Origin of the sequence: Burkholderia sp. B10 (assembly GCF_004368385.1) — a bacterium.
Classification (GTDB): Bacteria; Pseudomonadota; Gammaproteobacteria; order Burkholderiales; family Burkholderiaceae; genus Burkholderia; species Burkholderia vietnamiensis.
The window spans coordinates 112335-165467 of the sequence record NZ_PQMX01000006.1; the positions used below are offsets into that span (position 1 = coordinate 112335).

Below are 53133 nucleotides of genomic sequence, written 5' to 3' on the forward strand. Positions count from 1 at the left end.
CATGCGCAGGCGGCCGTGTTCGGCGCGACCGCGACGATCGATTACCAGCGCCGCTACCCGGTGCTCGTCAACGATGCGCGGATGACGGCGTTCGCACGCGACGTCGCGCATGCATGGGCCGGCGCAGCGAACCTGATCGACGGGATGGTGCCGCTCACCGGCAGCGAGGATTTCGCATTCCTGCTCGAGCAGCGGCCGGGCTGCTACCTGATCATCGGCAACGGCGACGGGGAAGGCGGCTGCATGGTGCACAACCCCGGATACGACTTCAACGACGCGGCGCTGCCGATCGGCGCGTCGTACTGGGTCAAGCTGGCCGAGGCGTTTCTGGTGTGACGGGACGCTGGCGGGGAAGGCGAGGTCTCGCGCCGCAGCCCGCTATTCCGGCACGACTTCCGGCGTCTCTCCGCTCGCTCGATCGGCCTGCTCAACCTCACCGAACGCCTCGCCGCGAAACAACGCCGCGGCCGCATCCGGGTTCGACGGCCAGTACATGTGCATGTAGGTCGCGACGACCGGCCCCGCGCGATACACGGCTTCGCCGCTGCCGCTCGCGCCGTCGCAGCGTGCCGCCGTCGCCGCCGCCGCGAGCGGCGTATCGAGCCGCGAGTAATGGAACGTATGGCCGCGCATCGGGCCCCAGCGCGTCGCGAGCGTCTGCATGCCGAGCGCGGCGAAGCGGCGCTGCATCGTCGCATGGCCCGGCAGCAGCCCGACCATCGGCGTCGTCGCGCCCTGCGCGTCGGTCAGCGACTCGCACAGGTACAGCATCCCGCCGCATTCCGCGACGATCGCCCGCCCGGCCGCCGCATGCGCGCGGATCGTGCGCGCGCTCACCGCATTCGCGGCGAGCGTCGCCGCGTGCAGCTCCGGATAGCCGCCCGGCAGGAACAGCGCGTCGCACGCGTCGGGCACCGGTTCGTCGGCCAGCGGCGAAAAGAACCGCACCTGCGCGCCGAGCGCGTCGAGCAGCGCGAGATTGGCCGGGTAGATGAACGAGAACGCCGCGTCGCGCGCGACCGCGATCCGCGTGCCGGCCAGCGAGCGCGGCAGCGCGGCTGCTTTGGGTGCCACTTCGGGCGCTGCGAACGCGACGGCCGGCGGCAATTCGGCGAGCGCGGTCTGCGCGAGCGCGTCGGCGGCGCGCTCGAGCCGCGCGTCGAGATCGTCGATGTCGGCCGGCTGGTGCAGGCCGAGATGCCGTTCGGGCAACGCGATCGCCGCGTCGGCCGGCACGTGCCCGAGCCAGCGCAGGTCGTCCGGCAGCGCCTGCCGCAGCAGTTGCGCATGTCGCGGCGAGCCGACGCGATTCGCCAGCACGCCGTAAAACGGCACGCCCGGCCGGAACCGCGCGAGCCCGAACGCGATCGCGGCGAACGTCTGCGCCATCGCCTTCGCCGAAATCACCGCGACGACCGGCACGCCGAACGCGGCGGCCAGGTCCGCGCTGCTCGGCGTGCCGTCGAACAGGCCCATCACGCCTTCGATCAGGATCAGGTCCGCGTCGCGCGCCGCGTCGGCGAGCAACGCGCGGCAGCCGGCCTCGCCGACCATCCCGAGATCGAGTGCGTACACGGGCGCGCCGCTCGCGCGTTCGAGCAGCATCGGATCGAGGAAATCCGGCCCGGTCTTGAACACGCGCACGCGCCGGCCGAGCCGCCGGTGCAGCCGCGCGAGGCCGGCCGTCACCGACGTCTTGCCCTGGCCGGACGCCGGTGCGCTGACGAACAGCGCGGGACACGCACGCATCGGTCAGAACTCCACGCCGGGCTGCGCCTTCACGCCTTGCTCCTTGTACGGATGCTTGACGAGCCGCATTTCGGTGACGAGGTCGGCCGCATCGATCAGCGCGTCGGGCGCGTGCCGCCCGGTCACGACGACGTGCACGGCTTCCGGCCGGCCGGTGAGCGTCGCGAGCACTTCGTCGAGCGGCAGGTACTCGTACTTGAGCACGGTGTTCAGCTCGTCGAGGATCACCATCCGGTACTCGCCGCTTTCGATCATCCGGCGCGCCGCGTCCCAGCCCTTGCGCGCGGTCGCGATGTCGGCGTCGCGGTTCTGCGTGTTCCACGTATAGCCGTCGCCCATCGTCACGAAGTCGCACTGCGCGACCGCGCCGAGGAAATCGCGCTCGGACGTATGCAGCGCGCCCTTGATGAACTGCACGACGCCGAGCCGCATGCCGTGGCCGAGCACGCGCACGGCCATGCCGAACGCGGCCGTGCTCTTGCCCTTGCCGTTGCCGGTGTTGACGATCAGCAGCCCCTTTTCGCGGGTGGCCGCGGCCTGCTTCTTCTCGTGGCCGGCGCGGCGGCGCTCGGTCATCCGCTGATGGGATTCGGCATCGGTCTTCATCGGGAGTCGTCCTGTGGAAAGCGAAACAAACGGTTCAGAGCGGGCCGGCGAGCGCGACCGTCACGCCGTCCCGGATCAATTTGGGGCCGAGCAGCCGGCCGTCGGGCGCGGCGAGGCGCGCGCACGGCTCGGCGACGCCCGCCACGCCGAAGCGCGCGAGCGCGGCGGGCGACGGGGCGCTCAACGGCGGCGCCGTGCAACTCTTGAGCGCGGCCGCGTCGAACCCGACGAGCGGCCAGCCGCGTCGCGCGCACAGCGTGCGCAGCGGCCGCGCGCGCGCCTTGTCGGCGAGCGTCGCGACGACGGCCGGCTCCGCGCCCGGATGGCGCGCGAGCGCCGCGCGGATCGCCGCGTCGAGCTGCGCGGCCGTCACGTGCACGCGAAAGCCGACGCCGAGCGCGACGCGCATCATGCGCCGCTGCCGAGTGCGGCGCGCACCGCCGGATCGGCGGCGAGCGCGGCCACGCGCCCGATCACGACGATCGCCGGCGAGCCGATGCCGGCCGCGTTCACGCGTTCGACGACCGTCTCGAGCGTCGCGAGCACGTGCCGCTGCGCGTCGCGCGTCGCGTTCTCGATGGCCGCGCACGGCGTGTCGCCGGGCAGCCCGCCCGCGCCAAGCGCGGCGACGATCGCGGCGAGCCGGCGAATCCCCATGTAGATGACGAGCGTCATCCGCGTCGCGGCCAGCGCGCGCCAGTCGGGTTCGTCGGCGCCCGCGCCGTGACCGGTGACGAAGATCACGCCCTGCGCGTCGCCGCGATGCGTGACCGGAATGCCGAGCGCGGCCGGCGCCGCGATGCCGGCCGTGATGCCGTTCACGACCTCGACCGGGAAGCCGGCCGCGCCGAGCGCGAGCAGCTCCTCGCCGCCGCGGCCGAACACGAACGGATCGCCGCCCTTGAGGCGCGCGATGCTGCGGCCCGCGCGCAGATGCGCGAGCATCGCCGCGACGATCTCGTGCTGCGGCGTCGACGCATGGCCGCCGCGCTTGCCGACGTGTTCGATGCGGGCATCCGCGCGCGCATGGCGCAGGACGTCCGGGTTCACGAGATCGTCGACGAGCAGCACGTCGGCCGCGGCGATCGCACGCACGGCCTTCAGCGTCAGCAGATCGGCGTCACCGGGGCCCGCGCCGACGAGCCACGCGCGGCTCATCGGGCGCGCCGCGGCGCGCACCGCGGCATGGCAGGGGAGACGAAACGGCGAGCGGCACGGGGGCCGGCAGACAGGCAAGGCATGGGCGGATCGGGCGAAGCGCGTGAGCGCGGGCAGACGGCGCTCCGGTCCGTCCCTCGCGGACCGGGCGTTCGGCGAGCAGCGCGCTCGCCCCTTGCGTCGGCCGGTATCCGGGCTGGCCGCTTGCCGGGCCGCAGCCTTCCCGCCCGCTGGGGCAGTGGCATCGAGGGCGGCCTGGGCGCGCGCGGAGCAACCGCGGCGCGCGGGCGGCGTACCGTTGCGGGGACAGCACAGGCCAGGCGAAGCTCCGCCTCCTGTTTCCCGTTTAACTGCATGCGCGCAATGCGCACGCGAGCACCGAACGCGGCGCATACGATAGCACAGCGCCCGGCCCGCGCGAACCGGCCATGCCTGCCCCCGCGGCCGCGCGCGGCGGGCCGCCGTGTGCGGTCGCGGCGCCCGGCGGCGGCCCCGCGATGGCCGGTTTTGCCTTGACGCTGCCGGCACCGCCCCCTACACTCGCACGCGTTTTGGTGCTCGCGCGCGCTGCTCCGGCGCGCGCAGTTAAACGGGAAACAGGGAGCCTGCCTGCACCGCAGACGAGCCAACCTGTGCTGCCCCCGCAACGGTAAGCGAACGCACGCGCCCAGCGCGTTGCAGCGCCGCTTCGCCGCATGCCCAGCGCATGCGGACGACCGCCACTGGATGCCGCGCATCCGGGAAGGCGAAGCGGCGTGTTCGTCAGCCCGGATACCGGCCAGAACGTGGGGTTCAGCGCCGCGGGGAGGCGGCGCATCGTCCACGGCCGCAGCACGCCCGACGCCCGAGCGTTTTCCACTTCCGTCATCGATCGGAGCGTCGCACGCGTGCGCGCGGCCGGGCGCGGCGAGCGGCGGGCCGCACGGGCAGGGCAGGCGGCAGCCGTGTTGGCATTCATCATGTCGACCGTTCGCAAGGGAGCATCATGCTCGACTCGTTCTTCCGCCTGTTCAACGACAGCCCGTCCGGGTTGCGCGGCAAAATCGCCGCGATCTATTCGCTTCTCGTCGCGTTCAACGTCGGCGCGTGGATCTGGGCGTTCGTCGCGTTTCGCGACCAGCCCGTGCTGCTCGGCACCGCGCTGCTCGCGTACGTGTTCGGGCTGCGCCACGCAGTCGACGCCGACCATATCGCCGCGATCGACAACGTCACGCGCAAGCTGATGCAGGAAGGCCGCAGCCCGCTCGGCGCGGGCCTGTTCTTTTCGCTCGGCCATTCGACGGTGGTGATCGTGATGTCGGTGGCCGTCGCGCTGACGGCCGCGTCGCTCGCGCGCTTCGAGAGCATGAAGACCTGGGGCGGCGTGATCAGCACCAGCGTGTCGGCCTTCTTCCTGCTGGTGCTCGCGGCCGCGAACCTGCTGATCCTGATTTCGGTGTACCGGACCTTTCGCGCGGCGCGCCGCGGCGACGCGATCGTCGATGCCGATCTCGACCTGCTGATGAACCAGCGCGGCGTGCTGGCCCGGCTGTTCCGGCCGTTGTTCCGGCTCGTGTCGCGCAGCTGGCATCTGTATCCGGTCGGCTTCCTGTTCGGCTTCGGCTTCGATACGGCGACCGAGATCGCGCTGTTCGGCATTTCGGCCACGCAGGTGCAGGGCGGCCTGTCGTTCTGGTCGGTGATGGCGCTGCCGGTGCTGTTCACCGCCGGCATGACGCTCGTCGACACCACCGACGGCATCCTGATGATGGGCGCGTACCGCTGGGCCTACGTGCGGCCGATCCGCAAGATCTACTACAACATGACGATCACGTTCGTGTCGGTGCTGGTCGCCGCGCTGATCGGCGGCATCGAGGTGCTCGCGCTGCTCGCCGACAAGCTCGCGCTGCAAGGCCCGGTGTGGGACTTCGCGACGCTCGTCGCCTCGCACTTCGGGATGCTCGGCTACGTCGTGATCGGCCTGTTCGTCGCGTGCTGGGTCGTGTCGGCCGCGATCTACCGGCTCAAACGCTACGACGAAATCGACGTGACGCTGTCCGCCTGACTCTCTTTCCGATACAGGACTCACCATGACCCTACGCAAGCTGCCCGTCACGATCGTCACGGGCTTTCTCGGCAGCGGCAAGACCACGCTGATGCGCCACATCCTGCAGCACGCCGCGGGCCGCCGCATCGCGGTGATCGTCAACGAGTTCGGCGAGCTCGGCATCGACGGCGAAATCCTCAAGGGCTGCGGCATCGGCTGCGACGACCCAGCCGGCACGCCCGGCGAAGCGGCCGGCCAGCTGTACGAGCTCGCGAACGGCTGCCTGTGCTGCACCGTGCAGGAGGAGTTCTATCCGGTGATGGAGGCGCTCGTCGAGCGCCGCGCCGACATCGACCACGTGCTGATCGAGACGTCCGGGCTCGCGCTGCCGAAGCCGCTCGTGCAGGCGTTCAACTGGCCGACCATCCGCAACAGCTTCACGGTCGACGCGGTGGTGACCGTCGTCGACGGGCCGGCCGCAGCCAGCGGCCAGTTCGCCGAGAATCCGCAGGCCGTCGACGCGCAGCGCCGCGCCGATCCGAACCTCGACCACGAATCGCCGCTGCACGAGCTGTTCGCCGACCAGCTGTCGTCGGCCGATCTGGTGATCGTGAACAAGGCCGACCTCGTCGCCGACGCGCAGTTCGCCGACATCGAGGCCGCGATCCGCGACGAGATCCCGCCGCAGGTGAAGATCGTGCGCGCGACGCGCGGCGAGCTCGATCTGTCGCTGCTGGTCGGGCTCGAAGCGGCGTCGGAGGACACCATCCATCTGCGCCACGACCATCACGGCTCGGCCGACGACGGCGATCACGATCACCATCACGACGATTTCGATTCGGTGGTGGTGGCGGGCGACGCCGGCACGCGCGAAGCGACGATCGCCGCGCTCCAGCGCGTGGTCGAGGCCCACACGATCTACCGCGCGAAAGGCTTCGCGGCGCTGCCGGACGCGCCGATGCGGCTCGTGATCCAGGGCGTCGGGCGCCGCTTCGACAGCTATTTCGACCGGCGCTGGCAGGACGGCGAGCCGCGCGCGAGCCGCTTCGTGCTGATCGGCGAGTCGCTCGACGCGGCCGCGCTGCAGCGCGCGTTCGATGCCGCGTGCGCGGCCGAACTGCAGCAGGCGTAACGCGATGCACCTGCTGCGCACCACGCCGGGCGGCTTCGTCGACGATACGCAGGGCGTCGTCCGGATCGACCAGCAGCCGGCCGACATCGTGATCCTCAGTTCGGCCGACACGACGCTGTCGCTGCTGGCCGGCGTCGTGCCGACGCTGCCGGCCGGTTTCCCAAGCGTGCGGCTCGCGAACGTCACGTTCCTGCGCCAGCCGGCGTCGGTCGATTTCTACGTCGACGACGTGCTGCGTCACGCGAAGACGGTCGTGATCGATCATCTGGGCGGCGAGGCGTACTGGCCGTACGGGATCGAACAGGCCGTGTCGCTCGCGTCGAAGCGCGGGCAGCAGCTCGCGATGTTCTCGGGCGACCTGCAGGAAGATCCGAACCTCGTCGCGAAGAGCACGGTCGCGCCGGCGCTGTGCCGGCTGTGGTGGCGCTATCTGCGCGAAGGCGGCTTGCACAACGCCGACGCGCTGCTGCGCAGCATCGCGTTCCATACGCTCGGCTTCGGTGCGGAGCCGGCGCCGCCGCGTCCGCTGCCGGCCGCCGCGCTGTACCACCCGGCGCGCGACCCGGCGAGCGTCGACGACTGGCGCGCGCGCTGGACGCCCGGCGCGCCGGTGGTCGCGATCCTGTTCTATCGCGCGCACTGGCAGGCCGCGAACACGGCGGTGTTCGACGCGCTGGCCGACGCGCTGGTGCGCGAAGGCCTCAACCCGCTGCCGATCGCCGTGACGTCGCTGAAGGACGCGCTGAGCCGCGAAGTCATCACGCGCCTGTGCGACGCGCATCGCGTCGCGCTCGTGCTGAACACCACCGCGTTCGCGGCCGGCGCGATCGACGCGCCCGAGCCCGACGTGCTGGCCGGCGACGCGCCGGTGCTGCAGGTGATCCTGTCGGGCGGCAACCGCGATGCGTGGCTCGCCGACAACCAGGGGCTGCATGCGCGCGACATCGCGATGCACATCGCGCTGCCGGAAGTGGACGGGCGCATCGTCACGCGCGCGGTCAGCTTCAAGGGGCTCGCGTATCGTTGCCCGCACACCCAGGTCGACGTCGTGCGCTACCAGCCGGACGCGGAGCGGATCGCGTTCGTCGCGGCGCTCGCGCGCGGCTGGTGCCGGCTGCGCACGCTCGACAACGCCGACAAGCGCATTGCGCTGATCCTCGCGAACTATCCGCATAGCGAAGGCCGCATCGGCAACGGCGTCGGGCTCGATACGCCGGCGTCCGCGCTGCGCGTGCTCGCGGCGCTGCGCGACGCCGGCTACACGGTGGCCGACCTGCCGGCCGACGGCGATGCGCTGATCGCGCGGCTCACCGCGGGCGTGACCAACGAGCCGGCCGTGCACGCGCTGCGCCCGGCGTTCCAGAGCTTCGCGCTGGCCGACTACCGGGCGCAGTTCGCGCGGCTGCCGGCGGCGGTGCGCGACGCGCTGAACGCGCGCTGGGGCGAGCCGGAAGCGGACCCGACGCTGCGCCACGGGCGCTTCACGATCGCCGGCTGGCGCGCGGGCAACGTGTTCGTCGGCATCCAGCCGTCGCGCTCGCGCGACGACAACGACTATGCGAGCTACCACGATGCGGAGCTCGTGCCGCCGCATGCGTACCTCGCGTTCTACTTCTGGCTGCGCGATGCGTTCCGCATCGACGCGGTCATCCATCTCGGCAAGCACGGCAACCTCGAATGGCTGCCGGGCAAGAGCGTCGCGCTGTCCGACGCATGCTGGCCCGACCTGACGCTCGGGCCGCTGCCGCATCTGTATCCGTTCATCGTCAACGATCCGGGCGAGGGCAGCCAGGCGAAGCGCCGCGCGCAGGCCGTGATCGTCGATCACCTGATGCCGCCGCTCACGCGCGCGGAAAACTACGGGCCGCTGCAGGACCTCGAGCGGCAGGTCGACGAATACTACGAAGCGCTGATGGTCGACGCGCGGCGCGCGAAGCTGCTGCGCAAGACGATCCTCGCGACGATCGCCGAGCATCGGCTGCACGACGAGTTGAGCGTGTCGCCGCCGCGCGATGCGGGCGACGAGGATGCGCTGCTCACGCGCGTCGACGCGTGGCTGTGCGAATTGAAGGAAGCGCAGATCCGCGACGGGCTGCACGTGTTCGGCGTGTCGCCGGCCGCTCGCCAGCGGCGCGACACCTTGCTCGCGCTCGCGCGCTTTCCGGTCGGCGACGGGCGCGGCGAACGCGCCGGGCTGATCGGCGCGCTCGCGCGCGATCTGTCGCTCGGCGACGCTTTCGATCCGCTCGCGGCCGACTGGGCCGCGCCGTGGACCGGCCCGCGCCCGGCCGTGCTGCAGGCGCTCGACGCGGCGCCGTGGCGCCATGCGGGCGATACGCGCGAGCGGCTGGAACGGCTCGCGCAGCAGTGGCTCGACGACGTGTGCGCGGGCGAAGGCGCTGCGCCGGCCGACGGCGGCCCAGCGCCGCCCGGCGACTGGCCGCACGCGCGCGCGGTGCTCGAACGCGTGCGCGCGACGCTGCTGCCCGCGCTCGACGCGTGCGGCGGCGAGGAGCTGCGCCAGCTGCTGCGCGGGCTCGACGGCCGCTTCGTGCCGCCGGGGCCGAGCGGTTCGCCGTCGCGCGGCCGTCCCGACGTGCTGCCCACCGGCCGCAACTTCTATTCGGTCGACACGCGCGCGGTGCCGACGCAGGCCGCCTGGTCACTCGGCCTGAAATCCGCGCAGCAGCTGATCGAGCGTCATCTGCAGGATCACGGCGACTATCCGCGCGCGGTCGGGCTGTCGGTATGGGGCACCGCGACGATGCGCACCGGCGGCGACGACATCGCGCAGGCGTTCGCGCTGCTCGGCGTGCGGCCGAAGTGGGCGCACGGCAGCCATCGCGTGACCGATTTCGAGATCCTGCCGATCGAGATCTTCGACCGGCCGCGCATCGACGTGACGCTGCGCGTGTCGGGCTTCTTCCGCGACGCGTTCCCGAACCTGATGCATCTGTTCGATGCGGCCGTGCAGGCGGTGGCCGCGCTCGACGAGCCGGAGGCGCTGAACCCCGTACGTGCGCGCATCGAGCGCGAGCGGGCGAGCTGGATCGCGCGCGGCGTCGCGCCGGACGAAGCGCGGCGCCGCGCCGGCTGGCGCGTGTTCGGCGCGCGGCCGGGCAGCTACGGCGCCGGGCTGCAGGACCTGATCGACCGGCGCGGCTGGCAGAGCGACGCCGATCTCGCCGACGCGTATCGCCGCTGGGGCGGCCATGCGTACGCGCAGAACAGCGCGGGGGACGCCGCGCCCGACGTGTTCGGCGAGCGTCTCGCGACGATCGACGCGGTCGTGCAGAACCAGGACAGCCGCGAGCACGACATCCTCGATTCGAACGACTACTACCAGTTCCAGGGCGGGATGACGGCGGCCGTGCGGCACCTGTCCGGGCAGCAGCCGAGCGTCTACCACGGCGACCACGCGAACCCGGCCGCGCCGAAGATGCGCACGTTGCGCGAGGAAATCGCGCGCGTGATCCGCTCGCGCGTGGTCAATCCGAAGTGGCTCGACGGCGTGAAGCGCCACGGCTACAAGGGCGCGGCCGAGATGGCCGCGACCGTCGACTATCTGTACGGCTATGACGCGACCGCGCGCGTGCTGTCGGACCACCAGTACGCGCTCGTCGCCGACGCGTACCTGTTCGACGACGACACCCGCGCGTTCCTCCAGCGGCACAACCCGCACGCGCTGCACGGGATCTGCGAACGCTTCGTCGAAGCGATGCAGCGCGGGCTGTGGCAGCAGCCGGGCGATTATCGCGAGCGGATCGAAGCGGTCTGGCTCGACAGCGAACAACTTCAGGAAGGCAGGCAACCATGACCGATCCGACCATGCAGCGCACGCGCGCGGTGTTCCCGTTCGCGGCGCTGGTCGCGCAAGAGCCGCTGCAGCAGGCGCTGCTGCTCGCGGCGATCGACCCGGCGCTCGGCGGCGTGCTCGTCAGCGGGCCGCGCGGCACCGCGAAGTCGACCGCCGCACGCGCGCTCGCGGAATTGCTGCCGGAAGGCGAATTCGTCACGCTGCCGCTGTCGGCCAGCGACGAGCAGGTGACCGGCACGCTCGATCTCGCGCACGCGCTCGCCGAGAACGGCGTGCGCTTTCGGCCCGGCCTGCTCGCGCGCGCGCATCGCGGCGTGCTGTACGTCGACGAGGTCAACCTGCTGGCCGACGGGCTCGTCGATACGCTGCTCGACGTCGCCGCGAGCGGCGTGAACGTGGTCGAGCGCGATGGCGTGTCGCACGCGCACGACGCGCGCTTCGTGCTGGTCGGCACGATGAATCCCGAGGAAGGCGAGCTGCGCCCGCAGCTGCTCGATCGCTTCGGGCTGATGGTCGAGCTCGAGAACTGTTTCGACGCCGCGCAGCGCGCGCAGATCGTGAAGGCGCGGCTCGCGTTCGACGGCGACGCCGACGCGTTCCGGGCGCGTCACGCGGATGCGCAGCGCGCGCTCGCCGAGCGCATTCGCGCGGCGCGGCAACGGCTCGCCGCGCTGGATTTCGACGACGCGGTGCACGCGCGCGTGAGCGCGCTGTGCATCGACGCGGCCGTCGACGGGCTGCGCGCGGACCTCGTGATGCTGCGCGCCGCGCGCGCACTCGCGGCGCTCGAACAGGCCGCCGCGGTGACGGTGTCGCACGTCGAACGCGTGGCCGACGCGGTGCTGCGCCACCGGCGTCATGCGGATGCGCCGCGCGCGCCGGATGCATCGCCGTCGCGCGACGACGGCGCACGCGACGGCCGTGCGCCGCCGGATCCGCATTCGCGGCGCGACGAGCGCGCGGGCGCGCACGCGGCGGGCGGCGCTGCGCCGTCGCCCGATGGCGACTGGGGCTATCTGCCGCCCGAGCCGGCCGGATTGCACGACGTGAAGGGCGTGGTGCCGCTGCCGCTAAAAAAGCGCTGAGCCATCGAGACGCCGCCGCCGCGAACGTCGTTCGCGGTCCTCGATGGCAGCCGGGCGCCGCCGCGCGCGTGCCCGGCGCGGCACTTGCCGGCACGGCGCTCGCGTGGCCGGCGACGCTCGCCGCGAAGCGCGGCGAGCCGCTGCATGCCGCGCATCTGCGGTTCCGCAAACGGGCGGGCACACCGCTTGCGCTGCATTGCTTCGTGCTCGACTGCTCGGCGTCGATGCTGTCGCACGAGCGCCTCGCGCTCGCGAAAGGGCTGATCGTCGCGTACTTCGACGACGCGGCGCGCCGCCGCATGGAAACCGCGCTGATCTGCTTCGGCGGCAACGGCGTCGCGCGGCGCTTCGGGCCGGCCGTGCCGCGGTGGTGGAATGCGCGCTGGCTCGACCCAGTGCACGGCGGCGGCGGCACGCCGCTCGCGGACGGCATCGCGGCCGCGTCGCAACTGCTGGCCCGCGACGCGCGCCGCGCCCCCGGCAAGCAACGCTGGCTGGGGGTGCTGTCCGACGGGCGCACGCGCGAAACGCCGCCGCGACCGGCTGCCGCCGATCATGTCGTGTTCGTCGACTTCGATCGCGCGGCGGTCGCGATCGGGCAGGGCAGACGGCTCGCCGACGCGTGGGGCGCGCAGTGGCTGGCCGCGGCGACGCTGCATGCGCAGGCGGGCGGCTGAGCGCGCCTGCGGTGAGTGCTGCCGAGCGGCGGCGCTGCGCTATGATCGCCGTTTCAGCTCACCGGAACGCCAGCCATGCAAATCTTCGTCGACGCCGACGCGTGTCCCGCCGTCATCAAGGACATGCTGTTTCGCGTCGCGCGCCGCACCGGGATCTGCGTGACGCTGGTCGCGAACCAGTTCCTGCGCACGCCGCCGTCGCCGCATATCAAGGCGCTGCAGGTGCCGGCCGGTTTCGACGAGGCCGACGCGCGCATCGTCGAGCTCGCGCAGCCGGGCGATCTGGTCGTGACGGCCGACATTCCGCTCGCCGCCGCCGTGCTCGACAAGGGCGCGCATCCGCTCGACCCGCGCGGCAACTGGTTCAGCCGCGAGAACATCGACGAGCGCCTGTCGACGCGCGCGATGATGGAACAGCTGCGCAGCGCGGGCATCGATACGGGCGGCCCCGCGCCGTTCAGCGCGCGCGATGCGAACGCCTTCGCGTCGCAGCTCGACCGCTTCGTCGCGCGCCACGGCAAGCCGTGACGTCGCGCGTGCCGCGCAGCAGGCGACCGATTCGCCGCGACGCCGAGGTCGCGGCATGAACGACCGATAGGAGGACCTGGATGTCACTGACCCAACTGCTCGTTCCCACCTTCACCCAGATGCTGCGCGCGCAATCCGCGTGGCTCGACAAGGCGCTCGCGCAGCGGCGGGCCGCGGGCGACGCGGGCGATGCGCTGCTGACGCTGAAGCTCGCGCCCGACATGTATCCGCTCGCCGCGCAGGTGCGCTTCTCGTGCTTTCAGGCGATGGAGCCGGTGTACCGGCTGCGCGGCGAAGCGCTGCCCGACGCGCTGCTCGCGTTGCGCGAAGCCGGCTGGCAGGCGGACGCGCAACCGGGCACGCTGAGCGATGCGCAGGGCATCGTCGCCGGCACGATCGCGTTTCTCGGCGAGCTCGCGCCCGACGCGCTCGATGGCGGCGCGACACGGCCGATCTCGCTGCAACTGCCGAACGGCACCGCGTTCGACATGACGGGCGAGCAGTACGCGCGCGACTGGGCGCTGCCGCAGTTCTACTTTCATGCAGTTGCGGCGTACGCGATCCTGCGCCATCACGGCGTCGATCTCGGCAAGGCCGACTACGTGCCGCACATGCTCGCGTACGTGCGCCCGGACACGATCCCGCAGGGCTGAGCGCGCGGGCCGGGGGCCCGCGATGCGCGGCGATCGCCGCGATCGCCGCAACCGACGCCGCGCTCAGCGATACCAGCGCGGCGTATACACCCACTCGCGTCCGTCGCCGATCGCGAATCGCCGGGTCGTCGACGAGCCGACGATCACCATCGTGCGCATGTCCACCTGATCGCTGCGCAGCGCGCCGAGCGTCGTCGTCACGAGCGTCGCGCCGGGCCGGCCGATGTCGCGCCCGAGCACGACGACCGTATCGGCGGCGCGATGCGCGCGCACCGCGTCGAGCGCGCGATCGAGCTGCCACGGCCGCGCACGCGAGATCGGGTTGTAGAACGCCATCACCAGATCGGCTTGCGCCGCGTGCCGCAGGCGCGTCTCGATCACCTCCCACGGCTTAAGGTTGTCCGACAGCGAGATCGCGCAGAAGTCGTGGCCGAGCGGCGCGCCGGCCTGCGCGGCGGTCGCGAGCGACGCCGACACGCCGGGTTCGATGCGCAGCTCGACGGCCGCCCATTGCGGGTCGCGCGCTTCGTCGAGCGCTTCGAGCACGGCCGCGGCCATCGCGAACACGCCGGGATCGCCCGACGACACGACCGCGACGCGCCGGCCCTCGGCCGCCAGTTCGAACGCACGGCGCGCGCGCTGCATTTCCTCGCGATTGTCGGTGCCGTGCACGCGCTGATCCGCCCGGAACGGCCCGGCCATCGTCACGTAGGTCGTGTAGCCGAGGATGTCGGTGGCGTGCGCGAGCGCCGCGCGCGCGGCCGGCGTGAGCCAGGTGGCGTCGCCCGGCCCGAGCCCGAGGACCGTCAGCCGGCCGCGCGCGCGACCGAGCGTGGCGGGATCGACCGGCTGCGCCGCCACGGCGCACGCGAGGCCGCCGGACGCGCCGCGCAGCGTGTGAGCGACGCGCAAGGTGCGGCCGAGCAGCGCGGCGGCATCGGCATCGATACTGGCTTCGACATCGGCGAAACGCAGCGGCACGCCGAGTGCGTGCGCCGCCGCGTCGAGCCGCGCATCGCCGAGCAACGTCGCGGGCGCGACGAGTGCCGCCAGCGCCTGCCGCGCGAGGCCGTGCGCATCGAGCAACGCGCCGATGCGCTGCGCGAGCAACGGATCGGCTTGCTCGCCGCACGACACCGCAGCGTCGGCCCGCACGCCCTGTGCATCGACGCCGACCACCACGCTGCGCGGATGAATCACCAGTTCGTCGCGTGCGCCGCGCCACGCATCCGCCGTCACGCGGATCGCATGCGCGGCGGCGGCGTCGCGCGGCAGCGCGACGTCGTCGAGCCACGGCGCCGCGCCGTCGATGCGCGTGGCGGCCCCGGCGAGCAGGTCGGACACGAAGCGCTTGCCTTGCTGCAGATCGGCGAGCGCGTAGCCGTCGGGCGGATTGAGCACGCACGCGCCGAAGCGCAACTCGCCGCTCGTCGTGATCGCCGGCGCGACGCCGAGCGCGTCCGCGATTTCGCGTGCGATCGCGTTGACGCCGGTCAGCCCGCCGAGCAACGGCACGACGGCCGAACCGTCTTCCGCGACCGCGAGCACCGGTGGCTCGACGCCCTTGTCGGCAAGCGCGGGCGCGATGCAGCGGATCACGATGCCGGCCGCGCACAGCGCGACGATCGGCGCGCCGCGCGCATAGAGTTCGCGCAGCTGCGCGCCGAGCTCGTCGAACGGCACGTCCGCGTCGACGCGCGACGCGAGCCCGTGCACGCGCGCGCCCGGATAACGCGCCTGGATGCGCCGCGCGGTGTCGAGCGCGCCCGTGCCGAGGATCACGATCGCGGGCGGAGTCGTCATCCTTGCCATTTTTCCCCCGGCACGACGAGCAGCGAGAAATACGGCGACGCCATCGGATCGACGTCGTCGAGCGGCACGATCCGCTGCGTGGCCATCGTCGCGCGCTCGACGTACAGCGCGCGTTTCGCGAGGCCGAGTTCGTCGAGCACGCGCCGCACCTTGTCGAAGTTGCGGCCGAGCTTCATCACGACGGCCGCGTCGGCCTGCGCGAGCCGCGTGCGCAGTTCGTGCTCGGGCAGCACGCCGGACAGCACCGACAGGCTCTGATTGCGATACACGAGCGGCTGGCCGAGCACGGCCGTGCCGCCGAGCATCGCGCACACGCCGGGAATCACTTCGGTGTCGTAGCGCGGCGCGAGGCGATCGTGCAGGTACATGTACGACCCGTAGAAGAACGGATCGCCTTCGCAGATCACCGCGACGTCGCGCCCTGCATCGAGATGCGACGCGACGATCGCGGCGGCCGTGTCGTAGAAATCGGCGATCACGGTCTCGTAGCAGAGCGGCGGCGGCAACGCCTCGGTCGTCACCGGATAGACGAGCGGCAGCTGCGTCTGCGTGTCGAGCAGGTGGGCTTCGACGATCCCGTACGCGTTGCCTTTCTTGCCCTTCGCGACGAAATACGCGACCACCGGCGCGGCCTGCAGCACCCGCAACGCCTTGATGGTCATCAGTTCCGGGTCGCCGGGGCCGACGCCGACGCCGAACAGCCGTCCGCGCGCGGCCGTCATTCGGCCTCCGTGGCCAGCGCGTTGACCGCGGCCGCGGCCATCGCGCTGCCGCCGCGCCGGCCGAGCAGCGCGACGTACGGCACGCCGCGGCTGTCGGCGTCGAGCAGCGCCTTCGATTCGGCCGCGCCGATGAAGCCGACCGGAAAGCCGAGGATCAGCGCCGGGCGCGGCGCGCCGGCGTCGAGCATGTCGAGCAGATGAAACAGCGCGGTCGGCGCGTTGCCGATCACGACCACGCTGCCGGCCAGATGCGGGCGCCACAATTCGAGCGCCGCGGCCGAGCGCGTGTTGCCGAGCTCGCGTGCGAGCGCGGCCACTTCCGGCTCGCCGAGCGTGCAGATCACGCGATTGCCGGCCGGCAGCCGCGCGCGCGTGATGCCTTCGGCGACCATTTTCGCGTCGCACAGGATCGGCGCGCCGGCCGCGAGCGCGCTGCGGCCCGCGTGGCCCGCGCCCGCGGAAAAACGCAGGTCGTACACGATGTCGATCATCCCGCACGCGTGGATCACGCGTACCGCGAGTTTCTCGAGATCGGGCGGAATCCGCGTCAGATCGGCCTCGGCGCGGATCGTCGCGAACGACTGGCGGTAGATCTCCTGCCCGTCGCGAATGTAGTCAAGCATCGGTGGTGTCCTGGCTGTGCCGCGCGCCCGTCAGTCGAGCCGCGGCCTGGTCAATCGTCAGATGGCGCGCGAGCGGGGCGCCGGGGCCCACGGTCGTATCGCGCCGGTAAAGGTCGTAGCGTGCGGGCGCCACCGCGATCAGCGTGTAGGCCGCGGGATGCGGCAGCGCGCAATGGCGCTCGCAGCCGCTCAGATGCACGTCGAGCGGCCGGCCGACGCGCGCGGCGAGCGCGAGCGCATCGCCTTTGGTATCCGCGCGCGCCTTCGCGCAGCCCGCGCTGCCGGTGCACGCGACCAGCGTCGCGAGCGGGTCGAGCGGTGTGCAGACGAGGCCCAGCGACGCGAGCGTGGCCAGCACGGCGTGCGCGCGGGCGGCGCGCACGCCGTGCACGAAGACGCCTTGCCACGGCGTCATCGACAGCGTGCCGTCGCCGTCGGCGTCGGCCAGCGCGGCGAGCCGCTCCAGCAGCGCGGCATCGAGCCGGCCGAGCACGAACTGCGCGCCGACGCTGCAGCGATCGGCGTCGCGCGTCGGCCGTGCGCCGAAGCGCAGCGCGGCGTCGGCCGGCGGACGCCGCCAGCCGGCGAGCGCCGGATCGGCCGCGAGCGGGAACGGCGCGTAGTGCTGCGCGCGCGCGACGAGCGCGCGTTCACCGCCGTCGGCGAGCAGCGCCCGCATGCGCGTGACGCCGGCCGGTGCCAGATCGAGGAACGCGAGCAGCAACGCGCGCACCAGTTCGACGGCCTGGTGCGGCGCGACGTCGAACGATGCGGGCCGGTCGCCGGGCGCGACCGGCGGACAGCCGGCGAGGCCCGCGGCGATGCGCGGCGCGCCGTCGTCGCGCCGCCATGCGGCGAGCCAGATGTCGTGCGGATGATCGAGCGCCGCGACCGCTTCGCCGCCGTCCAGCTGGATCGAGAATTTCGGCGACAGCTCACCGCGGCGCGGCTCGTGCGTCAGCATGTCGAGCAGCGGGCGCGCGAGCGCGCGGCTGTCGACGAGCGCGGCGCGATCGAGCCCGGCGAGCGGGCTCAGCAGCAGGTTGCGCACGTCGTCGCTCGCGGCGAGCGCGGCGCGGGCGTCGTCGGCGTCGCTTGCACCGACCGCATCCGCGCCGCAGCACGCACCGGAGTACGCGGCCGAGTTGGGGCCGAGGCCCGCGTCGAGCAGGGCGCCGGCGAGCGGCGCGGCCGCGCCGTCGCGAATGCCGCGCAGTTGCAGGTTCGCGCGGTTGGTCGCGTCGATCAGGCCGGAGCCGTACCGGCGCGCGGCGTCGGCGATCGCGCGTGCCTGCGCGGCGGCGAGCCGGCCGCCGGGCAGCTTGATCCGGCACAGGCCGCCGTCTGCGGCCGCGACGACGCGCATGAGCCCCGGGCACGCCGACGGGCGCACGACGGGCAACGCAGGATTCGAATCGGGGGCGGAACTCAACGGGATAGCGGGCAGTGTGGCGCCGCGGCCAACGCATCGGTACACCCCGCCCGACGCCGACTGGCACGCACGCACTTTCTGGCCGGCAGGTCTCCTGGCTGACAGGTCGGCGCCGGCTCCCGGCCTTCCCGGTGAAACCAGTGGCATGTGGCGGAGCGCGGCTCGCTGTCTACAGTTGCGGGGGCAGCCACAGCGGCGCGGCGCGCCCTGTGTTCCCTCTTCGGCCCCGAAGGGCACCGGCGAACGAACGGCCGTAGGATACCCGATTTCACCGCCGCTTCGCGACCGCCGAACGGCGGTGTGAGCCGACGCGAAAACGCTGCGCGGCGCCGCGGCCGGCGGATGGAAACGCGCGGTGGAACACGCTACCATGCCGTCTTTCGCAATGCGGATCGCCGCACCGGCGCGCGCGTGTGCGCCGCGCGCGGCGACTCGATGGAACCGGACGATGGGGAAGGGTGGATGACGGCGTGGCTGACGGTAGTGGGCATCGGCGACGACGGCTACGCGGGGCTCGGGCGCAGCGCGCGGCGCGCGCTGCTCGACGCGACGCGGATCGTCGGCGCGCGGCGGCACCTCGACATGCTGCCGACGCGGCTGACGGCCGCGCGCGAAGCGTGGCCGTCGCCGTTCGATCTGTCGGGCCTGCTCGCGACGCGCGGCGCGCCCGTCTGCGTGCTCGCGAGCGGCGACCCGATGCTGTTCGGCGTCGGCGCGACGCTCGCGCGTGAGCTGGGCGCCGACGAATGGCGCGTCATGCCCGCGCCGTCGTCGCTGTCGCTTGCGGCCGCGCGCCTCGGCTGGGCGTTGCAGGACGTCGGCGCCGTGTCGCTCGTCGGCCGGCCGCTCGCGACACTCGCGCGCCACCTGCTGCCGGGCCGGCGCCTGTTCGTGTTGAGCGCGGACGGCCGCACACCGGCCACGGTCGCCGCCGAACTGACGGCGCGCGGCTTCGGGCCGACCCGCATCAGCGTGTTCGAGCACCTCGGCGGCCCGCTGGAGCGGCGCATCGACGGCCTCGCGCACGACTGGCGGATCGACGAAACCGCGGCGCTCAATCTCGTCGCGCTCGACTGCGTGGCCGGCGCCGATGCGCCGCGCCGCGCGCTCACACCGGGCCTGCCCGACGACGCATACCGGCACGACGGCCAGCTCACCAAGCGCGACATGCGCGCGCTGACGCTCGGGCGTCTCGCGCCCGCGCCGGGCGAGCTGCTGTGGGACGTGGGCGCGGGCAGCGGCTCGATCGGCATCGAATGGATGCGGGCGCATCCGTCGTGTCACGCCATCGCGATCGAGTCGCACGCGGAACGGCAGCGTTACATCGAACACAACCGCGACGCGCTCGGCGTGCCGGGCCTGCAACTCGTCGCCGGGCGCGCGCCCGCTGCGCTCATGGGGCTGGCGCCGCCCGACGCGATCTTCATCGGCGGCGGCGCGACCGGGGCCGGCGTGCTCGACGCGTGCTGGGCCGCGCTGAAGCCGGGCGGGCGGCTCGTCGCGAACGCGGTGACGCTGCAGGGCGAGCTCGCGCTCGCCGCGTGGCGCGACGCACACGGCGGCACGCTCACGCGCGTGTCGCTCGCGCATGCCGAGCCGCTCGGCCGCTTCGACACGTGGCGGCAGCCGCTGCCGGTCACGCTGTACGACGTGCGCAAGCCCGACGCGGGCGCTGCATGATGCGCGACGAAACGCCCGAACAGCCGGCGCCGCTGCGGTTCGGCTACACGACCGGCAGCTGCGCCACCGCGACGTCGCTCGCGGCCGCGCGCCTGCTGCTCGGCGGCCGTGCCGACGATGCGGTCGAGATCGTGTTGCCGAAGGGCCAGCGCGTGATGATGCGGCTCGAATTCTGCCGGACCACGGCGGCCGGCGCCGAAGCCGGCACGATCAAGGACGCCGGCGACGATCCCGACGTCACGCACGGCGCGCTGGTGTTTGCGCGCGTCGCGCTGTCGGCCGCGCCGGGCGTGCGCTTCCATGCGGGGCCGGGCGTCGGCACGGTGACGCGCGCGGGGCTCACGCTGCCGATCGGCGAGCCGGCGATCAACCCGGTGCCGCGCCAGATGATGACGACGCACCTCGACGCGCTCGCGGCCGAGCACGGCTATACGGGCGGATTCGACGTGACGATCGGCGTCGAGGGCGGCGAGGCGCTCGCACTGAAGACGATGAACCCGCGGCTCGGCATCGTCGGCGGCCTGTCGATCCTCGGCACGACCGGCATCGTGCGGCCGTTCTCCTGTGCGGCGTACATCGCATCGATCCATCAGGGCATCGACGTCGCGCGCGCGAACGGCATCGCGCACATCGCCGCGTGCACCGGCAACGCGAGCGAGGACGCGATGCGCGCGCACTACGGGCTACCCGACATCGCGCTGATCGAGATGGGCGATTTCGCGGGCGCGGTGCTCAAGCATCTGCGCCGGGCGCCGCTCGCGCGCGTGTCGATGTGCGGCGGCTTCGGCAAGCTCAGCAAGCTCGCGGCAGGCCATCTCGACCTGCACAGCCGCCATTCGAGCATCGACCTGCCGCTGCTCGCGCAGTGGGCGGCCGACGCCGGCGCGAGCGACGCGCTGCAGGCCGCGATGCGCGCGGCCAACACGAGCCAGGAAGCGCTGAAGCTCGCGCTCGCCGACGGCGTGCCGCTCGGCGACATCGTCTGCGCACATGCGCTGCGCGTCGCGCGCGACATCGTGCCAGCCTCGGTCGCGGTCGAGATGTTCGCGATCGACCGGCAAGGGCGCTTCGTCGGGAGTGCGCGATGAGCGCGCGCATCCTGCTGCTCGGCGGCACCGGCGACGCGTTGAAGATCGCGCGCCCCCTCGGCCCGCGACACGTGTACAGCCTCGCGGGCCTCGGCAAGGTGCCCGACGATCTGCGCTGCGCGGTGCGGGTCGGCGGGTTCGGCGGCGCGGCCGGGCTCGCCGCGTATCTGCGCGATGCCGGCATCGGCCGCGTGATCGACGCGACGCATCCGTATGCCGCGCAGATCAGCGCGAACGCGGCCGCCGCCGCGCGCGACGCGCACGTGCCGCTGTGGGCGCTGCGCCGCGCGCCGTGGACGCCCGGGCCGGGCGACGACTGGCGCATGGTCGGCGACTGGGCCGGCATCGAGGCGGCGCTCGCGCCGTTTCGGCGGCCGCTGTTCACGCTCGGCCGCGAGCCGCTCGCGCACCTCGACGCGATCCCGCCGCACCAGTTCTGGCTGGTGCGCTGTCTCGATCCGCATCCGGGCAACGCGCGCGCGCAGATCGTCGCCGCGCGCGGGCCGTACACGCTCGAAGGCGAACGCGCGTTGTTCGCGCTCGCCGGGATCGACGTCGTCGTCAGCAAGAACAGCGGCGGCGCCGCGACCGAGGCGAAGCTCGACGTCGCCCGCGAGCGGCGGCTGCCCGTCGTGATGCTCGAACGTCCGCCGCTGCCCGCCGCCGATCGCATCTTCGACTCGGTCGCCGCGCTGCTCGACGCACTCGATCCGGCCGCGCGCGCGTGACGCGCGCGCGGCCACTCAATGAATTGACGGAGAATTTTCGATGACGGTGTATTTCATCGGCGCGGGCCCCGGCGACCCGGAGCTGATCACGGTGAAGGGCCAGCGCCTCGTGCGCACGTGCCCGGTGATCCTGTACGCAGGCTCGCTCGTGCCGCCCGCCGTGCTCGACGGCCATCGCGCGGAGCAGGTCGTCAATACCGCCGACCTCGATCTCGACGCGATCGTCGCATTGCTCGCCGACGCGCATGCGAAAGGGCAGGACGTCGCGCGCGTGCATTCGGGCGATCCGTCGTTGTACGGCGCGATCGGCGAGCAGATCCGCCGGCTCGACGCGCTCGGGATCCCGTATCAAATCGTGCCGGGCGTGACGGCGACGGCCGCATGCGCTGCGACGCTCGGCGTCGAGCTGACGCTGCCCGGCGTCGCGCAGACGGTGATCCTCACGCGCTTCGCGGGCAAGACGACGATGCCGGAAGGCGAAGCGCTCGGCGCGCTCGCCGCGCATCGCGCGACGCTCGCGATCCATCTGGGCGTGCGTCACCTCGCACGCATCGTCGACGAAGTGCTGCCGCACTACGGGCCCGATTGCCCGGTCGCGGTGATCTATCGCGCGAGCTGGCCCGACGAGGAGCGCGTGACCGGCACGCTGGCCGACATCGTCGCGAAGGTCGACCGCACGGCCATCGAGCGCACCGCGCTGATCCTGATCGGCCGCGTGCTCGACGCGCACGGATTCGCCGACTCGACGCTCTATGCGAGCGCGCGGTGAGCCGCCGCGCGGCAACGCGCGGGGCGGGCGTCGCGACCGGCCGGCCACGGGACAACCTGACATGAGCATCCGAATCCGGCCGCGCGTCGTACGTTTTGCGACCGAGCTTGCAGCCGCGCTCGTCACCGTAATCGCCGCCGCGCCCGTGCTTGCCGCTGCGCCGTCGGACGAAGCCCGTGCGGTGCCGTTCGTCGAAGTCGCGAAAACCGCGGCGCCCGATCGTGACTGGCAGCGCAACCTATGCGCGCTCGTTTCGGCGAAGTGCGACGCCGATGCCGATGCGAAGCCGTCGCTGTATCGCATCAAAGGCGACGTGCCGGCCGACTACTACGCGATCCTGCCGGGCCCGCAATTGCTGAAGCTCGGCTACGCGGCAGGCTGGAAGGTGCTGCAGCGCTGGGATTTCTCCGATTACGCGCCGGCCGAGCGCGAACTCGGCGACGGCACCGCGCCGCCGCTCGATATCTATCCGGCGCTGTATCCGCTCGGCGGCGATCGCGTCGCGGTCGCGGTGCTCGCCGGTTGGTCCGAGATGTATTCGGGCGGCGGCGGTAGCTGGCAAGACGCGGACTTCGTCGAGTTGCTGCCGAACGGCGCGCATGCGAGCCGGCCACGGATCGCGACGCTGCCGTTCAGCTGCAGTAAGACGATTCGTGCGTGTTTCTCGGAGCGCGAGTACAAGCATGCGCCGCATTGCAGCGAGGACTTCGACGGGACGCTGCGGCTGCGCTTCGTGCCCGGTGCGCGGCGCGGCGAGCTCGACTGGATCGCGACCTGGAAGGAGACGCATTGGCCAGGGCTCAAGCCGCGGAGTGCGACCGAGCGCACGTCGGTGTCGGTCACGTTGCCGGCCGGGCAGGACCCGGTGGTCGCCGGCCGCGAATTGCGCGACCGGGTGTCGTTTTGCGAACCGCTCAATTGAGCTTCGCACGCCGCGCTGCATCACAGTGGCGCCGCCGCGGTGCAGGAACGGCGCGGCAAGCGAGCGCCTGACGCGCATCACGCACGCGCGACGCGCCGCGCGACCTGCGGCGCAAAACCGGCCGCGAGCGCGAACAGCACGACGCAAAGGCACGCCATCGCGACCCACGCGGGCGACAGATCGGCCAGATGCTCGCGCACGACGCCGGCCGCGAACGGAAACAGCGCGGCAATCAGATAGCCGATCCCCTGCACGAAGCCGGTCAGCGCTGCCGCGTCGGCCGGCGTCGGCGCATGGTCGACGGTCACGATCAACGACAGCGGAAACAGCGCGCCGATGCCCGCGCCGAGCAGCAGCGCGGCCGGCAGCGCCAGCGTGAGCGGCGCGGCGAGCATCACGAGCAGCCCCGCGAGCAGCGCCGCGATCGCCGCGTACAGCGCCGGACGCCGATCGGGCAGCCGATCGATCGTCGCCGACACCGCGAGCCCCGCGACGACTTCCGCAAGCGTCACGCCGCCGAGCAGACTGCCGGCTGCCGTCGGCGACCAGCCGAGCCGCATGTAGTACGGCGGCAGCCACGCGAGCACGAGCGTATACGCGCCCGTCGCGATCCCGAAGAACAGCGCGAGCCGCCACGCGCGCGGCGAGCGCGACGGCTGCAACTGCGCGGCGTGCGGCAAACCCGTGGCGGCGCCGCGAACGTCGCCGCCACGGCTGGCGAGCGGCCAAACGAGCGCGGCAACCGCGGCCGGCAGCGCCCAGCCCGCGAGCGCCATCGGCCAATCCCAGCGCGCGGCGGCGAGCGGCGCCACCACGCTCGCCAGCACCGCGCCGCCCATGATCGACGTCGAATAGATGCCCATCGCGCCGCCGATCCGGGTCGGGAAATGCGTCTTCACGAACGCGGGCAGCAAGGCCTGCACCATCGCGATGCCGAGCCCCGCGCAGCCCGCGCTCGCCAGCAGCAGCCACGCGTGCTGCGCGCCGATGCGCGACGCGCATGCGAGCGCGATCAGCACGACGCCGAGCCACACGCCGGCCGCGCAGCCCACGGCACGCTGCAACGGCCGCGCGCCGAGCGCGCCCGCGCCCATCAGCAGGATCGGGATCGTGGTCAACAGGCTCGCCGCGCCGTCGGCGATGCCGGTCGCCCGCTGGATCATGTCGAGCAGCGGGCCGATCGCGGCCAGCGCCGGGCGCAGGTTCAGCCCGACCAGGACGATGGCGGCCAGCCGCCATCCGGGGGAAGTGAAACGATTCATCGAACGGCCCTCGAGCGTGGTGCACTGCGCAGGCGTCGGCACGCGGTGCGTTTTCAGGTAAAGTGTCTCGACATCAAGATAAATGGCAATTTATCTCGACGTCAAGATAACTGCCGAGCCGAGGAGGGTTAATGGATCGAGCCGCGCATGCGCTCGCGCAATGGCGCGCCGAGCGTCCGGATCTGGATGCAACGTCGATGCTGGTGATGGGGCGGCTGCAGGAAGCCGCGCTCGTGATCGCGCGCGACGGGCTGAATCCGCTGTTTGCACGCTACGGCCTTCAGCCGGGCGAATTCGACGTGCTGGCGACGCTGCGCCGCAGCGGCGCGCCGTTCGCGCTGACGCCGACGGCGCTGTACGACGCGCTGATGATGTCGTCGGGCGGCATGACCGCGCGCATCGATCGCCTGCAGAAGGCCGGCTGGGTCGAACGCCGGCCGAATCCGGCCGACGGCCGCGGCACGCTCGTCGCGCTGACCGACGCCGGCCGTGCGCTGATCGACGAAGCGGTGGGCGCGCACGTCGACAACCAGCGCGCGATGCTCGCCGCGTTGTCGGACGCGGAGCAGGCGCAACTGGCGGCGTTGCTGGAAAAGCTGCTGGCGGGACTCGGGGAGGGAAGTTCGGGGTCCGACGGGCAATAGCGGTCGGAAAGCGGGGGCCGAATACGACGCGGCGGCAGGTGTTCGGGTGTGCAGGTATGCAGGGGTGTACGACCGACCGCGACCCATGCACGAACCGCCACGTGAACACCCACCGCACACCGCGGCGGGCGCAATAGCCGGCAGCCAGCGGTTCCCGCCGGCGCCGGCCCGTGCCGCGCGTCAGTCGCGTGCCGGGATATTGAGCCCGCGCGCGACGGCCGGCCGCGCGACGAATGCGTCGAGCGCGCGCGCGACGTGGCGGAATTCGCCGAAGCCGACCAGGTCGCCCGCCTCGTAGAAACCGACCAGGTTCCGCACCCACGGGAAGATCGCGATGTCGGCGATCGTGTACGTATCGCCCATCATCCACGTGCGGTTCGCGAGATGCGCGTCGAGTACGCCGAGCAGGCGCTTGGACTCGGCGACGTAACGGTCGCGCGGACGCTTGTCGTCGTAGTCGCGGCCGGCGAATTTGTGGAAGAAGCCGACCTGGCCGAACATCGGCCCGATGCCGCCCATCTGGAACATCACCCACTGGATCGTCTCGTAGCGGCCCGCTGCGTCCTTCGGGATCAGCTGGCCGGTCTTGTCGGCGAGATAGAGCAGGATCGCGCCGGACTCGAACAGCGCCAGCGGCCGGCCGTCGGGGCCGTTCGGATCGATGATCGCCGGAATCTTGTTGTTCGGGTTCAGCGACAGGAACTCGGGCGACAACTGGTCGTTCGTGTCGAAGCGCACGAGATGCGGCTCGTACGGCAGGTCGGTTTCCTCGAGCATGATCGACACCTTGACGCCGTTCGGCGTGGGCAGCGAGTACAGCTGGAGGCGGTCCGGGTGCCGGGCCGGCCATTTTTTCGTGATCGGGAAGGCGGACAGATCGGGCATGGCGTTTCGCTCGTCAACGTTGAGAATCGCGCTCCGGCCGGCCGCCGCGCATCCTTGCCGCGGCGACATGGACGCGACGAACGCATCGAGAGGCGGGCGGGGCGCGCCGAAAAGAGGCCCACTGTAGCCGATCGCCGCGATCCGTGCAGACCGTGCCCGCGGCGCGCGCGTTCGTGCGCCCGGGCCCCGAGTCAGAAGTTGTGCCGCAGGCCGACCATCGCGGCCGTCGTGCCAACGCCGGGCGCGACCGCCGTTGTCGTCGACGCCAGTCGGCATCCCGACCGGCGCAATTGGTTACAAATCGACACCGTGCCCAATGCGCGGACGTTGCAGACTACGCGGCGTACCGGCTCGGCGACGCGCTCACGCGCGGCGCCGCATGCCGCCGACGGACCTCGACTCACGGACCCCGATGAAGTTTCCCACGCTCCTGATGCTCGGCTGCGGCGCCACGCTGCTGGCCGCCTGCCACCTGCTCCGCGATGGCCCGAGCGCCGCCGACGTCGACGCCGCGGTGCGCCGCGCGCTCGAAGCGGAAAACCACGGCGGCCTCAATGCGCTGTTCGGCCAGCCGCTGCCGGTGTCGGCCGACGTGATCTCGGCGAAGCCCGACGGCGACTGCAGAAAGGCCGGCGAACGCACGTACGCCTGCGACGTCGTGGTCACGTGGCGCAATACCGATTACGCGCCGTCGCGCGCGAACCTGACGTTCGTGCAGGCCGCCGACGGTTCGTGGCAAACCTCGGGCGTCGATGCGGCGATCGCGACGGGCGCCGCCAAGTCGCTGATCGACCGGATCGGCAAGGCGTGGCCGGGGAGTTCCGCGAGCGCGGCGACCGCGCAATGACGGGACGAACGGCGCAACGGGCACGCGTCCCTTCGTCGCACCCATCATCCGTATTCCGGTCTGGATATAGGGAAAACCCTTAATTCGAGATATAATCGGCGGCCAGAAGAAAGGTCGAACCATGCCCGAACGTTTCCATTCCCTCGAAAAATTCGTGTTTTCGCTCGTCGTGCTGTCCGCGGTCGTCTGCTCGGCATTCCTCGCGTACGAGCGTCATCCTGAAATCAAGCTCGCACTGCACGAAGGCGAAGCGCTGATGCGCGAAAGCGCGAAGTATTCGGTCGTCTGCTCGCCGTCGAAGTACGATCCTTGCGCCGAGATGTCGGCTTATTGAGCGAAGTTCTGGGTAGATCGCAGCAGATCGAGCGGCCGCGCGCCATCGCGGGCCGAGCCGTCGGTCAGATTTCCCCCGGCGATTCGGCAGCACGCCGCCCGAACCACCGGGCGCGGCGACACCCTGAACAACGTGAACAACGGCCCCGCATCGAGCCATCGAGCGGGGCCGTCGTCATTGCGACGTGCACGAATCGTCGTCGACGGCGGCCGCCGATGCACCGGCAGCGGCTTCGGCCCGTGCCTGCCGCACCGTATCCGACGCCACTGCCTGTAGCCGTTGCGCGAGCTGCGGCGTAATGCCGAGCTGCGCAGCCGCTTGCTCGCGCGCGCCGAGCGTGCGCACATCGACGCCGGCGATCTGCTGGAACAGCACGAGCGCGCTCAGATAGGCGCCGGTCACGCCCGGATGCAGATAGTCGGGCCGCGCGATCGGCGGGTCGTTGTCCGCGCGGATTCCGTACCACAGCAGCGGCGCGCCGGAGCGCGCATACGGGTCGGGATCGGCGACGCCAGTGGCCCAGGCACGCTGCCATGCGCGGCCGACCGGCGCGACCGCGACGATTGCCGGGTCGCTCCGGCGCGCACGCGCGAATGCGTCGCGATATGCGGCGACGAGCTCGGTCAGCCGGGCGAGGTAGCGCCCATGAAAACCAGCGCTGCCCGGCTCGCCGGCTAGCGCTCGCGCGAGCTCGGCACGCGGCCAGGTTTCATATAGATAGACGCGCGCGTGCGGCGCGACCGCCCGGATGCCGCGCGCGAGCTGCGCGACGCTCGCGCAGAACCCGGCCGGATCGCTCGCGGCCGCGTGCGTGAGCGCAAACGGCAACGGCTTCGCGCTCAGCTCCTGCAGCACGACTGCGTCCCAGGTCGGGCGGTCGATCACGTCCGATGCGACACGGTCGTGCTTCGCGAGACTCGTCGCAGACATCGCCTCGAGGTGAACGTCGTAGTCGAGCCCGGCTTCGGCGGCAAAGCGCGCGAAGATGCCCGGAATGCCGCCCCACGGACCGCGCTCGCGTTCCGCTCGCGCGCCGGTCTGCCCGAAGTTCTCGTCGACGACGCGCGCGGTGCCGCCGACTTCCCGGCCGCCCGCGTCCATTGCACCGTACGAACGCACCGGTTCGTAGCGGCCGTGCGTGAGGCTGTCGCCGACGAACAAAATATGCAGCGGCGCTCGCTCGGGCGGCACGGCCGGCGTGCGGGGCGCGTCGCCGCCCGACGCAGCGGCGGCAGGACCGGCGATCAGCCACAGCGCGACGCACGTCAGCGCGCGATGCGCGACGCGGCGACAGGAGCACGGCATGGCGGATCGTTCGGTCATTGCGGCGTTCCGGAAAGACGCGTCGCCGCAGTATTTCACGAAGCGGCGCGACCGCACAGGCCGCGCCGCGCGTGCGGTAGACTGCCCGCTGGCTATCGCACGCACGGCGCCGCCCATCACGCATCCATCACCCACCGCCTCGGCCCACATGGACCGCATCGATGCGATGAAAGCGTTCATCGTCACGCCGGCGCGGGCCATCGCGTTCGACTTTCGCCGGCCGCGGATGCGGATAGCCGCGCGACCGTTTTTCGAGGCGCACACGAGCACCGCGCTGCCGCACCGGACCACGCGGACGATCCGGCCGAGCGCGACCCCGCCGCAGCACTCCGATCCCGGACATCGCAGGAGACAAGGACATGATTCGACCGACCGACAACCGGACGCTGTTGCGCACGCTCGGCGTGCGTATCCCGATCATCCAGGCGCCGATGGCCGGCGTCGGCACGCCGGCGCTGGCGGCCGCCGTGTCGAATGCGGGCGGGCTCGGCTCGCTCGGCGTCGGCGCGACCAACGCCGAAGGCGCGCGCAAGATGATCCGCGACACGCGCGCGCTCACCGAGCGGCCGTTCAACGTCAACCTGTTCTGCCACCAGCCGGCCCGCGCCGATGCCGCCGTCGAACGCGCGTGGCTCGACTGGCTCGCGCCGGCGTTCCGCGAGCAGCGCGCGGCGCCGCCCGCATCGCTCGCCGAGATCTACACGAGCTTCGTCGCCGACGATGCGATGCTCGAGATGCTGCTCGACGAAAAGCCGGCCGTCGTCAGCTTTCATTTCGGCTTGCCGTCCGATGAAGCCATCGCCGTGCTCAAGCGCGCGGGCATCACGCTGTTCGCCACCGCGACCCATCCCGCCGAAGCCGCGCAGATCGCCGCGGCCGGCATCGACGCGATCGTCGCGCAGGGCATCGAGGCCGGCGGGCACCGCGGCGTATTCGACTCGACCGAACGCGATGACGGGCTCGGCACGTTCGCGCTCACGCGCCTGCTCGTGCGCGAATGCGCGGTGCCGGTGATCGCGGCGGGCGGCATCATGGACGGCGAAGGCATCGCCGCGGTGCTCGCGCTCGGCGCGCAGGCCGCCCAGCTCGGCACCGCGTTCGTCGCGTGTCCGGAGACGTCGATCGACGACGGCTATCGCCGCGCGATCGTCGGCGACGCCGCGCGCCGCACGACCTTCACGACGGCGATTTCGGGGCGCGTCGCGCGCGGCATCGCGAACCGGCTGACCGCCCTCGGCGACGATCCTCACGCACCGCCGACGCCTGCCTATCCGATCGCGTACGACGCGGGCAAGGCGCTGCATGCGGCCGCAAAGGCCAACGGCGAATTCGGCTACGGCGCGCAGTGGGCCGGGCAGGCCGCGCCGCTGATCCGGCCGTTGCCGGCGGCGAAACTCGTCGCGGTGCTCGCGCGCGAGACGCGCGACGCCGTCGCACGGTTGCAGCACGCGCTGGACTGATCACACCGGCCGCTCGGCGCGGCGCGTGCCATGGGGCACCCGCACCGGGCGCCGAATTGCAACCTCATGTATCGGCGCGCCGCGCGGATACAGTGAGATACAACGCGTTGGCCGCCGCACGCTATAACGCACACGTGATCGAACGAGGAGTGCGACATGAGTGCCACGTGGTTCAACGGATCGTGCCATTGCGGCGCGGTGAAATTCGCGGTGCGGACCGCGCTCGAGCCGGCCGCTCGCTGCAACTGCAGCCTGTGCCGCCGCCGCGGCGCGCTGATGAGCCCGATGTTCGCCGCGGCCGACCTGAAGATCGTCGAAGGCGAGGACGTGCTGACGCTCTACCGCTTCAACACGCACACGGCGCGCCATTATTTCTGCAGCCGTTGCGGCGTCTATCCGTTCCATCAAACGCGCCGGGATCCGGCATGCTGGCGCGTCAATCTCGGTTGCCTCGACGGCGTCGATCCGTATGCGCTGCCCGCGACGGTCGCGAACGGCGCGAGCCTTTCCGTCGTGGAGGACGCATGAAGCGCTGGCTGATGATCCTGTTGTTCGCCGCAGGCGGCGTCGCGACCGAAGTTGCGCATCCGGTGCAATGCTCGCTGCTGCCGGTCAGCCGGCAGCGTAGCGGCAATCGGCGCGTTCGCGGCGACGGCCGCAGCGTGTGAGCGTGTCGACCGGTTCCGCGCCGATGCCTTGCGATGCGCCGGTGACGACTTTGGAGTTGCTCACGATGTGCGTCGACAGGTAATGGGTTTTCGGCTTGAGCGCCGACCGGATCGATGGATCAGATGAATCGATGGACGCCACTCTAGGCGCGTCGAGCCGGCGTTCGAACACCCACCGTGGACGAACAGTCTTGCGTCGAAGGGCGGAGAAGGGCGGCGGCGCGGTCATGGCAACACTTCGGCGCATGCACCGATTCCATCGACGAGCCGCGCGACGGCCAGCATCGAACCGGCCGCCGGAGAAGGAAAGCGCACGCAACATCGCGCCACCACGAACCTCAACCGCGCTCGCCCGTGCGCTCGCGGTCGTAGAACGTCGCGAACAGCTCGGATTGCGATCCGACGCCGAGCTTCGCGTAGATATGCTTCTTGTGCGCCCGCACGGTCTCGAACGAAATCGACAGCTTCTCCGCGATTGCACGCGACGAAAAACCACTCAACGACAGCATCGCGACTTCGATCTCGCGCGTCGTCAGCGCGCCGCGCCCGTTTTTTCCGGTGAGCATCCCGAAACGCGCATGCGGATCGGGCGCCGCGTGCGGTGCCGCCCGAGGCGCGGCGGTCGCGACGAACGTTTCGAAGCGCACGCGCTGCTGCATCAGCGACAGCACCCATGGCGTGTACAGCGTCAGCAGCGCGGTCTCGCGCTCGTCGTACCTGCTCGTCTTGCCGAGCGAAAATCCCAGCGTGTGGTCGCGATCGATCACGACGTTGAAATGCACTTCGTCGCCCACGATGTTCTTCTTGAAGTAGCGCTGGTAGTACTCGGTCGTACGGAAGTTGTCAGGCGCGACGTCGGCGAGCGTGTAGAAGCCCGACGCATGCGTTTCGAAGGCGGCCAGATAGAACGGATCGAGCTGATAGAGCGCGGCGAGATAGTCCTGGAACATCAGGTCGATCTTGCCGTCGGGCAGCGCCTGTTCGGCGAGCACCAGCGGCGCCGCATCGCGCGCGAACAGCAGCGCGACCCAGTTGTCGAAAGCGACGTGCCGCTCAAGGACACGCGTGAGGCGCGCCCAGAAATGCGGGCCATCGAGCGCCTCGATGGCCGAGCCGATCTCCCGATGAAAGGCGAGATCTCGCCATTCGAAGTCCATCGTGTGCTCCGGTGGGGGTAACCCTGGCGGGGAATTTGAGGTCAAAAATAATACCCCGATAATCGCTTCCGGTTCGTTGTGCCGCGGCGCATGCGGCCCGTGCGGCGCACCAGACGCGCCAACGAAAGCCAATTGGAAGGAGAAGGTTTGATGCAGGTAGAACTCGCGCAATTGACGCTCGTCGACGCCGACGTCGCGCACAACACGCGCAAGGTGCTCGACACGATCGAGCGCGCCGATACGGCGGCGGGCACCCGGCTGATCGTGTTCCCCGAAACGACGCTGTCGGGTTTCCCGACGCGCGAGAACGTCGCCGACGTCGCCCAGACGCTCGACGGCCCCGCATTGTCGGCGGTGCGCGACGCGGCGCGGCGCAAGGGCGTTGCGGTCGCGGTCGGCCTTGCCGAGCGTGACGGCGAGCGCTTCTACAACACGACGGTGCTCGTCGACGAGCAGGGCGACATCGTGCTGCACTATCGCAAGACGCACCTGTGGGCGTCCGACGTCGGCGTGTTCACACCGGGCGAGCGCTTCGCGACCTGCGTGTGGAACGGGCTGACCGTGGGGCTGCTGATCTGCTACGACATCGAGTTTCCGGAAACGGCACGCGCGATCGGCACGCTCGACGCCGATCTGCTGATCGTGACGAACGGCAACATGGACCCGTTCGGCCCCGTGCATCGCCGCGCGATCGTCGCGCGCGCGATGGAGAACCAGATGTTCGCGCTGATGGTGAACCGCTGCGGCAGCGGCGACGACGACCTCACGTTCGCCGGCCTTTCCGCGCTCGTCGATCCGTTCGGCGACACCGTGCTGGAGCTCGGCCGCGACGAAGCGATCGTGCAGGCGCGCATCGATCCGACGCGCCTCGAAGCGAGCCGCGAGCACTACAACTATCTGCACGACGCGCGCGTGGCGCTCGGCCTGACACGCATCGAACAGGTCGACGGACAACGCACGCGCACCATCGAGCCGCCGCGCCGGCGCGGCGAGTAACCGAAAGCACCGAAAGCCGCAGTCCATTCATCGCATGGGGCAGGGCGCGACGCCCGGCCCATGCGCGCTCGTTCCATTGCGTTGCCGGCCGGACGGCAGACAGATTCGTATTGGCCGCGAAGGCCCGGGAGATAACATGCAAGCCTCGTCAACCCATGAACCGCTGCAGCTGAAGCGCACGCTCGGCCTGCCGTCCGTGCTGCTGTTCGGGCTCGCCTATATGGCGCCGTTGATCGTGTACGGCACGTACGGCGTGCTGGCCAAGGCCAGCGGCGACACGGCCGCGCTCGCCTATCTGCTGGCGCTGGTCGCGATCGCGTTCACCGCGCTCAGCTACGGCAAGCTCGCGCGGCTCTATCCGACCGCCGGCTCGGCCTATACGTACACGCGCAAGACGTTCAATCCGCATCTCGGCTTCATGATCGGATGGGCGACGCTGCTCGATTACTTCTTCCTGCCGATGGTGATCTGGCTGATCGGCGCCGCGTATCTGAATGCGGCATTTCCGCACGTGCCGACCTGGATCTGGATCGTCGCTTTCATCGTGTTGACGAGCGGCCTGAACATCGTCGGCATCGAGCTGGCCGCGCGCTTCAACATCGTGCTGATGGTCGTGCAGCTCGCGATCGTCGCGATGTTCGTCGTGCTGTGCTGGCACTATGCGTCGGCAGCGGCGGGCGCGGGCGGCATCGCGATGGCGGAGCCGTTCTTCAAGCCGCACGTACCGTTCGGCGCAACGATGGCCGGCGCGGCGATCGCCGCGTATTCGTATCTCGGCTTCGATGCGGTGTCGACGCTCACCGAAGAGACGATCGATCCGAAACGCAACATGCCGCGCGCGATCCTGCTGATTGCGCTGATCGGCGGCGCAATCTTCGTGATCGCGGCATATGCGATGCAGCTCGCGCATCCGGGCGTGGAATTCAAGGACACGGATTCGGCGGCCTTCGAAGTGGCGAAGATGATCGGCGGCGATCTGTTCGTGACGGTGTTCCTCGCCGGGCTGATCCTCGCGCAGTTCGCGTCCGGCATCTCGGCGCAAGCGAGCGTCGGCCGCTTGCTGTATGCAATGGGCCGCGACGAGATCCTGCCGAAGCGCATCTTCGGGGTCATTCATCCGCGGTTCAAGACGCCGGCCGTGAATATCGCGCTGGCCGGCATCGTCGGGCTGATCGCGTTGAAGCTCGATGTCGCCACCTCGACGTCGTTCATCAACTTCGGCGCGTTCCTTGCATTCACGGCCGTCAATCTGTGCGTGATTCGCCTGTACCTGTCGGGCCGTCATGGCGAGCGCCGGATCGGCGTGTTCGGCGGGCTCGTGTTCCCGGCGATCGGCGCGGTGGCCGACCTCTGGCTGCTGGCGAGCCTCGAGAAAACCGCAATCGTGCTGGGCCTCGTGTGGTTCGGGCTCGGGCTCGTGTATCTGTGCTGGATTACGCGGCTGTTTCGGCAGGCGCCGCCTGAAGTGGCGATTTGAGTTGGGTCGGCGACGCTTGCCGGCGTTGGGCGGCGTCGCGGATGTCAATCATCGCACCGCCCTGTGGTCGGGCGGTGTCGTCAATGCGGGCGTCAGCGGTTGCGCCGGGCACCACGGCTCGCGTTTGCGATCGGTACGTCGTGGGCCGGGCTAACTGACGATGCTAGTGTCGAGCGCAGCCTTCCCGGCTGACGCGAAGATCGAAGCGCTCGACGTACCGAGTGGCGCACTGGCGGCAGTGCGCCGCTAACCTTTCGGTGGGCATCGTTCCGAGCCCGCCAAACCCGCACCGCATTCGATTCGGCGGAACGAGCCTTCGGCGCGTCGCGGTTCGAGTTGCCTGATGTTGCGGCTCATCATCCACTGCGGCATATCGAGCGTCCCCGCAGCCATGCTGCTGACTACCCGCGACCAACACCCGCACGAACACGACCGAGCCCGCAGCGACGATCGTCGACCAATCCAGCACAGCGGGTCATCCCCGATACCCCGACCGCGACGATCTAGCCGCCGCCAAGACGTGCGCGGTCCATCGCCGCGACGGCCTCTTTCAGCAGCGCGCGCAGCCACATGAGGCCCTGGTCCGACGTGCGATGCTTGTGCCATTGAACGGACTGCTCCATCGTGGGCACGGTGAGCGGCACGTCGCGCAACACGAGCGGCAGGTCGCGCGCAGCCGCTTCGGCGAGCCGCCGGTGCATCGTGGCAATGCGGTTCGTGCCGACGAGCAGATGCGCGGGCGAGAGGAAACTGTACGTACTCGCCTCCACGCGCCTCACGACGCCGAGCCGCTGCATGAACCAGGCTTCGAGCGCGGTCTGCCCTTCGCCGACCTGCACGACGATGTGCCCGGCGCCCATGTAGCGCTCTTTGGTCAGCTCGCCCTTTGCGAGCGGACTGTGCTCCCATAAAACGCAGCAGAACGTTTCCTCCAGCAGCACCTCGGCCGGATGCTCGGTCGAGCAATATTCCTTGGGGATGATGAGCAGGTCCGCTTCGCCGCGCTCCAGCACCCGGTGCGGATAGGCGACCTGCGGGCGCAGATCGAAACCGATGCCGGGCGCCTGCGCGTAGGCGAGCCTGAACAGGTGCGGAATCAGCGTCGTCATCGTGTAGTCGGACACGAAGAGCCGGAACAGGCGACACGCCTGCGCGGGCACGAATTCGGGCTGGGCCGTCACCGTGGCATCCACACGGACGAGGATGTCTCGCACGGCGTCCTTCAGGGCCTCGGCACGCGGCGTGGGCTCCATCTTGCGACCAACCTGCACGAGCAGTTCGTCGTCGAAGTATTCGCGTAGCCGCGCAAGCGCGTTGCTCGTCGCTGACTGGCTCAGGTGGATTTTCTCGGCGGCGCGGCTGATGTTCTGTTCGCTCAAGAGCGCGTCGAGCGCGACGAGCAGATTGAGGTCGAGCTTGTTGAACCGCATGCGGGGTGTCTCCGTGCTTCTCATTCTTGTCGCGGTGTGAGCGCGGCATACAGGGTTACACCTGAGTGTATTCACACCATCGATAGCGCGTATGGATTGAATCCATTTCTGCAATACGTGGGCCTATCTTAACCTATGTCACATCCCGCTGCGATCACGCATGCATCGCGTCGGGAGGCCAGCGTCAGTGCACTTTCAGCGTGCACGTACGACTCGTACGTGCGCCGTGCGCGCCACGCTTTCCACTACTAAAGAGACGCCGCACGGCACGAACGCCGTCCAGGTTGAGGAGACAGCATGTTGAAAAAATCGGCCGCAATGGCCATCGGCTGCGCAGTATCGGTAGCCGTTTCGATGAACCCGGCACAGGCATTCGAAGGCGGGGTTTCGCCGTATCCCGCCGGCGCGGTGGGCACGAATTTCGCCAATCTTCCGCCGATTCCGGGCCTGTTCGCGCTGCAGCAGTTCAACTACAGCTTTTCGAACGGCCTCTATGGCAACGACGGCAAGAAGCTGCCCATCCCGTTTCATTCGTCGGTGTTCTCCGAGACGACGCGTCTGCTGCTGGCCTATCCGTTTCATCTGCTGGGCGGGAGCGTCTATACGCAGCTCGTCATTCCGGTGGTGTCGCTGCATACGAGCGTAGCGGGGCAGTCGGGCACGCAGAACGGCCTTTCCAACATCACGCTGACACCCGTGTTGCTGCAATGGCGCCTGTCGCAGAACCTTGCGATCGCGTCGGGCATCGACGTCGCGTTCGAGAACGGTTCCTACAGCCCCGTGAAGGCGAGCGTCGCGGTGGGCTACACGTCGGTGCAGCCGGTGTTCTCGATTCGCTACAACGCGCCCAACGGCCTCGACGTCGGCATCGCCAACCGCCTGCTGCTCAACGCGAAGAACGGCACGACGAACTATCGCTCGGGCAATGGCTATGTCGGCGAGTTCGAGGCCGGCTGGAACTTCGGCCCCTGGAAGCTCGGCGTGGTGGGCGAGTATCTGAACCAGTTCAGCGACGACAAGGCCAACGGCGCGAACGTGGGCAATCGCATGCGGACCTTCGGCATCGGCCCGTCGCTCGTCTACGACGCGAGAAGCTGGAACATCAACCTCAACTATCAGCAGGGCGTGTATGCCGCGAATACATCGAAGAGCAACAACGTGTGGCTGAACATCGCCATTCCGCTGTGGCCCGGCTTCGGGCGCAAGGGCTAGCGCTTACGCGCGCATCGCAAGCAGTACGTCACCTCAACGAAGGCAATCAGTATGTTTCGCTACTTTCCTACCAACTACGTCTGGAACCTGTCCGTCGATCTCGCCATTGAAATGGGCGCGCGCATGGGCGAAATCGAGGACATGTGCGCGCCGCTAATGGAGGCGTCGCGCCAGCCCGATGCGGAAGGCACCCGCGCGTTTCGCGAAGCCTGGGTCAAGACGGCCGACCGCCTGTGCGACCTCGCAGGCGAAGATGAAGCGCAAGGACGGCTGCTCTCCGCGGGCGAGAAACACCGGCGTGCCGCCATGTATCTCATCACGGCCGAGCGCATGCTTGCGCACGATGCGCCCGGGCGCATCGACCTGTACCGCCGTTCGCTCGATACGTTCGACCGGGCCATCGCGCTGACCGGCGAAAACTGCGAGCGCGTGACCATTCCGTACGGCGATGGGCACTTGTCCGGCCTGCTCGTGAAGGCGCAGCAGACCTGCGGCGCGCGCAGCCCGCTGCTCGTGCAGGTGAACGGCCTCGATTCGACCAAGGAAATGAAGTACTTCGTCGGCTTGCCGGCATGGCTCGCACAGCGCGGCGTGTCGTCGCTGATCGTCGATCAGCCCGGCACCGGCGAAGCGCTGCGGCTGCATGGCATGCACGCGGTCTACAACACCGAGGTCTGGGCGAGCCGTATCGTGGACTGGCTCGAAACGCGCGACGACGTGGACGCAAAGCGGATCGGCATGGAGGGCGTCTCGCTCGGCGGCTACTACTGTCCGCGCGCGGTCGCCTTCGAGCCGCGTTTCGCGTGCGGCGTCGTATGGGGCGCGAATCACGACTGGCGCGACGTGCAGAAAAAGCGCCTGCAGCGCGAGGGCAACTTCCCGGTGCCGCATTACTGGAAGCACGTCTGCTGGGTCTGGGGCGCCAAAGACATCGACGACTTCATGCGCATCGCGGAAGACGTGCATCTCGACGGCGTGGTCGAACGCATCAAGGTGCCGTTCCTCGTCACGCACGGCTCGAAGGACTCGCAGATTCCCGTGGCCTGGGCGCATCGCACCTACGAGCAGCTCGTGAACAGCCCGAAGCGCGAACTGAAGATCTTCACCGAACGCGAAGGCGGCGTGCAGCACTCGAGCTTCGACAACTCCATCAACGCGGGGCACTTCATCGCCGACTGGGTCGCCGAAACCCTCGGCGGACGCACCGCACGCTGATCCACCTTTTCTTGGAACGCAATCTTATGAACATCATCGGACTCGATACGCTGGCCTTCGGCGTGGACGACGTCGCCGCGTGCGGCCAGTATCTGATCGACTATGGCCTGGTGCCGGTGCGCCGCGACGACACCGGCGGGCGCTTCGAAGCGCTCGACGGCACGGGCATCGAAATCGCGCATCGCGACGACGCGCGCCTCGCACCTTCACTCGGCACGGCGAGCATGCTGCGCAAAACCGTCTACGGCGTGGCCGATGCCACGGCGCTCGATGCGATTGCCGGCGAGCTGCATCGCGACCGCGAAGTGCGCACGCTCGCCGACGGGTCGATCGAATCGATGGACGACATGGGCTTTGCCATCGGCTTTCAGCTCACGAAGCGCCGGCCGCTTTCGCTGCCCGCCGAGCCGGTGAACGCGCCCGGCGCGCCGGCGCAACGCGCACCGAACGTGGTCGGCGCACGAGACGATGCCGCGCTCACGCCGCGCACGCTTTCGCACGTCGTCTACTTCGTGCCGGACGCCGCGCGCGCCGAGGCGTTCTACGTGGAGCGGCTCGGCTTTCGCTGCACGGACCGCTTCACGGGCGTCGGCCCGTTCCTGCAACCGGCCGGCACGCTCGACCATCACACGCTGTTCATGATCGAGACGCCACCGTTCATGAAGGGCTGCGAACACTTCACGTTCCATATGGGCGGTCCGAGCGAGGTGCTTCAGGCAGGCACGCGGTTCGTCGCGAAGGGCTACCAGTCGTTCTGGGGGCCGGGGCGTCACCGCTTCGGCTCCAACTGGTTCTGGTACTTCAACAGCCCGTTCGGCTGCCACGTGGAGTACGACGCCGACATGGACCTGCACGATACGGACTGGACCGCACGCGAAGCCGCGCTGGGCGCGGACACATCGCAGCTGTTCCTGTTCCAGCATCGCGAGAACTGGGCGCCGGGCGCGGCGCCGCCGGCCGGCGTCAAGGCGGACTGACCGCGCACGACCATGTCCGAGCCATTGCTTCGAGTACGCCTGGCAAGCGTCGCGGATCTGCCCGATCCCGGCGCGCGCGGCTTCGATCCCGACGGAGCGGGGCGCGACACGATCTTCGTCGTGCGGCGCGGCGAGCAGCTTCATGCCTGGCGCGACGCCTGCCCGCATTTCGGCGACACGCCGATGGCCTGGCGCAAGGACGCCTATCTGAACGGCGACGCCACGCGCATCGTCTGTCACGCGCACGGCGCGCAGTTCGACATGGCGAGCGGCGTGTGCCTGCTCGGACCGTGCCTCGGCCGGCGGCTGATCGCGGTTCCCATCGAAGTGACGGAAGACGGCTACGTCGTGCTGGTCCGGCACGACACACGATCGATCACATAAAGCACCAGGAGACACCCCTATGACATCCTCCCTTCAGCGCATCCTCGTCATCGGCGGAGGGTTCGCCGGCATGACGACCGCGATCCAGTGCGCGAAGCTCGGCCTGAGCGTCGATCTCGTGGAAATCGACACGGGCTGGCGTTCGTATGGCGCGGGCATCAGCATCGGCGGCCCGACGCTGCGCGCCCTGCGCACCGTGGGCGTGCTCGACGCCTTCTTCGAACACGGCCACGGCGGCGACGGCGTGAACCTCTTCACCGCCGCGGGCCATCCGATCGGCACGTTGCCGACGCCGCGCGTAGCGGGCGACGACGTGCCCGGCGGCGGAGCCATCATGCGCCCCGCGCTGGCCGGAATTCTGGCGGATGCGACGCGTGCGGCCGGCGTGCACGTGCGGCTCGGCTGCACGTTCTCGCAGATCGCGCAGCGCGACGACGGCGTGGACGTGACGTTCACGGACGGCACGCACGGCCGCTACGACCTCGTGGTGGGCGCCGACGGCCTGTACTCGAAAGTGCGCGATGCCGTGTTCCCGGATGCGCCCAAGCCGCACTACACGGGTCAGGGCGTGTGGCGCGCGGTCGTGCCGCGGCCGGCGGAGATCGTCTGCGCCACGATGTGGCTGGGGCAGAAGGTGAAGGCCGGCGTCAATCCTGTTTCGCAGGAAGAAATGTACGTCTTCGTCACGGAAGACCGGCCGACGAACGAGCGCGTCGATCCCGCGCACTGGCCGCGCATGCTCGCGGATCTGCTGGCGCCGTTCGGCGCGCCGCTGGTGCAATCCATTCGCGCGCAGGTGGGACCGCAGTCGCACTGCATCTATCGTCCGCTGGAAAGCCTGCTGCTGCCGCAGCCCTGGTTCAGCGCGCGCGTGGTGCTGGTGGGCGACGCCGTGCACGCCACCACGCCGCATATGGCCGCGGGCGCGGGCATCGGCATAGAAGACGGCATCGTGCTGGCCGAGGAGCTGGGACGCGGCGCGACGGTGCAGGCGGCGTTGCAGGCTTTCCAGGCGCGGCGCTGGGAGCGCTGCCGCATGGTGGTGGAAAACTCCGGGCGCCTCGGCGAGATCGAGATCAGCGGCGGCGACAAGGCTGAACACACCCGCATCATGCACGAGACGCACCAGCGGCTCGCGCAGCAGATCTGACGACCGGAGCCACGATGGAAACGAACCTTTCTGCGGCACACGCGGCGCATGCCGCGCACGTCGACCTGCCGGGCGGCGCCGATGCGGACGCGGATGCGGGCACCCGCCTGCGCGCATCCGGCATCGCGGTCCTGATGGTCTCGCACTGCGCCGGCATGGTCGATCTGGTCGCCTTGCCGGTATGGGTGGGCACCCTGATCGGCGCGTACCGGCTCGACCCACAGCAGGCCGGCCTGCTCGCCACGCTGTTTCTGGCGGGGGCCGTCGTCGGCAGCCTGTTCTTCTCGCCGCGCCTGAACCGTCTGCCGGCACGCGTCATGGCGACGCTCGGTTTCGGCACGGCGACGCTCGCGTTCGTCGGCATCGCGTCGATTGACGGCTATGCGGCGATGGCGGTGCTGCATGCGTTGGCCGGTATCGCCGTGGGCTGCGGGCTGAGCTTCGCACACGGCACGATCGGACGCAGCCGCCATCCGCATCGCCTGTTCGCCGGCGCGGGGCTCGCGCTCGGCATCTTCGCAATCGCGTTTCTGGGCGGCACGCCTGCGTTGATCGCGCAACACGGCGGCGCCATGCTGTTTCGCGTGTTCGCGGGGATCATGGCTACGGCGGCGATTGCCTGCGCCCTGGCATTCCCGTCGATTCGCGCGCAACGCAGCACGGCGTCGGTCGCCGAGCCGCGCTTCGCGCGCGCGGTCTGGTTCGGCATGGCAGGCGTGGGATGCATGGGGCTCACGCAGTCGATGCTCTTCAGCTTCGTGCAGCGCATCGGGTTCGACCACGGTTTCGGCTTCGGCGCCGTGACGGGCACGCTGATCGCGCTCGGCTTCGTCAACCTGTTTCCCGCACCGGTGGCGGGGCTGCTCGAACGGCGCATCGCGGGGCGCAGGGTGGTGCAGGGCGGTCCCATCTTACAGGCGGCGCTTGCGTTGATCATCACGCACAGCGCGACCGTCGGGCCGTATGCCGCGGCCACCGCCGTCTTTGCCGCCGTGATGATCTTCACCCATACCTTCGCGTTCGGCATGCTCGCCCGCATCGACCGTACCGGACGCGCCGTTGCCGCGACGCCCGCCATGCTGATGACGGGCGCCGCAATCGGGCCGCTCCTCGGCGGCACGCTCGTCAAGCATTCGGGCTACGGCAGCCTGGGCATTGCGGCGGCCATGATCGCGGTGGCGGCGGTGTTCTGCTTTTCGCGGCTCGAGGGCCGTCCTGATACGCAAGGAGTCAACGCATGAAGCCCGTTCGCCGGTTTGTCGATCTCTCCATTTATCTGGAGAACGACGTGCTGTCCGATCCGCCGCCGCTCGCGCCGAAGATCACCTACCAGAAGCACGCAGACACGTTGCCCGAATTCATGGCCATGCTGCCGGGCACGAAAGCCGACGATTATCCCGACGGCGAGGCTGCCGCCGCGGAATGGGTCACGCTCACGACGCACAGCGGCACGCATCTGGACGCGCCCTGGCATTTCCATTCGACCATGGACGCACGGCTCGGCGAGGCGCGGCCGTCCATCACGATCGACGAGGTGCCGCTGGAGTGGTGTTTCCAGCCCGGCGTGAAGCTCGATTTCCGCCATTTCCCCGATGGCTACGTCGCGAGCGCCGCCGATGTCGAGGCCGAACTGGCGCGTATCGGCCACGCGTTGCAGCCGCTCGACATCGTCGTCGTGAACACGCGGGCCGGCTCGCGCTATGGGCACGGCGATTACGTGAACGCGGGCTGCGGCATGGGCTACGAGGCCACCATGTATCTGCTGGAGCGCGGCGTGCGCCTGACGGGCACCGACGCCTGGAGTTGGGACGCGCCGTTCTCCTACACCGCGACGAAGATTGCGCAGACGGGCGATACGTCGCTGATCTGGGAAGGGCACAAGGCCGGCCGCGACATCGGCTACTGCCATCTGGAGAAACTGCACAACCTCGAAGCGTTGCCGCCCGCCGGCTTCACGATCAGTTGCTTCCCGCACAAGATCCGCGGCGCTTCCGCCGGCTGGACGCGCGCCGTCGCGATTCTCGAACAACCCGATGCGGAGCGCGCAGCATGAGCTTTTCCACCATTCGTCGCGTCGTGACCGGCCATGACGCCAACGGCCGGGCGATCGTCATGTCCGATGGTCCGTTGTCCACCGTCGCGGAAATTGCCGCGATTCCCGGCACGGTATTCCACGAAGTCTGGAGCACGTCGGAAAGCCCCGCGGTGGTGAACAACGGCTCCGATCCCACCATCGGCGAGCTCATGTTGCCGCCGCCGAGATACGGCACGCGCGTGCGCTTCGTCGACATTCCGCCCGACACGCCGGAGTTTCTCGCGCACGGCGCCGCGGCCATGCATGCGGCGTTCAGCCAGATCGGCGACGCCGATGCATCGACCGTCCAGGCCGACTCGCCGCATCCGCTCATGCATCGCACGGAGTCGATCGACTATGGCGTCGTGATCGAAGGCGAGATGACGTTGATACTCGACGGCGCCGAGGTCGTGCTGAAGCAGGGCAACGTGGTGATTCAACGGGGGACCAACCATGCGTGGGCGAATCGCTCGGGACGCATGTGCCGGATGCTGTTCGCGTTGATCGACGGCGTCTACGACCCGGCGATTGCCGCCGCGCTCGCGAGCCGGACGGAGAGGGAGGCACGATGAAATTCAGTTCGTTGCCGGACGGCGCCGATGGCCGCCTGCTGCTCGTGTCGCGCGACCTTCGTTATGCCGTGGACGCCGCACCGATCGCGCCGACGTTGCTCGATGCGCTGCAACGTTGGGACGCGGTCGCGCCGCTACTCGCGGCACGTTACGACGCGCTGAATGCGGGCGCGTTGCCCGACGCACGCCCGTTCGATCCGCAGGCTTGCGCTGCGCCGTTGCCACGCAGTCCGCAGTGGTGCGACGGCTCGGCGTTCCTGAATCACGGTCGCCTCATGGAACAGGCGTTCAATACGCCGCCCATCTCCGAGTTCGACACGGTGCCTGTGATGTACCAGGGCGCAAGCGATGATTTTCTCGGGCCGCACCACGACGTGCCCTTGCCGGACGAACACGACGGCATCGACTTCGAAGGCGAGTTCGGCGTGGTGGTGGCAAACGTGCCGATGGGCGTGTCGCCCGACGATGCGGTTCGGCGCGTGCGCCTCATCGTGCAGCTCAACGACTGGAGCCTGCGCGCGTTCGGGCCGCGCGAGATGAAGACCGGCTTCGGGTTTCTGCAGGCCAAGCCCTCCACGAGCTTTGCGCCCGTCGCGGTCACGCCGGACGAACTGGGCGAGCATTGGCGCGACGGTCGCGTGCATCTGCGTTTGCACGTGGACTGGAATGAGCGCTGGTTCGGGCATCCGCACGGCGGGGAAATGAGCTTCGGGTTCGGCGAGCTCATCGCACATGCGGCGCGTACGCGCAGGCTGTCGGCGGGGACGATCGTCGGTTCCGGCACGGTGTCGAACGTGGACCGCGGCGCCGGGTCCGCGTGCATTGCCGAGCGGCGCGTGATCGAGATGATCGATGAAGGAAAGGCACACACACCGTTCATGCAGTTTGGCGACCGCGTTCGCATGACGGCTCGCGACGACGCGGGCGGCACGCCGTTCGGGTCGATCGACCAGCAGGTCGTGCGCGCGTCTCGCGACGCAGAGCAGGTCAGGGATGAGGTCATAAGCGAGGTCACAAGCGAGGCGCTGCGATCATGAGAGTGCTCGTCACAGGAGCGGGAGGATTCGTTGGGAGGGCGCTTGTCGAGCGCTTGCTGCACGATGGCATCACGCAGTCCGGCGATGTGTCGGAACTCGTGCTGATCGATCGACGACTGGAGCGCGCGCCAGGTGACACGCGCGTCACGGCGGTGGCCGGCGATTTCGGCCGCCCCGAGATTCTCGAGCCGCTACTCGCGAGACCAGTGGACGTCGTCTTTCATCTGGCAAGCATGCCCGGCGCGCAAGCGGAAGCCGAGCCGGCTGCGGGCGACAGCGTCAATCTGTGGGGCATGCTCACGCTGTTCGAACTTCTCGCGAAGCAGGCCGTGCTGCACGAGGGGTACGCGGCACGCGTGGTCTACGCGAGCAGCGTTGCGGTGTTGGGCGAACCGTTGCCGAACTTTGTCGATGAGCACACGGCGCCGCACCCGGCCACGAGCTACGGTACGCACAAGCTGGTCGGCGAACTGATCCTTGCGAACTGGACGCGTCGCGGCGAGCTGGACGGCCGCGCGCTGCGGCTGCCCGGCATCGTGGCGCGGCCGGAGTTGTCGTCGGGACATGGGTCGGCGTTCATGAGCCAGATCTTTCGCATGGCACAGCGCGGCGAGGCTTATACGTGCCCCGTGTCGCCCGACGCTACCGCATGGTGGATGTCGCGAAGATGCTGCGTGGACAACCTGCTGCACGCCGCGCGCATGCCGGCGGCGTCGTTGCACGCGGGCCGCGTGTGGACGCCGCCCGTCTTGCATCTTTCCGTGGGAGAGATCGTCGATGCGTTGCGCCGGCGCTTCGGCGCGTTCACGATCGACTACGCGCCCGTGGATCAGATCGAGCAACGTTTTGGACGGCAACCGCCGCTCGTGGATAGGCGAGCGCTCGAGGCCGGGTTTCGGCACGATGACACTATTGAAAGGCTGGTGGAGGCGGCGCTCGAGGGCGGCACGGAAGCCCTGACATCAAACGCAGGTTGTCTCGGTGCGGCAAGTGCGTGATGGCAATCTGCGCTTGAGACGTTTCCTTGCGTCAATCTGGTTCGTGGGATGTCAGGTGTCCGCAGCACGGCCCCAAACATCGCAGAAGCAATCCGTGCTCGAGTCGGTCGTGGCCGAGCGGCGAATCTGCCGCGTCGTCAATTCCAGCCGGTTGGCCGTTTGAGCCGACACCCGGCTACAGCCTCGATTATTTAGCGGAAACGCGACATTACTACTTTGCTCTTACAATCGTTTGTCGTAGCCATTTCAAGATGTCGGGGTGCCAGCCAGATAGAAATGTCGTGTTTTCAGGGGTTCGGGATTTGTTTCTTATGGGCTTCCAAATCACGCAGTGTCGAAGATTTGGTCCTGATCCTGCAGGGCGCTTACGCTTACCGCGTTGGCCTTCGCAGACCGCCGGCGAGGTTTGCGGGGTTGATTCTGTGCCTGTCGGTGTTCGGCGAGATCAACGATCACCTGCTCAACGTCGGCCTGCGTGAATGCACGTTGCTTTTTGGTGCCGACGGGTTGCTTTGAACCGCGCACGGCCTGACCTTGATTGGTTCGCGACGGTGATCCGGATGCTCGACGATTGTCGCGCTGCGCCTGAATCGCTTGCGATACTTGGAGCACGTGACTCAGTCGTTTTTGCTCGATCACGGCACCTTGATCGACCTCCGCCAACTTGTCGTAAATGCGGCAAGACAGGACTTTGCCATCGGCCCGGATTTCGATTCGCCCGTCCGGGTACTCCCATACATCGATATAGCGGTGAATCAGCTTCCGGTTGACCGGTAGCAAGTAAAGCACTCGGTCGTACAGCACTGTCAGCGATTTCGATACCCGACGTGTTTCGCGCCAGGTCAACACCGTGTCCAGATTCTCGTCATCCCGCAGCGGCCGATGCGCATTGAAATCGCTCTTCGGCGGCTTCGCAAAGCGTGTGTTGTAAGCAGCGATGAAGGAGGGCGCATAGGCGTTGGCGTCGTTGACTGTGCTGATGCCGCGCAATCTCAACTCCTTGACCAGCCGATCCTGCAGCGTCAGGTGCGCACGCTCAACGCGCCCCTTGGCCGAGCTGCTGTTCGCGCAGAACGTGTCGATGTTCAACTCGAACATCGCCCGGCCAAAGTGCGTCACGCTGCTGCCGGTTTTGCCCGCGGTCGTGCTGCGAAATACGCTGGCTTTGTCGCTGTAAAACGCTACCGGCTTGCCGTGGCGCTCGATGTATGCCCGCGTCGCCTCGAAGTAGCTGAAGGTCGATTCGGTCTGCGTGAAGTGCAACATCATCAGCCGGCTCGTCGCATCGTCGACGTACACCAGCAGCATGCAGGCCTGCGCCCGTTCCTCGAACCACCGATGGTCGCTGCCATCGATCTGGATCAGCTCGCCCAGGCACGCCCGGCGTGCTCGTGGCTGATAAACCTTCGGTGGTCGCTGTCGGCGCGGAATCCACAAGCCAGCGTCCGTCATCAGCTTCCTGACCGTTTCCTTGGCCAGCCCGATACCGTGGCATTCCCGGAGCTTCTCGCACGCCAGTGTCGGCCCGAAATCGGCGTAGCGATCCCGGATGATCGTCAGGGCCCGCTGGGCCAACTCCGCATCCAGCCGCCGGTTGCCAGGACCGCCACGCTTGCGCGAGGTCAGGCCCGCCGCGCCAGACTCCCGGTATCGAATCACCAGCCGCTCGATCTGCCGGACCGTCAGGCCCAGGCGTTCGGCCGCGCGACCGGGCTTCAGCCCCAAATCCACCACGGCCTGGATTACCTTCAGACGGTCGAGTTCTCGCATGTTCAATGTCACCAGAGCTGTTCGGTGCATCGCCGGCTCCATGATCTGACGGGGAGCCGGCAAGCTTACCGAAGTCCAAAACGCGACATTTCTAAATGGCTGGAACACGACATTTCTAAAAAGCTACTACATCGCTCCGACTGATAATAATGATTATGTCAAATCAAGGATTCCACCAACGACCAACAGACCCCGTCCCCGCAGTTCGCCCCGAACGGTAGCCGTCTATCACCCCCCAGTGGACCGCGTCCAAACTCGCGACCGCAGCCCGCACGGCGCCGTCCCCGATCTTCCCGGCGAGCCACGAACTGCGAATCGCAAGCACCACACACCCGTCAAGACACCCACATTCCGAGCATCTTGTGCGAGAAATGCGCGCGTTCGGCGGTTTCCATCAGCGCGAGAAATTCGTCTTGCGTCATATGGATCAGCGCCTCGTGATCGCCGGCCTCGAAATAAACTTCCGGCTGCTGCGCGAGTTGCTCCTCGAGGAACGTCTTCATCCCGTACGCCATGCATATCGGCGGCAACGCGCCCATCTCGCAATCCTTGAACAGTTGGCGCAGTTCGATTTCCTTGGCAAGAACGAGATGGCGTCCGGTCTTGATCCACAGGTCGGAGAACCGGATCGCGTGCGACGTCGGCAGCACCACGGCGACGTAGCCCTGATCGTCCTCGAGCAGAACTGTCTTGGCGAGCCGTTCGCCGGGGATATGCGCGGCTGCGGCCGTCTCCATGCTGGTATGGCTATACGGGTGGTACACGACTTCGTACCGGGATGACTTCTCGCGCAGGCAGTCCTGCAGCGTCGCGGAAACAGGCATCGCACACCTCGTCTGGACGAATCGAGCGAACGAAGTTCGCTCCGGATTCGTTCAGCATAGGTCGCATTCCGGTCAATGAAAACGGCCTCGGATCGTCTCGAGACCAGCGGCGATCGTCGCTTTCGGCCCCCTTTCCCGAAATGCCGTTCGACCATGTTGACGGCATGAAAAACGAATCTGGAGTTAGTTGCAAATAATGGGGAGACATAATGCCGCTCGATCATATCGTCCGCATCGGCCCGAATCGCCCACGCAGCCCGAGCCGCAAACCACCGCGCCGACCCGCGAACCGCACCCTATACTGAGCCAAGACAACCCGCCGACCGTGAGGCAACCGACTTCCCCGGAGCGACCATGCACTACCAGCTGATCTACGAACTCGTCGACGATTACCTGTCCCGGCGCGAGCAATACCGTGCCGAGCATCTCGCGCTGGCGCGCGCGGCCACGGAACGCGGCGAACTCGTGCTCGCCGGCGCATTGCAGGATCCGGCCGATCAGGCCGTGCTCGTGTTCGAAAGCGATTCGCCGGCCGTCGCTGAATCGTTCGCGCGCGCCGATCCGTACGTGCAGAACGGGCTCGTCAAGTCGTGGCGCGTGCGGCCGTGGCGGGTCGTCGTCGGCCGGCACGCACCGGGCTAGGCTACGGCCTACAACCACCCCGCCCGCTTGAAGCGCCACCACAGCGCGAGGTCGGCCACGGCCATCGCGGCGATACAGCCGTAGAAGCCATATTTCAGGTGCAGTTCGGGCATGTTGGCGAAGTTCATCCCGTAGATGCCCGCGATCATCGTCGGGATCGCGAACAGCGCGGCGAACGACCCGAGCCGCTTGGTCACCTCGTTTTCGGCCAGCGAGATCATCCCGAGGTTCACCTGGATCGCGGTCACGACCATTTCGCGCCGCCCTTCGATCGTCTTCACGATGCGTTGCAGGTGGTCGTACACGTCGCGAAAGTAATGTTGCATCCCGCTACAGACCTGCGGGATACGCCCGCCCGTGAGCTTCGCGAGCGGCTCCATCAGCGGCGCCGTGTGCTGATACAAGGTCACGAGCCGGCGCTTGAGCGAATAGAGATCCTCGATGATCGCGCGCGACGCGGCAGGCGTCGCCTTCGCGAAGATCCGGTCTTCCAGCTCCTCGAGCTCGGCGCCGAGCGTTTCCAGAATCGGAAAATAGCGGTCGACGACCTGATCCATCAGCGCATAGAACACGAACGCCGAACCTTCGCGCAGCAGATGCGGCTCGCGCTCGCAGCGCTTGCGCACGTCGCGAAAGTCCTGTTCGGTATGGTTGCGGATCGACAGCACGTAGTTCGGGCCAACGAACACATTCAGTTCGCCGACCTTGAATTCGCCGTCGTCGTCCAGCTCGACGGTATGCAGCACGGCGAACAGCGAGTCGCCGTACTCCTCGATCTTCGGCCGCTGGTGCCCCTTGCGGGCATCCTCGAGCGCAAGCTCGTGCAGCCCGAATTCCTCGCCCATCAGGTCGATTTCGTCGGGCGTCGGCTCCTTCAGCGCGACCCAGACGAAACATTCGGGCTTCGATACGTAGTCGCTGATGGCCTCGATATCGATGTCGGCCAGCTTGCGGCCGTCCTGGTATGCAGCACAGTTGATCAGCATGGTGTCCGTGGCGTTGCAGTTTTCGCACCAGTTTACCGGTTTGACTCGCAATCGGCCCGGCTTGCGCCGCTCGCCGATATTGGTCATGATCGGGCTGCATGCGCCGTTGGCGCATGCGTCGGCATCGCTTCGACACACGCGCGGCAGCCCCGCGCGGCCCAACCTTCAAGGAGACGAACCCATGTGGTATTTCTCGTGGATACTCGGCATCGGCGTGGCGCTCGGTTTCGGCGTCATCAACGCGATGTGGCTCGAGGCCGAAGTGTTTTCGCGCGGCAACAAGGGCTCCGACGCGTCGCCTGCCGATTCGGGGAGCCGGTATTCGTGACGCATCTGGTGTTCTTCTGCGGTCATGCCGGCACCGGCAAGACCACGCTCGCAAAGCGGCTGATCGGGCCGCTGATGCGAGCCACCGGCGAAGCCTTCTGCCTGCTCGACAAGGACACGCTGTACGGCCGCTACAGCTCGGCCGCGATGGGCGCCCTCACCGCCGACCCGAACGATCGCGACAGCCCGCTCTACCTGAAACATCTGCGTGACCCCGAATACCAGGGCCTGCTCGACACGGCCCGCGAGAATCTCGCGCTCGGCATCGGCGTGCTGGTGGTCGCCCCGCTGTCGCGCGAAGTGCGTGACGGGCGCATTCTCGACCGCGACTGGCTCGGCATCGGGCCTGACATCTCGCTGACGGTCGTCTGGGTCCACACCGCCGAAGACGTCGCGCACCAGCGGATCGTCGCGCGCGGCAATCCGAACGATGCGTACAAGCTCGCCCACTGGGACGAATACCGGCAGCGCCGCTTCGTGCCGACCGGTGACGAATGCGACGGCATCGTGATGTTCGACAACACCGCACCGTCCGACGCGGACATCGACGCGCTGCTGCACCGCCTCGCGCAGCCGCACGAGCAACCGGCCGCCGGCGCGTCGCGGTCGGCCTGAACGCTCCCCTGCCCGCCTGACGCCGCGCGACGCGGCGCCTGCGTCGAAACGACAACGCCGGAAGCGCTGTTGCGCTCCCGGCGTCGCCTTTACCCTCGTACCAAAGACGCGTGCGTCACGCCAGTGCGTGCACGCGCTCCATCGTTCCGCCTTCGTACAGCTTGCCGAAGCGGTTCGCGAGGAACGCCTTCAGCGAGACCTTCTCCTGCGGGATGAAACCGCTCTGCGGCAGCTTCTTTTCGCGGAACAGATCCAGCACCGCGCACATCGCGCCAGCCGTCGTGATCTGGATCGCGCTCATGTGCATCCCGCATACGTCCTTCGCGAAAATCTTGCGCGTGAATACGTCCTGCACGAGCTGGCCGTCCTTCACGCCCGTCACCGTGACGAACACGAGCACGACGTCCTGCTTCGTCGACGGCACCGCGCGGCGCATGATCGCCTTCAGCGTGTCGCGGTCGCTCGACAGGCGCAGGTCCTCGAGCAGGAACTGCACCAGCGCGCGGTGGCCCGGATAGCGGACGGACTTGTAGTCCAGCGACTCGACCTTGCCCGACAGCGTTTCGCACAGCGTGCCGAGGCCGCCCGACGTGTTGAACGCCTCGTATTCGGTGCCGTCGAGCGAGAAGTGCTCGAGGCCTTCGAGCGGCTGCACCCACTGCTTGCGGCCGTCGCGGATCGCTTCGCACGGCTGGCAGTATTCGTTGATCAGCCCGTCGACGCTCCAGGTCAGGTTGTACTTCAGCGCGTTCGTCGGATACTCGGGCAGCGCGCCGACGCGCATCTTCACGTCGCGCACTTCGCTGAAACCGTTCACGAGCTCGTGTGCGGCGATGCCGATGAAGCCCGGCGCCAGCCCGCATTGCGGCATGAACGCGTGGTCGGAGCCGTCGGCGAGTTCGCGGATCGCGTGGGTTGCGCGCACGTCCTCGGTCAGGTCGAAATAGTGCACGCCGGCCGCCTTCGCCGCCGCGGCGACGTTCACCGCGAGGTAGTACGGCAGCGCATTGACGAGCGCATCGAAGCCCTTCACGGCTTCGCGAATCGCATTGGCGTCGGCCGAATCGACCCGCTGCGTCGCGATGCCTTCACGCGAGAGCTTGGCAAGCGCATCGGCGTCGCGGTCGAATGCCACGACCTCGTAGTCGCCCGTTTCACGCAGCATGTGAGCAATGGTGTGACCGATCAGACCTGCGCCGACAATGGCGATTTTCATGCGCTTATCTCCTGATGATGGGTTTGGTGTTCGTGTACGGCGTCGAGCCATGAACACAGTTTAGGGACGCGCAAAATCAGTTCCAAGACGAAGAATGATGCGAAACGACCGATAAATTCGACTAATTGACGAATGGTTTCGCCGTTTCGACGAGATCGTATAAAAATCGCAGATATGTCGCCGGGCAAGCGGCTGGCGCGGGCGTTTGAAGCGAATGGGGGCGGGCTGAAGCCGCAATGCGGGACAGAGGCGAGACATCATGACGCGCGCCGACACGCGTTCGCCGCACCGATGCATGCGCGAAGAGGCCTGACATGACGCGACGCAATGCGCTCGTTGCGCGGGCGTCACGGAGAGAAACCGAGGAATAGCCGACGCAGCTCGACGTGACGCGTCGGTCCTGGCGTCGGTAGAGAGAATGAAGAAACATCGGGCACGGCCCGACATCACCCGCCGCAGCCGGCGTTACCGGACCAAAGCGAAGAAATAGCCGGCACGAGCCGACGTAACACGCCGCAACCGACGCCGCCGGCGAGAAACGAAGAAACAGCGAGCGCGACCCGACGTTACGCGCCGCGACAGACGCCATCCGAGACAAGCGAAGAAACGGCCAACGCGCCCCGACCTCCCCCCGCCGCGGCCCGCGTCACCAGAGGGAAACGAAGAAACACCCGGCGCAACGACCCACATCGCGCCACGGCGTCACGCATGAAGCACGCATGCGCCTCATCATCCACCGATGGTGCCGCGATCGATCTTGCGCGACAGAATGATCGACGTCGTCGTGCGCTCGACACCTTCGAGCGAGCCGATCTGGTCAAGCAGGTCGTTGAGCCGCTCCGGCGAATCGGCGCGCAGCCACGCGACATAGTCGTATTCGCCGCTCACCGCGCACAGCAGTTGCACTTCGGGCATCCGGTCCAGCTTGCGCAGCACGTCCTTGCCGAACTTCGGCGTGAGGATGATGCCGACGTACGCGTAGATGCTCGCGTCCAGCACGTCCTGCCCGAGCCGCACGCTGTAACCGGCGATCACGTTGGTGCGCTCGAGCCGCGCGATGCGCGCGACGACGGTCGTGCGGGCGACGTCGAGCTGTCGCGCGAGATCGGCGACGCTCGCGCGCGCATCGGCTTGCAGCAGCGCGACGAGTTGCCGGTCGAGATCGTCGAGTTGGTCGAGGCGAGGTGGACGCATGAGGCTGGGCCGGCGTGCAGCGCGCCGGCGAAATGGAACGTGACGCGATGATAGCGCCGAACCCGCGACCCGCCCACACGGCATGGCGCGGGAGCGGCTTCCCGATGTCGCACGCCGGCATGACGCGGCCGGCCCATCGCAGGTGTCGCAGGCAGCGCGATATGGCACGACGCCCCAACCGAACGCCCCCCGCCCCACCGTGCGCCCCACCAACATCGATTTCGACAAGTATCCGATGTAAGCAAGAGTC

The 53133-nt window shown here is 69.1% G+C and carries 52 protein-coding genes and 3 riboswitches (1 of these 55 cut by a window edge); of the genes, 33 read left to right on the forward strand and 19 right to left on the reverse strand.

Annotation, left to right across the window (positions count from 1 at the left end; all coding sequences use genetic code 11):
* Positions 1 to 336, forward strand: the end of a protein-coding gene (locus tag C3Y15_RS05170; protein WP_124259888.1) for a M20 aminoacylase family protein. It extends 828 nt beyond the left edge of the window; 336 of the gene's 1164 nt are visible here — the last part of the coding sequence; the start codon falls outside the window, past its left edge; the stop codon is at positions 334 to 336.
* Positions 337 to 378: 42 nt separating this feature from the next.
* Here the strand turns inward: C3Y15_RS05170 and C3Y15_RS05175 are convergent, their stop codons facing one another.
* The 4 genes from C3Y15_RS05175 to cobA are packed head-to-tail and all read right to left on the reverse strand — an operon-like array spanning position 379 to position 3513.
* On the reverse strand, positions 379 to 1749 hold the full coding sequence (locus C3Y15_RS05175; RefSeq protein ID WP_059562707.1) for a cobyrinate a,c-diamide synthase: 1371 nt from the start codon (positions 1747 to 1749) through the stop codon (positions 379 to 381).
* A 3-nt stretch (positions 1750 to 1752) separates the two neighbouring features.
* A complete protein-coding gene (gene cobO / locus C3Y15_RS05180; RefSeq protein ID WP_011884821.1) occupies positions 1753 to 2355 on the reverse strand; it encodes a cob(I)yrinic acid a,c-diamide adenosyltransferase in 603 nt (200 codons plus the stop codon).
* 34 nt (positions 2356 to 2389) lie between these two features.
* Positions 2390 to 2767 carry a cobalamin biosynthesis protein gene (locus tag C3Y15_RS05185; protein ID WP_059562705.1) on the reverse strand — a complete coding sequence of 126 codons (378 nt, stop codon included), beginning with the start codon at positions 2765 to 2767 and terminating at the stop codon, positions 2390 to 2392.
* Positions 2764 to 3513, reverse strand: a complete 750-nt coding sequence (cobA, locus tag C3Y15_RS05190; protein ID WP_110420176.1) for a uroporphyrinogen-III C-methyltransferase — start codon at positions 3511 to 3513, stop codon at positions 2764 to 2766. Before cobA ends, C3Y15_RS05185 begins: the two co-directional genes overlap by 4 nt.
* 164 nt (positions 3514 to 3677) lie before the next feature.
* Positions 3678 to 3911: riboswitch (cobalamin riboswitch) on the reverse strand.
* A gap of 137 nt (positions 3912 to 4048) precedes the next feature.
* A riboswitch (cobalamin riboswitch) is annotated at positions 4049 to 4311 on the forward strand.
* 187 nt (positions 4312 to 4498) lie between these two features.
* On the opposite strand from cobA, the gene C3Y15_RS05195 reads away from it, so the two are divergent.
* From C3Y15_RS05195 to C3Y15_RS05225, 7 genes are all read left to right on the forward strand, one after another.
* Complete coding sequence (locus tag C3Y15_RS05195; protein WP_011884826.1) at positions 4499 to 5557, forward strand: HoxN/HupN/NixA family nickel/cobalt transporter; 1059 nt, start codon at positions 4499 to 4501, stop codon at positions 5555 to 5557.
* Positions 5558 to 5582: 25 nt separating this feature from the next.
* A complete protein-coding gene (gene cobW / locus C3Y15_RS05200) occupies positions 5583 to 6671 on the forward strand; it encodes a cobalamin biosynthesis protein CobW (protein WP_059622548.1) in 1089 nt (362 codons plus the stop codon).
* A gap of 4 nt (positions 6672 to 6675) precedes the next feature.
* Positions 6676 to 10488 carry a cobaltochelatase subunit CobN gene (gene cobN, locus C3Y15_RS05205; RefSeq protein WP_060082037.1) on the forward strand — a complete coding sequence of 1271 codons (3813 nt, stop codon included), beginning with the start codon at positions 6676 to 6678 and terminating at the stop codon, positions 10486 to 10488.
* A complete protein-coding gene (locus tag C3Y15_RS05210; RefSeq protein ID WP_060122526.1) occupies positions 10485 to 11573 on the forward strand; it encodes an ATP-binding protein in 1089 nt (362 codons plus the stop codon). The genes cobN and C3Y15_RS05210 overlap by 4 nt, the downstream gene beginning before the upstream one ends.
* A gap of 68 nt (positions 11574 to 11641) precedes the next feature.
* The gene (locus C3Y15_RS05215; protein ID WP_134206815.1) at positions 11642 to 12250 is read left to right on the forward strand and encodes a magnesium chelatase; all 609 of its coding nucleotides are present in this window, start codon (positions 11642 to 11644) and stop codon (positions 12248 to 12250) included.
* A 75-nt stretch (positions 12251 to 12325) separates the two neighbouring features.
* A complete protein-coding gene (locus tag C3Y15_RS05220) occupies positions 12326 to 12778 on the forward strand; it encodes a YaiI/YqxD family protein (RefSeq protein WP_059461746.1) in 453 nt (150 codons plus the stop codon).
* Positions 12779 to 12858: 80 nt separating this feature from the next.
* Positions 12859 to 13431 (forward strand): DUF1993 domain-containing protein, encoded by a 573-nt coding sequence (locus C3Y15_RS05225; protein ID WP_034193128.1) that lies wholly within the window; start codon positions 12859 to 12861, stop codon positions 13429 to 13431.
* Between the two features lie 63 nt (positions 13432 to 13494).
* Here the strand turns inward: C3Y15_RS05225 and cobJ are convergent, their stop codons facing one another.
* Genes cobJ through cobG form a run of 4 tightly spaced genes read right to left on the reverse strand, consistent with a single transcriptional unit; the run spans position 13495 to position 17981 of the window.
* Positions 13495 to 15234: a precorrin-3B C(17)-methyltransferase gene (gene cobJ, locus C3Y15_RS05230; protein WP_059475815.1), complete on the reverse strand. Its 1740-nt coding sequence runs from the start codon at positions 15232 to 15234 to the stop codon at positions 13495 to 13497.
* Positions 15231 to 15965 (reverse strand): precorrin-2 C(20)-methyltransferase, encoded by a 735-nt coding sequence (locus C3Y15_RS05235; protein ID WP_011884842.1) that lies wholly within the window; start codon positions 15963 to 15965, stop codon positions 15231 to 15233. Before C3Y15_RS05235 ends, cobJ begins: the two co-directional genes overlap by 4 nt.
* Positions 15962 to 16588, reverse strand: coding sequence for a precorrin-8X methylmutase (locus C3Y15_RS05240; protein WP_059461748.1), 627 nt, complete (start codon positions 16586 to 16588; stop codon positions 15962 to 15964). Before C3Y15_RS05240 ends, C3Y15_RS05235 begins: the two co-directional genes overlap by 4 nt.
* Positions 16581 to 17981: a precorrin-3B synthase gene (cobG, locus tag C3Y15_RS05245; RefSeq protein WP_185499740.1), complete on the reverse strand. Its 1401-nt coding sequence runs from the start codon at positions 17979 to 17981 to the stop codon at positions 16581 to 16583. The genes C3Y15_RS05240 and cobG overlap by 8 nt, the downstream gene beginning before the upstream one ends.
* Positions 17982 to 18086: 105 nt before the next feature.
* Positions 18087 to 18276: riboswitch (cobalamin riboswitch) on the reverse strand.
* A 206-nt stretch (positions 18277 to 18482) separates the two neighbouring features.
* Between cobG and C3Y15_RS05250 the strand changes: the two genes are divergently transcribed.
* From C3Y15_RS05250 to C3Y15_RS05270, 5 genes are all read left to right on the forward strand, one after another.
* Positions 18483 to 19700 (forward strand): bifunctional cobalt-precorrin-7 (C(5))-methyltransferase/cobalt-precorrin-6B (C(15))-methyltransferase, encoded by a 1218-nt coding sequence (locus tag C3Y15_RS05250; protein ID WP_059461783.1) that lies wholly within the window; start codon positions 18483 to 18485, stop codon positions 19698 to 19700.
* A complete protein-coding gene (locus C3Y15_RS05255; protein ID WP_011884849.1) occupies positions 19700 to 20788 on the forward strand; it encodes a cobalt-precorrin-5B (C(1))-methyltransferase in 1089 nt (362 codons plus the stop codon). Before C3Y15_RS05250 ends, C3Y15_RS05255 begins: the two co-directional genes overlap by 1 nt.
* Positions 20785 to 21516 (forward strand): cobalt-precorrin-6A reductase, encoded by a 732-nt coding sequence (locus C3Y15_RS05260; RefSeq protein ID WP_124259890.1) that lies wholly within the window; start codon positions 20785 to 20787, stop codon positions 21514 to 21516. Before C3Y15_RS05255 ends, C3Y15_RS05260 begins: the two co-directional genes overlap by 4 nt.
* 40 nt (positions 21517 to 21556) lie before the next feature.
* Positions 21557 to 22285, forward strand: coding sequence for a precorrin-4 C(11)-methyltransferase (gene cobM, locus C3Y15_RS05265; protein WP_034193131.1), 729 nt, complete (start codon positions 21557 to 21559; stop codon positions 22283 to 22285).
* A gap of 61 nt (positions 22286 to 22346) precedes the next feature.
* The gene (locus C3Y15_RS05270) at positions 22347 to 23207 is read left to right on the forward strand and encodes a hypothetical protein (RefSeq protein WP_014723038.1); all 861 of its coding nucleotides are present in this window, start codon (positions 22347 to 22349) and stop codon (positions 23205 to 23207) included.
* Between the two features lie 77 nt (positions 23208 to 23284).
* Here the strand turns inward: C3Y15_RS05270 and C3Y15_RS05275 are convergent, their stop codons facing one another.
* On the reverse strand, positions 23285 to 24469 hold the full coding sequence (locus C3Y15_RS05275; RefSeq protein WP_014723039.1) for an MFS transporter: 1185 nt from the start codon (positions 24467 to 24469) through the stop codon (positions 23285 to 23287).
* Between the two features lie 131 nt (positions 24470 to 24600).
* On the opposite strand from C3Y15_RS05275, the gene C3Y15_RS05280 reads away from it, so the two are divergent.
* Entirely contained in the window at positions 24601 to 25113 is a 513-nt protein-coding gene (locus tag C3Y15_RS05280; RefSeq protein WP_034193133.1) for a MarR family transcriptional regulator, read from the forward strand.
* 180 nt (positions 25114 to 25293) lie between these two features.
* Here C3Y15_RS05280 and C3Y15_RS05285 read toward each other — a convergent pair whose 3' ends face one another.
* Positions 25294 to 25998 carry a glutathione S-transferase N-terminal domain-containing protein gene (locus C3Y15_RS05285; protein ID WP_014723040.1) on the reverse strand — a complete coding sequence of 235 codons (705 nt, stop codon included), beginning with the start codon at positions 25996 to 25998 and terminating at the stop codon, positions 25294 to 25296.
* Positions 25999 to 26410: 412 nt separating this feature from the next.
* Here C3Y15_RS05285 and C3Y15_RS05290 point away from each other — a divergent pair, with 412 nt between their 5' ends.
* Positions 26411 to 26845: a hypothetical protein gene (locus tag C3Y15_RS05290; RefSeq protein WP_011884866.1), complete on the forward strand. Its 435-nt coding sequence runs from the start codon at positions 26411 to 26413 to the stop codon at positions 26843 to 26845.
* A gap of 121 nt (positions 26846 to 26966) precedes the next feature.
* The gene (locus C3Y15_RS05295; RefSeq protein ID WP_059462568.1) at positions 26967 to 27179 is read left to right on the forward strand and encodes a hypothetical protein; all 213 of its coding nucleotides are present in this window, start codon (positions 26967 to 26969) and stop codon (positions 27177 to 27179) included.
* A 174-nt stretch (positions 27180 to 27353) separates the two neighbouring features.
* On the opposite strand, the gene C3Y15_RS05300 is transcribed toward C3Y15_RS05295, so the two are convergent.
* Positions 27354 to 28502: a hypothetical protein gene (locus tag C3Y15_RS05300; protein ID WP_124259891.1), complete on the reverse strand. Its 1149-nt coding sequence runs from the start codon at positions 28500 to 28502 to the stop codon at positions 27354 to 27356.
* A 359-nt stretch (positions 28503 to 28861) separates the two neighbouring features.
* Between C3Y15_RS05300 and C3Y15_RS05305 the strand changes: the two genes are divergently transcribed.
* On the forward strand, positions 28862 to 29962 hold the full coding sequence (locus tag C3Y15_RS05305) for a nitronate monooxygenase (protein WP_124259892.1): 1101 nt from the start codon (positions 28862 to 28864) through the stop codon (positions 29960 to 29962).
* Between the two features lie 156 nt (positions 29963 to 30118).
* Entirely contained in the window at positions 30119 to 30490 is a 372-nt protein-coding gene (locus tag C3Y15_RS05310) for a GFA family protein (protein WP_011884872.1), read from the forward strand.
* A gap of 84 nt (positions 30491 to 30574) precedes the next feature.
* On the opposite strand, the gene C3Y15_RS31645 is transcribed toward C3Y15_RS05310, so the two are convergent.
* A complete protein-coding gene (locus tag C3Y15_RS31645) occupies positions 30575 to 30859 on the reverse strand; it encodes a hypothetical protein (RefSeq protein WP_166677041.1) in 285 nt (94 codons plus the stop codon).
* Positions 30860 to 30968: 109 nt separating this feature from the next.
* On the reverse strand, positions 30969 to 31787 hold the full coding sequence (locus C3Y15_RS05315; protein ID WP_011884874.1) for a helix-turn-helix transcriptional regulator: 819 nt from the start codon (positions 31785 to 31787) through the stop codon (positions 30969 to 30971).
* 150 nt (positions 31788 to 31937) lie between these two features.
* On the opposite strand from C3Y15_RS05315, the gene C3Y15_RS05320 reads away from it, so the two are divergent.
* Both C3Y15_RS05320 and C3Y15_RS05325 read left to right on the forward strand, forming a co-directional pair.
* On the forward strand, positions 31938 to 32783 hold the full coding sequence (locus C3Y15_RS05320) for a carbon-nitrogen hydrolase family protein (RefSeq protein ID WP_011884876.1): 846 nt from the start codon (positions 31938 to 31940) through the stop codon (positions 32781 to 32783).
* Positions 32784 to 32919: 136 nt separating this feature from the next.
* Positions 32920 to 34260, forward strand: coding sequence for an APC family permease (locus C3Y15_RS05325; RefSeq protein ID WP_011884877.1), 1341 nt, complete (start codon positions 32920 to 32922; stop codon positions 34258 to 34260).
* A 503-nt stretch (positions 34261 to 34763) separates the two neighbouring features.
* On the opposite strand, the gene C3Y15_RS05330 is transcribed toward C3Y15_RS05325, so the two are convergent.
* Positions 34764 to 35690, reverse strand: a complete 927-nt coding sequence (locus tag C3Y15_RS05330) for a LysR family transcriptional regulator (protein WP_011884880.1) — start codon at positions 35688 to 35690, stop codon at positions 34764 to 34766.
* Positions 35691 to 35987: 297 nt separating this feature from the next.
* Here C3Y15_RS05330 and C3Y15_RS05335 point away from each other — a divergent pair, with 297 nt between their 5' ends.
* From C3Y15_RS05335 to C3Y15_RS05380, 10 genes are read left to right on the forward strand one after another with little or no spacing between them, the layout of a single operon-like run.
* Complete coding sequence (locus tag C3Y15_RS05335) at positions 35988 to 36902, forward strand: transporter (protein WP_124259893.1); 915 nt, start codon at positions 35988 to 35990, stop codon at positions 36900 to 36902.
* A 51-nt stretch (positions 36903 to 36953) separates the two neighbouring features.
* Positions 36954 to 38117 carry a prolyl oligopeptidase family serine peptidase gene (locus C3Y15_RS05340; RefSeq protein ID WP_059734202.1) on the forward strand — a complete coding sequence of 388 codons (1164 nt, stop codon included), beginning with the start codon at positions 36954 to 36956 and terminating at the stop codon, positions 38115 to 38117.
* A gap of 26 nt (positions 38118 to 38143) precedes the next feature.
* A complete protein-coding gene (locus C3Y15_RS05345; RefSeq protein WP_124259894.1) occupies positions 38144 to 39094 on the forward strand; it encodes a VOC family protein in 951 nt (316 codons plus the stop codon).
* A gap of 12 nt (positions 39095 to 39106) precedes the next feature.
* Positions 39107 to 39478: a Rieske 2Fe-2S domain-containing protein gene (locus C3Y15_RS05350; RefSeq protein ID WP_059734204.1), complete on the forward strand. Its 372-nt coding sequence runs from the start codon at positions 39107 to 39109 to the stop codon at positions 39476 to 39478.
* Between the two features lie 19 nt (positions 39479 to 39497).
* Positions 39498 to 40628, forward strand: a complete 1131-nt coding sequence (locus C3Y15_RS05355; protein WP_124259895.1) for an FAD-dependent oxidoreductase — start codon at positions 39498 to 39500, stop codon at positions 40626 to 40628.
* Between the two features lie 14 nt (positions 40629 to 40642).
* Entirely contained in the window at positions 40643 to 41869 is a 1227-nt protein-coding gene (locus C3Y15_RS05360; protein WP_081057451.1) for an MFS transporter, read from the forward strand.
* Positions 41866 to 42681, forward strand: a complete 816-nt coding sequence (locus C3Y15_RS05365; RefSeq protein ID WP_011884890.1) for a cyclase family protein — start codon at positions 41866 to 41868, stop codon at positions 42679 to 42681. The genes C3Y15_RS05360 and C3Y15_RS05365 overlap by 4 nt, the downstream gene beginning before the upstream one ends.
* Positions 42678 to 43274 (forward strand): cupin domain-containing protein, encoded by a 597-nt coding sequence (locus tag C3Y15_RS05370; RefSeq protein WP_045579098.1) that lies wholly within the window; start codon positions 42678 to 42680, stop codon positions 43272 to 43274. Before C3Y15_RS05365 ends, C3Y15_RS05370 begins: the two co-directional genes overlap by 4 nt.
* Positions 43271 to 44311 carry a fumarylacetoacetate hydrolase family protein gene (locus tag C3Y15_RS05375; RefSeq protein ID WP_045579097.1) on the forward strand — a complete coding sequence of 347 codons (1041 nt, stop codon included), beginning with the start codon at positions 43271 to 43273 and terminating at the stop codon, positions 44309 to 44311. Before C3Y15_RS05370 ends, C3Y15_RS05375 begins: the two co-directional genes overlap by 4 nt.
* Positions 44308 to 45309 (forward strand): NAD-dependent epimerase/dehydratase family protein, encoded by a 1002-nt coding sequence (locus C3Y15_RS05380; RefSeq protein WP_059461757.1) that lies wholly within the window; start codon positions 44308 to 44310, stop codon positions 45307 to 45309. The genes C3Y15_RS05375 and C3Y15_RS05380 overlap by 4 nt, the downstream gene beginning before the upstream one ends.
* A 324-nt stretch (positions 45310 to 45633) precedes the next feature.
* Here the strand turns inward: C3Y15_RS05380 and C3Y15_RS05385 are convergent, their stop codons facing one another.
* Complete coding sequence (locus C3Y15_RS05385) at positions 45634 to 47109, reverse strand: ISNCY family transposase (protein ID WP_059461785.1); 1476 nt, start codon at positions 47107 to 47109, stop codon at positions 45634 to 45636.
* Between the two features lie 305 nt (positions 47110 to 47414).
* Positions 47415 to 47903 (reverse strand): YbaK/EbsC family protein, encoded by a 489-nt coding sequence (locus tag C3Y15_RS05390; protein ID WP_011884894.1) that lies wholly within the window; start codon positions 47901 to 47903, stop codon positions 47415 to 47417.
* Between the two features lie 354 nt (positions 47904 to 48257).
* Between C3Y15_RS05390 and C3Y15_RS05395 the strand changes: the two genes are divergently transcribed.
* The gene (locus C3Y15_RS05395) at positions 48258 to 48545 is read left to right on the forward strand and encodes a YciI-like protein (protein ID WP_011884895.1); all 288 of its coding nucleotides are present in this window, start codon (positions 48258 to 48260) and stop codon (positions 48543 to 48545) included.
* Between the two features lie 8 nt (positions 48546 to 48553).
* Here C3Y15_RS05395 and corA read toward each other — a convergent pair whose 3' ends face one another.
* Positions 48554 to 49531 carry a magnesium/cobalt transporter CorA gene (gene corA / locus C3Y15_RS05400; protein WP_011884896.1) on the reverse strand — a complete coding sequence of 326 codons (978 nt, stop codon included), beginning with the start codon at positions 49529 to 49531 and terminating at the stop codon, positions 48554 to 48556.
* A 181-nt stretch (positions 49532 to 49712) separates the two neighbouring features.
* Between corA and cydX the strand changes: the two genes are divergently transcribed.
* Both cydX and C3Y15_RS05410 read left to right on the forward strand, forming a co-directional pair.
* Positions 49713 to 49859 carry a cytochrome bd-I oxidase subunit CydX gene (cydX, locus tag C3Y15_RS05405; protein WP_014723062.1) on the forward strand — a complete coding sequence of 49 codons (147 nt, stop codon included), beginning with the start codon at positions 49713 to 49715 and terminating at the stop codon, positions 49857 to 49859.
* Positions 49856 to 50473: an ATP-binding protein gene (locus C3Y15_RS05410; RefSeq protein WP_011884897.1), complete on the forward strand. Its 618-nt coding sequence runs from the start codon at positions 49856 to 49858 to the stop codon at positions 50471 to 50473. Before cydX ends, C3Y15_RS05410 begins: the two co-directional genes overlap by 4 nt.
* Positions 50474 to 50588: 115 nt before the next feature.
* Here C3Y15_RS05410 and C3Y15_RS05415 read toward each other — a convergent pair whose 3' ends face one another.
* Together C3Y15_RS05415 and C3Y15_RS05420 are read right to left on the reverse strand one after the other, a co-directional pair.
* The gene (locus C3Y15_RS05415) at positions 50589 to 51689 is read right to left on the reverse strand and encodes a saccharopine dehydrogenase C-terminal domain-containing protein (protein ID WP_011884898.1); all 1101 of its coding nucleotides are present in this window, start codon (positions 51687 to 51689) and stop codon (positions 50589 to 50591) included.
* Between the two features lie 729 nt (positions 51690 to 52418).
* A complete protein-coding gene (locus C3Y15_RS05420; protein ID WP_011884899.1) occupies positions 52419 to 52883 on the reverse strand; it encodes an Lrp/AsnC family transcriptional regulator in 465 nt (154 codons plus the stop codon).
* Between the last annotated feature and the right edge of the window lie 250 nt (positions 52884 to 53133).

Coding starts and splice junctions, on each gene's coding strand:
- C3Y15_RS05175 (WP_059562707.1), bottom strand. CDS start 1,749: ATGCGTGCGTGTCCCGCGCTGTTCGTCAGCGCACCGGCGTCCGGCCAG.
- cobO (WP_011884821.1), bottom strand. CDS start 2,355: ATGAAGACCGATGCCGAATCCCATCAGCGGATGACCGAGCGCCGCCGC.
- C3Y15_RS05185 (WP_059562705.1), bottom strand. CDS start 2,767: ATGATGCGCGTCGCGCTCGGCGTCGGCTTTCGCGTGCACGTGACGGCC.
- cobA (WP_110420176.1), bottom strand. CDS start 3,513: ATGAGCCGCGCGTGGCTCGTCGGCGCGGGCCCCGGTGACGCCGATCTG.
- C3Y15_RS05195 (WP_011884826.1), top strand. CDS start 4,499: ATGCTCGACTCGTTCTTCCGCCTGTTCAACGACAGCCCGTCCGGGTTG.
- cobW (WP_059622548.1), top strand. CDS start 5,583: ATGACCCTACGCAAGCTGCCCGTCACGATCGTCACGGGCTTTCTCGGC.
- cobN (WP_060082037.1), top strand. CDS start 6,676: ATGCACCTGCTGCGCACCACGCCGGGCGGCTTCGTCGACGATACGCAG.
- C3Y15_RS05210 (WP_060122526.1), top strand. CDS start 10,485: ATGACCGATCCGACCATGCAGCGCACGCGCGCGGTGTTCCCGTTCGCG.
- C3Y15_RS05220 (WP_059461746.1), top strand. CDS start 12,326: ATGCAAATCTTCGTCGACGCCGACGCGTGTCCCGCCGTCATCAAGGAC.
- C3Y15_RS05225 (WP_034193128.1), top strand. CDS start 12,859: ATGTCACTGACCCAACTGCTCGTTCCCACCTTCACCCAGATGCTGCGC.
- cobJ (WP_059475815.1), bottom strand. CDS start 15,234: ATGACGACTCCGCCCGCGATCGTGATCCTCGGCACGGGCGCGCTCGAC.
- C3Y15_RS05235 (WP_011884842.1), bottom strand. CDS start 15,965: ATGACGGCCGCGCGCGGACGGCTGTTCGGCGTCGGCGTCGGCCCCGGC.
- C3Y15_RS05240 (WP_059461748.1), bottom strand. CDS start 16,588: ATGCTTGACTACATTCGCGACGGGCAGGAGATCTACCGCCAGTCGTTC.
- C3Y15_RS05250 (WP_059461783.1), top strand. CDS start 18,483: ATGACGGCGTGGCTGACGGTAGTGGGCATCGGCGACGACGGCTACGCG.
- C3Y15_RS05255 (WP_011884849.1), top strand. CDS start 19,700: ATGCGCGACGAAACGCCCGAACAGCCGGCGCCGCTGCGGTTCGGCTAC.
- C3Y15_RS05260 (WP_124259890.1), top strand. CDS start 20,785: ATGAGCGCGCGCATCCTGCTGCTCGGCGGCACCGGCGACGCGTTGAAG.
- cobM (WP_034193131.1), top strand. CDS start 21,557: ATGACGGTGTATTTCATCGGCGCGGGCCCCGGCGACCCGGAGCTGATC.
- C3Y15_RS05270 (WP_014723038.1), top strand. CDS start 22,347: ATGAGCATCCGAATCCGGCCGCGCGTCGTACGTTTTGCGACCGAGCTT.
- C3Y15_RS05275 (WP_014723039.1), bottom strand. CDS start 24,469: ATGAATCGTTTCACTTCCCCCGGATGGCGGCTGGCCGCCATCGTCCTG.
- C3Y15_RS05280 (WP_034193133.1), top strand. CDS start 24,601: ATGGATCGAGCCGCGCATGCGCTCGCGCAATGGCGCGCCGAGCGTCCG.
- C3Y15_RS05285 (WP_014723040.1), bottom strand. CDS start 25,998: ATGCCCGATCTGTCCGCCTTCCCGATCACGAAAAAATGGCCGGCCCGG.
- C3Y15_RS05290 (WP_011884866.1), top strand. CDS start 26,411: ATGAAGTTTCCCACGCTCCTGATGCTCGGCTGCGGCGCCACGCTGCTG.
- C3Y15_RS05295 (WP_059462568.1), top strand. CDS start 26,967: ATGCCCGAACGTTTCCATTCCCTCGAAAAATTCGTGTTTTCGCTCGTC.
- C3Y15_RS05300 (WP_124259891.1), bottom strand. CDS start 28,502: ATGACCGAACGATCCGCCATGCCGTGCTCCTGTCGCCGCGTCGCGCAT.
- C3Y15_RS05305 (WP_124259892.1), top strand. CDS start 28,862: ATGATTCGACCGACCGACAACCGGACGCTGTTGCGCACGCTCGGCGTG.
- C3Y15_RS05310 (WP_011884872.1), top strand. CDS start 30,119: ATGAGTGCCACGTGGTTCAACGGATCGTGCCATTGCGGCGCGGTGAAA.
- C3Y15_RS31645 (WP_166677041.1), bottom strand. CDS start 30,859: ATGACCGCGCCGCCGCCCTTCTCCGCCCTTCGACGCAAGACTGTTCGT.
- C3Y15_RS05315 (WP_011884874.1), bottom strand. CDS start 31,787: ATGGACTTCGAATGGCGAGATCTCGCCTTTCATCGGGAGATCGGCTCG.
- C3Y15_RS05320 (WP_011884876.1), top strand. CDS start 31,938: ATGCAGGTAGAACTCGCGCAATTGACGCTCGTCGACGCCGACGTCGCG.
- C3Y15_RS05325 (WP_011884877.1), top strand. CDS start 32,920: ATGCAAGCCTCGTCAACCCATGAACCGCTGCAGCTGAAGCGCACGCTC.
- C3Y15_RS05330 (WP_011884880.1), bottom strand. CDS start 35,690: ATGCGGTTCAACAAGCTCGACCTCAATCTGCTCGTCGCGCTCGACGCG.
- C3Y15_RS05335 (WP_124259893.1), top strand. CDS start 35,988: ATGTTGAAAAAATCGGCCGCAATGGCCATCGGCTGCGCAGTATCGGTA.
- C3Y15_RS05340 (WP_059734202.1), top strand. CDS start 36,954: ATGTTTCGCTACTTTCCTACCAACTACGTCTGGAACCTGTCCGTCGAT.
- C3Y15_RS05345 (WP_124259894.1), top strand. CDS start 38,144: ATGAACATCATCGGACTCGATACGCTGGCCTTCGGCGTGGACGACGTC.
- C3Y15_RS05350 (WP_059734204.1), top strand. CDS start 39,107: ATGTCCGAGCCATTGCTTCGAGTACGCCTGGCAAGCGTCGCGGATCTG.
- C3Y15_RS05355 (WP_124259895.1), top strand. CDS start 39,498: ATGACATCCTCCCTTCAGCGCATCCTCGTCATCGGCGGAGGGTTCGCC.
- C3Y15_RS05360 (WP_081057451.1), top strand. CDS start 40,643: ATGGAAACGAACCTTTCTGCGGCACACGCGGCGCATGCCGCGCACGTC.
- C3Y15_RS05365 (WP_011884890.1), top strand. CDS start 41,866: ATGAAGCCCGTTCGCCGGTTTGTCGATCTCTCCATTTATCTGGAGAAC.
- C3Y15_RS05370 (WP_045579098.1), top strand. CDS start 42,678: ATGAGCTTTTCCACCATTCGTCGCGTCGTGACCGGCCATGACGCCAAC.
- C3Y15_RS05375 (WP_045579097.1), top strand. CDS start 43,271: ATGAAATTCAGTTCGTTGCCGGACGGCGCCGATGGCCGCCTGCTGCTC.
- C3Y15_RS05380 (WP_059461757.1), top strand. CDS start 44,308: ATGAGAGTGCTCGTCACAGGAGCGGGAGGATTCGTTGGGAGGGCGCTT.
- C3Y15_RS05385 (WP_059461785.1), bottom strand. CDS start 47,109: ATGCACCGAACAGCTCTGGTGACATTGAACATGCGAGAACTCGACCGT.
- C3Y15_RS05390 (WP_011884894.1), bottom strand. CDS start 47,903: ATGCCTGTTTCCGCGACGCTGCAGGACTGCCTGCGCGAGAAGTCATCC.
- C3Y15_RS05395 (WP_011884895.1), top strand. CDS start 48,258: ATGCACTACCAGCTGATCTACGAACTCGTCGACGATTACCTGTCCCGG.
- corA (WP_011884896.1), bottom strand. CDS start 49,531: ATGCTGATCAACTGTGCTGCATACCAGGACGGCCGCAAGCTGGCCGAC.
- cydX (WP_014723062.1), top strand. CDS start 49,713: ATGTGGTATTTCTCGTGGATACTCGGCATCGGCGTGGCGCTCGGTTTC.
- C3Y15_RS05415 (WP_011884898.1), bottom strand. CDS start 51,689: ATGAAAATCGCCATTGTCGGCGCAGGTCTGATCGGTCACACCATTGCT.
- C3Y15_RS05420 (WP_011884899.1), bottom strand. CDS start 52,883: ATGCGTCCACCTCGCCTCGACCAACTCGACGATCTCGACCGGCAACTC.